This is a genomic window from Parasphingorhabdus sp. (assembly GCF_965233695.1).
GTDB lineage: Bacteria > Pseudomonadota > Alphaproteobacteria > Sphingomonadales > Sphingomonadaceae > Parasphingorhabdus.
Genome location: NZ_OZ247497.1, coordinates 57672 through 112717, shown reverse-complemented (window position 1 = coordinate 112717; position 55046 = coordinate 57672). Strand labels below are relative to the sequence as shown.

The window sequence follows — 55046 nt, the reverse complement described above, 5'->3', positions numbered from 1 at the left end:
TCCAGCGCAATGTCGCTATTGGGCTCGGTTGTGGTTCTACCGCGGCTGAACGGCGCGGGCTGAACAACGGTTGGATTTTCCTCCACTCGCACGGTCAACTTGCCGTGACTGACAGCCGCTGGGCCCAGGCGAACAGCGCCATTGATCACTACCGTGCCAGTCCGGGCATTGACGATGATGCGGGCACGCGCTTCGGCCGGTTTTACCATGAGATTTTCAATTTTACCCATCAAGATTACCCGTTCCTGCGCGCCGGGTGGAGCAGCAATGCGAACGGTGACGGCATCAGCCGCTATTGCAAGATCAGCCCCGACAGCTTCATTAATCGCATCGGCTACACGCAAAGATGTCGTGATATCGGCATCGGTAAGGTTGAAACTGAGAAACGGCTGGCTTTCAAAACCAGTCGCAACGGTTCTTTCGATTGTCGCTCCGCCCGAAATCCTGCCTACAGAGGGGATATTGACAGTCAGGCTGGACCCGTCAGCTGCGGAGATGCCAAGGCCGCCAACAGCAAGATTGCCTTGTGCCATCGCGTATATCTGTTGATCCGCACCATATAGCGGCATCATGATTAGCGTTCCGCCGCGCAGGGATTTCGCCTTGCCCAATGCGGAAACTGTAACATCCATGCGTTGCCCCGGTTTGGCAAATGCTGGCATTTCTGCCGTGACCATGACAGCCGCCGCATTTTTGGTCGCAGGGTTTACGCCGGGGGGCAGGGCCAGGCCAAATCGGCTGGTCATGCCCTTCACGCCCAATGTGGCATATTCCAGACTGTCATCGCCCGTGCCGGCCAGGCCTACTACCACGCCATAACCAACCAGTTGGTTGGTTCTTATGCCAGCGAAATGGCCAAGATCTTTAATCCGTTCCGCCTGCGCAGGTTGGAGCGCAATCAGAAACGTGATCGCCAATGCGGCGATCAGGTGGATGAAACGGGATATTGTAGGGGATAGGGTCATATTGTCTCGCCTGATCGGGGACTAGAAAGGGGAAATGAAAGAGAAGAATTTTTGCAACCAGCCTTGTTTACTGGCTGATGCGATTTCTCCTGAACCGCCGTAGATAATTCTTGCATTGGCGACTTTGGTCGACGGTATGGTATTGTCCGACGAAACATCGATTGCACGGATTAGACCACTAAACTGGACATGTTCGTCACCACGATTGAGCGAGGTCAGTTTCTGTCCGCGGACAAGCATCGTGCCATTGGCATAGCTTTCGGCCACCGTGACGCTGACCTGTCCTTGCAGTGAGTTGGACTGGGCGGCATTGCCACTGCCAGAGAAGTTCTGCGCGCCGCTGGTCGCTACATCACTGGGTGAAAATAGCGAAAATAATCCCGTCGTTGGCGGGTTAAGCGAAACGCTTCCGCTGCGATCCTTGGAGGCGCTGTTCGATTTGGCGGCGCGCGTGTTTTCGACGAGCAGGATGGTGATGATATCGCCCTTCATGCTGGCACGCATGCCGCTCGTGAGCGCGGCATATCCGGATGCTTGCTGAAAAATCGCGCCGTTGGCAGCGACCGGGGGCGGTGCCGGTAAGGGATCAGCAATGGCAGCAGCAAAACCAGGTCCGGCTTTATTGCCACCAGATCCCATGCAGCTGATGAGAAGAAAAGGTGTGACAGTAATAGCCACGACTGTTCGTGATTTGGATAATAGGCGCATGATATTGATGCCTCTCGCTCAAGAAAAGTTTAGATTTGCTGGTTCACAAATTGCAGCATTTCGTCTGTCGCAGAGATCATCTTCGAATTGACCTCGTAAGCGCGCTGCGTTTCGATCATGTTGACCAGTTCTTCGACTATATTGACGTTGGACTGTTCCAGCGCGCCCTGCCGGATATTGCCGCGACCCTCCGTGCCAGCTTCACCAACTTGGGGTGGGCCGCTGGCAGCGGTTTCGGTGCGAATATTATTGCCCACCGAGAGCAATCCAGAGGGGTTGGTGAAGTTGGCCAGCTCAATCTGACCCAGTTCACTCGGTTCGCTTTCACCGGCCAGTGTCGCGGTGACGGTGCCATTGTTGCCGATGGTTACGGCGGTGGCCCCTTGTGGGACCTGGATCGCGGGTATCAGGGGCAGACCGTCACTGGTTACCATATTGCCTTCGGCGGTCAGGTTGAAATTCCCTGCGCGGGAATAACCGGTCGAACCGTCCGGCATCTCGACCTGGAAAAAGCCCGACCCCTCGATAGCCATATCGAGGGCATTTTCCGTCATTTGCAACGTACCCTGCGTGCTGATTTTTCCGATGCCCGACAGCTTGACGCCGGTGCCGAGTTGCAGACCGCTGGCAAAACGATTCTGGGCATCAGATGGTGCACCCGGGGTGACGACATTCTGATAGGCAAGCGTTTCAAAATCTGCGCGATCCCGTTTGAAACCGGTTGTATTCACGTTTGCCAGATTGTTGGCGATGACGCGCATTTTTGTATTCTGCGCGTCCAGACCGGTGCGTGCGACTTGTAAAGCAGCATTACTCATTGAATTTCTCCTTCATGCGAATATCGCATCCATTAACTTCGCGGCATGTTCATGATACCGGCGCTGCTTTCGTCCAGCTCTTCGGCTGTACGCAGCAGTTTGACTTGTGTTTCCCAAGCCCGGCTCGTTTCAATCATATCGACCAGTGCGGCTGTCATGTTGACGTTGGATTCCTCCAGCGCGCCAGAGATAACACGAGCATTCTCATCAACTGGCAATTGTCCGTCATTGGGGACATGAAACAAAGTATCGGGTCCCTTGGAAATGGCGCTGCCGGTCGTACTGACCAGCTTAATTCGCCCGAGTTCCTGTGGCTGTGTCGGATCACCGCCTTGTGGAACATAGGATATGCTTCCATCGGCTCCAATATCGACGCGTTCAGAAGGCGGTATGGTGATTGGTCCGCTTTCGTCCAGCACCGGAAAACCATCTCCGGTCACCATGGCGCCTGAAGCAGCGATCCTTAGATCACCACGCCGGGAATAGGCTTCTTTGCCATCGGCGGCTTGCACGGCGATCATCGCATCTCCTTCAAGAGCGATGTCGAGCGGGCGGCCGGTCTGGGTGACCGTGCCGCCATTCATATCGGCCTGCATGTCGCGTTCCATGGCCAATGCGCGGCTATCATGACCCGGGCCATTCAAATATTTGGCTTCCGCAGAAACCATGTCGGCTTTGAAACCGACGGTATTTGAATTCGCCATATTATTGGCGATAGTCGTCTGGCGCTTCATCAGCGTTTGTATAGCGTTGGCGCTGGTATAGGCGATTTTATCCATAAGCTATTCCCGGGTTGATAGGTCCGTTAGATTCTAGACCTGAAGGTTGATCACCGTCTGGCTGAGCGTATTGGCGGTTTCGATTGCCTGCGCATTGGCCTGGAAATTGCGCTGCGCGGCGATCAAAGACACCAGCTCTTCGGTGATATCGACATTGGCCAGTTCAAGTGAACCAGAGCGGACTTGTCCCAACGGACCATTGGCTGCCTGGTTAACCTGTGCAGGGCCCGAGTCACCGGTCGCCTGCCAGTGAGCGTCGCCAATCGGGCGCAGGCCTTCTATGGCCGAGAAACTGGCCATGGCAACGGCACCAATGTTGATCTGGTTGCCATTGGAAAAAGTTGCGGCAACAACGCCTTCACCGTTAATTGAAATATTGGTGAGCAGCGCCGCCGGATCGCCGGGATCAACGTCAGGCAAGATAAAGTCGAACATATCGGCAATATTTGTCGATGTCGCGACGCCAGATGCATCCACTGGTAAAAGTTGAACCTTGCTGCCAATCGTATCCGTGACTTCGCGGCTACTATTGACGGAGAACGCGCCGTTGCGCGTGAAGCTGAGATCCTGACGCGGCGGCTGACCTCGCACAGCGAAAAACCCGTCGCCAGCAATCGCGAGATCAAGCGTTTTGTCTGTGGCCTGCAATGTACCTTGGGTAAATTGTTGGGTAATTCCGCTCAAGCGAACACCCTGACCAGCAACGGTTTTGGTTGTCTGGGTCGGGGATGCCGCAAACAGATCACCAAATTGTGCGCGGCTTTTCTTAAAGCCGGTCGAATTGGTATTCGCGACGTTGTTTGAAATTACATTCAAGTCGGTTTGAGCAGCTTTCAGGCCACTGAGGGACGTAAAGAATGACATTGTTTCTTCTCCTGTTTAAATATTGCTGGGGACGTTCCGCTATCCGATACGTAAAGCTTCGGCTGGCAGAACATTGCCAATCGGGGTGACGAGAATTGGCGGGCCATTGGCTTCGGATGTTTGAACCGATGCTACAGGCACCCAGGTGGCAAGATTGGAAACATTTCCGCCATTAACGCGCACACGCAGCCGGCCATGGTCCTGAGTCTCGCCAGTGGTATTTTTGGTATCAAAATTGAACTGGATTGGTCCTGCTTCCTGGCTACCCAGTTCCGCAAACATCACAATCTCACCGGCGTCGTTGAGCAAATCGATTGACAGATTTTCCGATGGCTGGTTCAGCTCAAATTCGCCGGTATAGGCACCGTCCTTATTCGCAACAGCGAAGTTGCCTGGTACAAGCACGGAATGGCCGATCCATTCTTTCGCATCGGACAGGCGGTTATTGCCAAGCATCGACGCAATATCGGTCAGAGACTGGTTCATCTCGGAAATACCGGCAACGCTGGAAAATTGTGCGAGCTGGGCAACCATCGCCTGATTGTCCAAAGGATCGAATGGATCCTGGAACTTGAGCTGTGTTGTCATCAAGCGCAAAAAGGAATCCTGACCCAGGGTGCTGTCACCGGTCGCATTCGCTGGTTGGGCAGCGGTGAGGCCGGCAATATTGGAATTTGTATTCTCAAAAACCTGTGGTGCGATATTCATTATTGGTTCCTTATCGTTTCTAAAATTAGGGATTTTGCGGTCTGTAAAACCTGGACGTTGTTTTTATAATTTCGGGCGGTTTCGAGCATGTCGATCATCTCGGCCGTCTCGTCGACGGCGGCTTCCCAGACAAAACCTTCCTTGTCAGCAAGCGGATTGGAGGGATCGTAACGCTTTTGCGGCTCTAGATCGGATTGCACGACGCGTTCCACATCGACCGTGGCCATATTGTCTTCCATAACCGACCGGAATACCGGGCGCATGGCGCGATATGCTTCGTCTTTGCTGGCATAATCGGTACGTGCGTTGGCAAGGTTCGAGGCGGTGGTGTTTAGCCGTACCATCTGTGCCGACATGGCGCGGCCAGCGACATCAAATACATTCATACTGCCACTCATCGTCATTCTCCTTTTAGGGCGCGTTTCATTGAGGAAACCTGGCCCTGCAGAAAGGACAGGGTCGTGCGATACTGAATGGCATTTTCTGCAAACAAGGCTTGTTCGACTGATAGCTCGACCGTGTTTCCATCAAGGGAGGGCTGCAGCGGCACGCGAAAACCTGTGTGGTCACGCATTGACTGTTCTACCGAACTGCCTTTTTGTGCTTGCTGCATCGCACGGTCAAAATCGAGATCTTTGGCCTTATATCCGGGGGTGGAGGCGTTGGCGATGTTTGACGCAAGCATGTTCAAACGCTGTGAACGCAATTTTAGCGCTCCACCGTTTAATGCTAATACCTGGTCCAAACTGGGCATCGAAACTAAATCCTGTCTTAATCGAACGGCCAAGTGACCGTCACTGTTGCATGAGGAAAACCGGGTTCGGGAATTCCAAGTGATACATAGCAAAGGGCGTGCCAGTTTTTTGACGATGATCAGAAAATGGCAGATTTGGGAGGCTTTATGCCGATGAATGTGCGGATTTATTGGGTGAAAAATTTGCACCGGCAAGATCTTGCCGCTTGCCGGCAGGTTTTTGCCGCTTTCACGCGGAGCGCCGTGTGATCGACATTATCCAGGCCAATATCGACAAATTTTTTGACCCGCTCACACTGACGATGGTGATTGGCAGCGTGCTGCTTATGGCTTGGGTGCAAAATGGGCGTGCCTCAATTGGCCTTGCTTTTATGGCGTTGTTGAATTGTGGCCGCGATCCGTTTGCCGAGAGCGGGGAGAATGCAACTTTGATATGCCGCCGGATAGATTTTGTTCTTCAGGAAGATGGGCTTGTGGGGTTAGAGCGGGTAAAGAGCGACGACTCTTTCGTGCGTCGTTTGATTGCCCAGCTGCTAAATGGAAAGGACGCTAAGACCTTTGAGGAATGGGCGCGGCTGGAGGAAAATTCGGTCAGGAAAAGGCAAAATATACCCGCGACTTATTGGAGCTCCGCGTCCGATATTGCACCGGCAATTGGTATCATTGGAACAATTATCGGATTGATCCAGCTTTTTGCGACAGGGATCGATCCGATGAAGATGGGGCCGGCGATGAGCTTTACGCTGCTCACCAGTCTTTACGGGCTATTTGTATCCCACATCATCGCATTTCCGATACATATACGCTTGCAAACCAGGGCGGAGATTTTGAACACTTATCGCGCCGCGGTGGTACAGCACACAATCGCGATTGCGAAACGGGAGTTGCTCACCATCGGCCCTGTTCATTTTTCTCCGGCTCAGCCCTTGCGCGCGGCGGGCTAGACAATGAATGCCGGCCGGACAACATTATCCTTTCTTGATCTGGCTTTGATGCTGCTGAGCGCCTTTGCCTATGCGCATTTCGTGAATCTGGCCGACCATGATCCAAGTGCGAAACCGAAGGAAACGGTCTCCTCTCTTTCGCCTGTTCTGGGATCTTACAGCTATAAAGCAGAGGATTTCTTCGGAGGTAGCAACGCGATGCTAACCGATTTCGCAAGAGAAGAAGTTACGGAGATATTGCAGGTCCACCAAGACAGGCAACTCACCATTTTTGTTCCCGTCTCGCCTGAAACTGGGGGAGGAGAAAGGCTGCGGCAATGGGAGAAAGTGGCAGCTCGTTCGGCGGCAATTGCCGATGCATTTGAAAAGGCAGGGCAGGATGGCAAGCAAATTCAGCTGAGAATGCCTGAAAACCTTGTTTCGGCAGTGAGAGGGCAAAAGGATATCACTTTCACCTTTCGGGCAAATGAAGCGATTGTTTCGAAAGACTGATCAGGCAGTAGAGAAATTGGCATGAAACCTGCTTAGTTTGGTTGAACCTAAGTAATCAGGAAAATATGATGCCCTATCACCGCCTTGCCATCCCAATGCTTTCCGTATTGACCTTGGCCGCTACATCTCCGTTCGAAGATACGGCTCGTCTCGATCAGCAGGTGGCAACACATTTGAACGCTGCCATTGGTGAGGCTGGTGGCGCTCGTGCACCGATTGACGCGAAGTTGAAACTGAAACGGTGCCCTGCCGCACTTCAGCTTTCGCGAACGAACCAAAACGCGGTACTGGTAAGCTGTGCTGCTTTGGGCTGGCGGATATTTGTGCCGATACAGGGAGGTCAACTGCAGCAATCCGATCGCGTGCGACGGACAGATGAGTATATTGTGTTTCGAAATCAACCATTGACGCTTGTCGTCAAACGACCGAGCTTCAGCATCAGCTATGCTGTGGTAGCGCAGAAAAATGGCCGCATAGGGGATTATATCCCGGTGCGGGCCAGTCGGAAGTCAAAAGATCTGATGGCGCGTGTGTCGGGATCTGGTGCTGTTGAACTGGTTCAATAATTTTTTTGTATAAATATTAATTTTTCCCCAACGCACCGTAAATTGTTATGAAAGATGTAATATCCGCTTCAACCGAATGGCTTAAAGTTTTTTAAGATGCGACGTTGAGCCGATGAAGGATAGAATGAAATGAAACCCGTAGAAAGCTACTCAGCCATCAACACGCGTCTGGACCGCCCGGTCCTGCAAGAAGGCGTGGCGAACAAAACCGACGCAAGTGCGGCCCGGACCAAAGAGGCTCCGACAATCAGCACCACGGCTTCCGTTCTGGCTACCGAGAAACCGCCGTTTGATGAGCAGAAAGTGACCGAGGTTCGGCAAAAACTCGCTGCTGGCGATTATCGTGTCGATACAGACGCACTGGCAAAGAAGATGCTCGATACCGGTGTATTCGGAGTGGATTCAAAGAAATGAACCAGATAGTCGATTCCTTTCGCCAGTCACAGGATGTGCTGTTCTCTGCTTTGGATGGGCATGATAGTGATGCGATTTTTAAAGCGAGCCAGAATCTTGGTAAAGTGGCCGCGCAATTGGGGGCAATCAATGCGGCAGAGCTTGAACCAAGTTTGCGCCCACTTTTGTCTGAAGCGGATGAACTGATGCAGGCATCGATCTACCGTTTGCGGTTCTTGCGAGACCATAGTTCGACACGTCTGCAATTGCTGGCCGGGTGGCGCGAAAGCCAGGCAAATACCTATTCCGGTGCTGCCAACGGCCGCTAGCGCGATAAAGCAATAAAGCACTGAATAACAAGCACTTATTGGGCATCTAATAAGTGCTTTTTTGTGTCTGCATCAGACGCCCCGCAGTGCCTGAATTATCATTATGCAATCGCCTGCCGTCATCTTTTGGCACGATCATTGCTTATCTCTTTGGCAGGAGATTTTGATACCAGCATGTCCAATTTTGCAATCACAGACGCTCTTCAGAGCCGGCATCTGCCGAGCGTTATTGCGCAATCGGCGCAGCGAACGGGTGTTGATTTTCAATATCTGATCGCGCAGGCGGAGCTTGAAAGCGGAATGCGGCCTGATGCAAAGGCGCAAACTTCATCCGCGACCGGGCTCTATCAGTTTATCGATCAAACCTGGCTGGGACTGGTCAGGGAAAAGGGCGATAAATACGGTCTTGGCTGGGCCCAGAGCGCGATTGCAAGACACGGCAATGGTCGCCTCACCGTTGCCGATAATGCCCAGAAAACCAGTATATTGGCGCTTAGAAACAATCCTGAGATTTCTGCCAATCTGGCAGGAGAATTCGCTCGCGATAACCGGGCTTATCTCGAACAGAAAACAGGGCGCCAGCCGGAATCCGTTGATTTGTATCTGGCCCATTTTCTCGGCCCCGCTGGTGCCGCCAAATTTCTGAATAGCATGGACGGCAATCCCGATGCACCCGCCGCGCCCAGTTTTCCGAAAGCCGCACGGGCCAATCGCAATATCTTTTTTAGTCGCGCCGGTCAGCCGCAGAGCTTTCAGGCAATAAGAGACGGTTTTGCGCAAAAGCTTTCTGATGCCGTTGAACGGGTGGGCAGCGGCAATGGTTTGCCGATCCACGGAAAAGATTTGCCGGCCACCGCCAATGCATCGGGAACCGTACAACCGGCAGACTATCTGCGGATCGCGCAGGCCCATGCCAATGACCAGAATATCACAAACGGATCGAAGCCATTTAGCGAGCAAGCCCGCGCTGCTTATCTGATGCTCGCCACACTGGGGATGTAACCAATAATGAACCGACAGTTTTTCTCACTCGACCAGATGGCCAATAACTTGAAGTCCGGGTTGCTGCCCATGGCAACCCTGTTGCTTGTCATTTTCATGGTTTTGCCGCTGCCGACAATTTTGCTCGATATCGGCTTCATTACCAATATCATGATTTCGCTGGCAATTTTGATGGTGGCGCTGAACGCGAGCAAACCGCTCGACTTTTCAAGCTTTCCGACTGTCCTGCTGTTTGCCACACTCATGCGCCTGGGGCTGAACGTAGCATCTACCCGCGTAGTGCTGGTCCAGGGACATGAAGGCGGCGATTCTGCTGGCCAGATTATCGAAGCTTTCGGCAGCCTGTTGCTCGGCGGTAATTATGTTGTTGGTATTTTCGTCTTTTCGATCCTGATGATCATCAACCTCATCGTCATCACCAAGGGTGCGGGCCGCGTATCCGAAGTATCCGCGCGTTTTACGCTGGATGCATTGCCGGGCAAGCAAATGGCTATCGATGCCGATTTGAACGCCGGATTAATTGCGCCGGAGGAGGCGAAGGAACGCCGCGTGGAAGTTGCCACCGAAGCTGATTTCTATGGATCAATGGATGGTGCATCGAAGTTTGTTAAAGGAGATGCCGTTGCCGGAATATTGATACTCGCGGTCAACATCATCGGCGGCATTGTTCTCGGCTCTACCGTTCATGGCCTGTCTTTTGCAGATGCGGCCAGCACCTATTCCATGCTCGCCATTGGCGACGCTTTGGTAGCGCAGGTGCCGGCGCTTATTCTGTCTATCGCTGCTGCGGCAATCGTGACGCGGGTGTCTTCCAGTAAAAATCTCCCTGACCAGATTACATCACAGTTCGGATCTGGTGCTGCCTGGGTGCCAGTGGCAATCATATTGACGATATTGGGAATTTTGCCGGGCATGCCTCATACCGTCGTGCTGTCCGCTGCTGCGGTCGCTGGCGGTATGGCCTTTTATCTGATCCGCAAACCGAAGCCGGCTGAAATAGTCGCGGATCCGGAGCCCGAAAAACAGCCAGAGCAAATTGACTGGGACGACGTTTCCGAAAAAGCCCGTCTGGGAATCGAAATCGGCTATGGTCTTGTTGCGATGGTCGAAGACCGCAAGGGCGCGCCATTGATGAAGCGGATCACCGGCATCCGGCGACAGATTTCCAAGGAACTGGGATTTGTTGTCCCGCTCGTGCGGATCAAAGATGATCTGGAACTGGAGCCTAACAGCTACCGTATCATGATGGGGGGCGTGGTTCTTGGTGAAGACACGGTATGGCCCAATGATTTTCTGGCCCTGGATGACGGTCATGTCGATACAAAAATAGAGGGTCGGCCCTGCAAAGACCCGACTTTTGGCATGGATGCTATCTGGATAGGGGCAGAAAAAAAGTCCCAGGCCGTGGCCGAAGGTTACACCGTTGTTGATGCGCCGACGGTAATTGCGACCCATCTCAACGATGTTGTACGCCGCAATGCCGCACAGCTATTCAGTATGGATGAAGCACAGAAGTTGCTCGACCTGTTGAAAGAAACATCGCCGCAACTGGTTGATAGTCTGACACCGCAGCCGCTTTCGCTATTTGCGATCACTGCCATTTGCCGTGAACTTCTGGCCGAAAAAGTCCCGGTGAAGGATTTCCAGAAAATCTGTCTGGCGATGATGGATGCCGCAAACAAACATAGCGAAACCGATCAGATGGTTGATGCCATCCGTCAGAATATCGGAAGCCTGATCATCCAGACGATGGTGCCAATGAACCTGCCGCTTCCGGTCGTGACATTAGACGCCGAGCTGGAAGGATTGCTGGTGAAGGCCCTTAAAGTTGGTGAAGAGGCCAGTTATCCGATTGAACCGCAATTGGCGCAGCAGCTGGTCGAAGCGGTCGATCAGACGGCACGGACGCTACCGCTGGAGGCGCGCAATATTGCCTTGATAACTTCTCCGATTGTCCGGCGGCCGCTGGGTTCCCTGCTCAAGAACAGGTTCCCGGACCTTACCGTGCTTTCCTATCAGGAACTGCCGGAAGACAAATCGATCGAGGTCCTGGCAAAAATCGGGGTTCCGCAAGCACAGCCGGAAACACCCCGGGTCGAAGCAAACCAGATATCATAATCGAGTGGATTGAACATATGTTGCAACCGAAAAACAAAGCGTCGCTGGCTTATGGTGCCATGCAGATCGATGAAGCCAGACTGATCCGTGAAAATCAGAGCCTGGTGAACAAGATCGCCTGGCAGATAAAATCATTCTCGCCCGATCAGATCGAGCTGGAAGACCTGATCCAGGTTGGTCTTGTGGCCATGGTTGAGGCCGCAGGTAAATATGAGGATCAGGGGCATAGTTTCAGCACTTATCTATATGTCCGGGTCCGCGGTGCAATGATTGACTATTTGCGGTCAACCTGCAGCCTGCGCCGAAGCTCTGTGGATTGGCACAAGAAACTGCGGCGGGTCAGCGAGCAGCTTGCCCAGCAAAACGGTTGTGAGCCGAACGAGGTTGAGCTTGCGCAGGCCATGGGAATGGATCAGGCCGAGTTTCGCAAAAATGCCGATCGTGCGATCGATATCCACGTGGATTCACTGGATGAGGTCTATTCCGATTCCAGCAGCTGGTTCACCAATGACGAAGATGATCAGCACCAGATGCTCGAAAAGAGCCAGATGGTTGATCTTCTCTCGGCCAATTTGAAAAAGCTGAACGAACGCGAGCAAATGGTGCTAAACTGTTATTTCATCGAGGAGATGCAGCTGGATGAAATCGGTGCGACGCTGGATGTTTCATCGGTCCGGGTCTGCCAGATCAAAAAGCGTGCGCTGGAAAAACTGCAAGCTGCCATGACGTCCGACTAAAATCCTGCCTGTTTCTGGATGTTTGTCGTACCTTTCCATATAAACGAAAAAAGCCCCCTTCCGAGCGGGAGAGGGCTTTTTCCTTCACCAGGTTATTCGATATTACCGGAGCAGGCTCAATACAGACTGCTGAGACTGGTTAGCCTGAGCGAGCATGGCAGAAGATGCCTGGCTCAGGATCTGGTTCTTGGCCAGTTCCGTGGTTTCAGCCGAGAAGTCTACATCCTGAATGCGTGACCGTGATTCGGTAATGTTGGAAACGCGATCAGACAGGTTGGATACGGTGGTCTGCAGACGGTTCTGCGAGGCACCCAAAGAAGCCTGAGCCGTGGTAACTGTATCCAGCGCAGTGTCGAGAGCTGTCAAAGCAGCGGTTGCGCCGGCTTCAGTGCTGATATCCAGGGCGTTAACAGCGAGAGCCGTTGCATCAACGTCGGTCAATGTAATGGCAACTGTCTGACTTGCGTCGCTACCGGTCTGAATGTTGATCGTGGCGTTTGTGCCGTCGAGCAATGCAACATCGTTGAAGGTTGTGCGTGATGCAACATCGCCGATTTGAGCGATAAGAGCGGTAACCTCGGTCTGAAGGTTGGTACGGTCGCCAGCAGAAAGGGTGCCGTTGGCAGATTGAACTGACAGTTCACGCATACGTTGCAGCATGCTCGTGATTTCGTTCATGCCACCCTCAGCGGTCTGAGCCAGCGAGATGCCATCGTTGGAGTTACGAATAGCCATGTTCAGGCCGCGAACTTCAGATGTCATCCGGGTTGCGATTGCATTACCGGCAGCATCGTCAGATGCAGAGTTGATACGACGACCGGTTGACAGACGTTCGATTGATTTGGCGAGGCCCATTTCAGCTTGGTTAGAAGCATAGCTGGTGCGCATCGCAGTTACGTTGGTTCCTATTACAGTCATGGTGACTTCCTTTTCACAATTTACTTAGTCGATTGATACTGTGGGGCACCTCGTCTCCTGAAGCGGCCTCAGAGGAGTTAACGGTGGACCCCGAATAAATTAATGAAAAATATTTGTCGGTTCTCCGACACTTGGCCTGAAAGACTGTCTGCTTTCCGACAATATTGTCGGATAACCGACGGTTTCAGAACAATATTTGCCCGATTTCAGCCATTCCCCAAAACTGGCACGCGGATTGCGAGGTGTCGGATGAGCACACAAAGGATCCCGTGCTCAGAGTAAAACGTGAGGGAATGAAATGATCAACAACACAATTAAATCTAGCCTGGTCTCTAGGTTTCCAGAACTTGTTGATCTGCTCGGGAGTGTTGAATCTTTCCACTCCGATCACGCATTGTCATCTGGTGCTACGCAACTACCCCACATTGATGGCGCAGCAAAAACAGGTGCTAATGGTGGTGCAAAAGATCCCGTCGTGGTTTTTCGCGATGGCCCATTCCGTTTCGTTCCGGCTACCCTCAGCCAGCCCCCACGCATTGAATTTGGTGAAGCAGACAGAGAATTTGGTTTGTCATGCATCATTGAATCCATGCGCGGGGGCAAAGGGCCTGCCTTTGCGGATCCCAAATCTATTGCCTTGTATAAATATGCCGCCCGCGTAGCGCAGAGCGATGCCAATGTCATGATTACCGGTGAGACCGGTACCGGCAAGGAAGGCGTTGCCCGCTACATTCACGAGCACAGCACCCGCGCCGACAAACAATTAGTCACCGTCAATTGTGCCGCGATTACCGAAACCATGATCGAGTCCATTTTGTTCGGCCACAAGAAAGGTGCCTTCACCGGTGCCTATGCCAGTGCCATTGGCCTGTTCAAGGAAGCCGATGGCGGCACGATTTTTCTCGACGAGATTACCGAGATGCCATTAGAGAGCCAGTCCAAGCTCTTGCGCGTCCTGCAGGAAGGCGAAATCCTTCCGGTTGGTTCAACCCGTCACGAAAAGATTGATGTGCGGATCATTTGTGCCGCCAACCGCGATTTCGTTGAAGAAGTTAAAGCAGGAAAGTTCCGTGAAGATCTTTACTGGCGTTTGAATGTTATGCCGGTCGAATTGGAGCCACTGGCTGCGCGTCCAGCCGATATTGTTGCGATTTCCGCCTTTATGATGATGGACTTCCAGAAAGGTCGGGACAATTTTGTAGCGCTGTCCCCGTGCTGCATTGATCGGCTCAAAGCCCATCATTGGCCCGGCAATGTAAGGGAGCTTGCAAATGTATTGCAACGTGCGCTGGTCATGTGCGACGGCGACCGTATTGCAGCCAAGGATCTGATGTTCTCTGGCGAAAGTTTCTCGGCGCAACCCAAGCAGGACGCGGTCCAGCCCGGCAGTTCTGCCCGATTTGTTCGCGGCCGCGATCTGCACTCGATTTCCAAAAGCGTCGAATATGAGGCGATTAACAAGACCCTCGAACAAACCAACGGCAACCGCCGCGCAGCTGCCAAAGAACTCGGCATCTCGGAGCGGACCCTGCGCTATCGGATGGCCGATATGCGTGCGCTGGCCGCGTGAACAGGAGTTAGACCATGTCTTCTGTCAACATGAATAGCCTGATGGCAGCCCGCAATGCGATATTGAATCGTAACAATGCGCTGCAGGATATTGCCAACAAGACGTCCAATCTGTCTGGCCCCGGTCAGGTAAAGGAAACCGGCACAGTATCAAAGCCCGGCGGATTTGCCGCGCAGCTGACTGATGCGATCCAGGACGTCAACAGGTTGCAGGCCGATGCGAAGCAGGCAACCACCGCCTATCAGATGGGCGAAACCAACGATGTCGCAGCGGTGATGCTGGCGAAGCACAAGGCTTCGCTGGGTTTTGAGTCGACCCTGCAAGTCCGAAACAAGCTTTTGTCTGCGTATAAAGACATCATGAACATGTCGGTATAATAGATGGCTGATCAAACATCCCTTAACCAGAATCTGGCGCCTGTACCACCATCAGGCGGACAGCCGTTTGGAGCCAGCACCGGCGGTGTATTGGCTCCTGTTCAGGATTTTATGCGCCAACCGGCTATCGCACGGGCAATGCCGCTGATCATATTGTCAGCGGTTCTGGTGGCTGCCCTTTCTGCCTGGCTGATTGTGCGAGAGCCGCCGCAACGCGATTTGTTCCGCGGATTGCCTGACAATGACAAAGCTGCGGTCATGCAAGCGCTGCAAAGCGCCAACATCCCTTACCAGGTTGATGACGTCTCCGGCACGTTGACGGTTAGTAATGCCGACTATCATACAGCCAAGATCGAACTGGCCGGTCAGGGTTTGCCGCGCACGGCGCCGAGCGGGGACACAATTATGTCGAGCATGCCGATGGGTGCCAGCCGTGCCGTCGAATCCGAAAAATTACGGACCGCCAGAGAAATGGATCTGGCACGTTCCATAGAAGCATTGGACAATGTCATTTCGGCACGGGTGCATCTGGCTGTCGAGCGGCCAAGCATCTTCTTGCGTGAACGCAATGAACCCGGGGCTTCGGTCATTCTGCAGCTGGCCGGCGCCAGCACGCTCGATGAAAAGCAAACCAAGGCAATTTTGAATCTCGTGGCAAGCTCGGTACCGGGTCTTTCCGCGGCCAATGTATCCGTGATCGATCAAAATGGTCGCTTGCTGTCGGGCCGCGAGGGCCCCGAAGCCGATGAAAATGACACCCAGTTAAAAATCAAGGCAGCGATCGAAGATCGTTATCGCCAGTCGCTGGCTAGCCTTTTGACGCCGATAGTAGGCCCTGGAAATTTTGTTGCCGAAGTGACCGCAGATGTGAACTTCGACCAGAAACAGGCCACGAGTGAAATCTATCCAACCGATGGTTCGGTCTTGCGATCAGAAGAAGGCATGCGTTCAGAAGAACCGCTGGGGGCTGCCCAAGCCGGCGGTATTCCTGGCGCTCTCGCCAATCGTCCACCCGATCCGGCCGAATTGGGCGATCAACCCGAAGGCGTGGACGAAGAAGGTGCTGAACAAAATCAGCCGCTTAGAACCAGCGAAGAATATAAACGTAATTTCGAGCTGGCTCGGGAAATTGCGGTAACCAGTCAGGCCACCGGTCAGGTGTCGCGTCTTTCGGTCGCCGTCGCGATTGATGACAAGGCACTCAAAGATACCAAGTCACCCAAGGAAATTCAGGAAATCGAAAAACTGGTGAAGGGTACTGTCGGCTTTAATGCTGAACGTGGTGACCAGATTGCAGTTTCTGCGCGCCAGTTTCAGCCTGTTACTGAAAATGTAGCCGAAGAAACTTGGTATGAATCGCCCTGGTTCGGGATTGTCAGCCGAAACGTAACGGCGCTTATTGTTTCCTTGTTGATCATTTTCCTCATCGGCCGGCCAATTCTGAAAAAATGGCTCGATGCAGAAAAGAACCGCAAAGCTGAAATGGCAGCTGGCGCAAATGTTCCTGCCGATCTGATGATCCAGAACCGTTCTTTGCCGAATGGAGCTGCAACAACGGGCAGTAGCGGAGCCGCAGGTAACGACGCCGCGCTCGCCAACGGCGGGCCAGTAACTATCGACATGATACAGGCAGCCACCAGCTATCAGGAACGGGCCCTGCTGACCCAGAGTTTTGTTCGGCAAAACCCTGATCATGCCGCGCTCGTTGTCAAAGAACTTTTGAAAGAAACAGACGAGTTGGAGGACGCTGATGGCTGATGCAGCACCCAAAGACGATAATGCTACCGGACCGGATGGCCAGCAGCTGGAACTGATTACCGGTCGTCAGACCGCGGCGATTTTGATGCTGTTATTTGATGACGAAGAGGCTGCCAGAATTCTCGAACGGCTTGAACCGGAAGAAGCAGAATTGCTTGGCGAGGCCATGTTCAGCGTTGCCGATGTCGATGCGATACAGATTGACGGTTCGCTCGACAAGTTTTTGCAATTGACCCGAAACCAGACGATGCTGGCCTATAAGGCAGACGAAAAAGTCAGTCGGGTTTTCCGTCAAGCACTGGGTACATCCCGTGCCGAAACAATGATGAACCGCTTTGCGCCGAAACGGCCAAGCAACATCGCAGAGATTCTGAAATGGGTGCCGATAAAGGACCTTGCTGAACTGGTAGAGAATGAACCACCACAAATCGCGGCTGTCCTGATCTCATTCATGACGCCGGAGGCTGCCGCCGAGATGTTGCAGCTGGTGTCGCCGGAGTTGATGGAAGAACTGGTATATCGCGTGGCAACATTGGGACCGGTCAGTGCACATGCCTTGGCACAGATACACGGCCTTCTTGAAAACGCGGCGCCTGCGGCAGAAGAATTGGCACCACCGATGGAAGTCGGCGGCGTTATGGACAGCGCGACCATCGTCAACAATCTCCCCAAGAAACTGGGGCAGGCTGTGTTGAAAGGCGTCAATCGCCGCGACAAGAAAATTGCGAAACAGATTGAAGACGAGATGTTCGTATTTGCGGATCTTATCAATCTGTCGAAAAAGGATATCGGTACCGTCGCCCGCAAGGTGGATTCGAGCATATTGGTTCCGGCATTGCGCGGTGCTTCCAGCGAGCTCAAGGCGAAAATATTCGAGTCTATGTCGCAGCGCGCAGCCGAGACAATTCAGGACGAGATGGACGAAGCACCGCCATTGCCGATGGAAGCGGTGGTCGATGCCCAGCGCGGTGTCATCGCGGTTGCCAAGCTGATGCTCGACAATGGTGAAATCAGCATGGGCGGCGGTGGTGCTGATTATGTCTGATTTGCATTCAGAGCGGAATCTGCATGGCGATGATGTAGCGCCGCTCTGGCGCATGCCGGCGGACCAGATGAAATTTTCGGCATGGTCGGGCAACAGCGGACCGGACGCCAAATCATCTACGGGCGGCCGGTTTCAAAGCTTTGCCGGATCGGAAGCAAGAGCCAATCCTGATTCTGCAGGTGCTGAGGAAGATATATTCGAAGCTGCATATCGCAAGGGTTGGGAAGACGGCCAAGCGGCTATGGCGTCCGAACAGGCCGCTGATAATCAATCGGCTGCCAATCTGGCAGATGCGATTCTTTATCTGAACGATCTATATTCTACTGGCAGTTTTGCCCTGATCCTCAATGCAATTGAGTCCCTGTTCCGGCGTTGTTCTGAACTGGCCGTGCCAGACCAGGTTTTACTGCAAGCCTGGGCAACACAGTTGGCTGACAGGATTGATCAAGACCAGAAGGGGGCGACTTTGATGCTGCATCCCGATGATCTGGCTTTGATGGATCAGGATCTGTGCAAGCTTCCCATGCGCGCTGATCCTTCGCTGTTGCGCGGAAATGTCAAACTCAGTCATGCAGGTGGCTGGATTGAGAAAGGCTCGGAAGTCGTTCTCGACGAACTCCGCGCGCTGATTGATGAATTTAGCCAGCAACAGCCGGAATCCGGCAATGACTGAAGCGGCACCTCCGTTCGTCAGCGATCACAATAGTGGCAAGGGAATTCGAGGCCTGCTGGCACGCATTGAGCATATTAGCAACGAGCCCCGTTATATCGGGAAATTATCGGCGCATGATAATGGCATGCTGGAAGTTACCGGCTTTGCTTATCCACTCGGATATTCGGGGCGCGTAAAGGCAACCGATGGCCGGGAAATCAGCGCAGAGGTAGTCGGTTTCAAGGGATCACGGGCGCTTATGATTCCTATGGTCCAGGACGCCCCATTGCGCAGTGGCAGCCGCGTGATGCCCTATGTGAAATCGAACGAAGCTGCGGTGGGCGATGCCCTTTTTGGCCGGATTATCGGGCCGATGGGGGAGCCGATTGACGGCAAAGGACCGATATTGGCGACGGAGAGCGTTCCCTTGTCAGGAATAGACGGTAACGTCATGCGCCGCGCCAGCGTCACGAAACCGATCGATATGGGGATAAGGGCGCTCAACGGATTATTGACCTTTGGTCGGGGACAGCGTGTAGCCGTTATCGCCGGGTCGGGTGTTGGTAAATCCATGTTGATCAATCAGATATTGGACGGCGTGGTCGCCGATGTCGTGGTCGTTGGACTGATCGGCGAACGCGGCCGCGAAGTGAATGACTTTGTCAACCGCCGCAACGAGAAAAAGGATGCCGTACCGACCATCACCGTTGCCGTGCCCGCCGATCATTCGCCATCATCCCGGTTGAAGGCTGCCCATAGGGCCACAGCGATTGCGGAACATTTTCGTTCCGAAGGCAAATCCGTTGTATTGGTGATCGACAGCCTGACCCGGGTGGCGCACGCGCAGCGTGAAATCGGTTTGGCGGCGGGCGAACCGCCGACCATGAAGGGATATCCTCCCTCGGCCCTTTCGATGATCCCGCGATTGATCGAAAGAGCAGGAAATGACAGCCAAACGGGCGGTTCGATAACAGCCATCTATACTGTTCTGGCAGACGGTGATGATCTTGATGATCCGGTTGTTGACAATGCCCGCGCGATTGCGGACGGGCATATCATATTGTCACGCTCTTTGGCGGAGCAGGGGATTTTTCCTGCAATTGATATCGGCAAGTCGATCAGCCGCGTCGCGGTCGATATAATCGATGATGCCCATCACGCAGCACAAACCCATTTCCGTCGGCTCTGGTCCATTTACGAAGAGAATAGAGATCTGGTCCTGATGGGCGCTTATCAGGCGGGAAGCGATCCCAATATTGATGAGGCGCTCGCCCATTGGCCGATCATGGTGGACTATATCAAGCAAAAGCCCCGCGAACTGGTCAATTTTCAACAAAGTGTCAGTGATCTATCCGGCCTGTTTCCGTCATGAAACGCAAAGTGAAGGGGTTGCAGCGCATCCTCAAGGTACGCGACACACAAAGAAAGCTGAAGGAAAGCGCCTTGGCAAAGGCTGGCAACCATTGTGCAACGCTGCAGCATAATGCCGACAGGATCAGGGTTCTTCAAACCGACATTTTGTCGGACGTGGAAGCCATCGGTGCGGATATGCTGTCGGCGCGAATGGAGCTTTCGGGGCGACTGGTCGATGCGGAGCGCTCAATAGAAGCCTCCATGGAAACGGCAAGGCAAGAATTTGCCGACGCAGAGCGGCAAAACCTTGCCGCCCGGACGAGCTATGAGAGCACCGAAAAGCTGTTGCAGTCCAATCTTCGCAAAGTGCGAAAATCAGAAAATTTTAAAACCGATATTAGGCATAACATATTGTATAATATTGGTAATAATAGAAAGAAGGGTGATCGCGATGATGCATAAAATAATGGCAGAAGCGTCTCGTTCCATAATTGGCATGCTTTCTGCAAAGCCTGATCCTATGGAAACACGTACCGCATATAACCAGTTCAGCGTTCTTCTCAATCCGGGCGACGACCGAGCACGTCCGGCGCTTGATAGTGGCACTACCGATCTGGCAGACGATAATCGTGGTGAGCAGCCATTGGACCCGTTCATGGACGATGAAGCGGCTCCCGTACCCTCGGCGAGCAATTCCGATATTGCGAAAACTGTCGCCAAAAAGGTTTTTCCTCATCACAGCGCCGGCGACATATCGCAGTCTTCTGACATATCGCAGTCCTCCACTTCTGTTTCGGACACAGACCGTTTCATCTCTCAACTATTGCCTGCCGCCCATCGTCCGGTCGGCAATCAGTCCACTGTACCGGCTGACCAAAAGTCGACCATGGCTGCGAATGCCCCATTGGAGGCAAATCCTTCGACGCTTGGAAATTATCAATCAGGCCTTAGCGTAGACCAGTCCGCTCCCGCTGGTGAAACTGTAGCGCCCGTCCAGGTCTCGCTGCCTTCTCAATTGCCTGCAGCGGATCGCCAATCGGATGAACCCAAGAAGACATTGGGGGAAGTTGCCAAAGTCGCCTCAATACCTTTGATCTTTGTTGATGGTCCGATGGCCGATAATCGTCAGGTGAACCCGGAAGTTGGTGATCTGAAGCAATCTGCTGCTAGCAACGCCGCTGCTACAAAAACACAATCGTCGCCGGAGCTTGCGCAACAGCCCGTTTCGGAAAAAGTGACGCAGACGCCGGTTGAAAACAAGCTGCCAATCGAGAGCAAATCACCGGCCGCATTTAAACCTGCGCTTGAAAGCGCACCGTCGGCAGAAATCAAAAATGTCGAAACTATCCCGGTTACGAAGACCGGACTGTCCGATGCCATGGCGCTGGCAAATAGCGGCATCGATAAACCTATGGCAACCAAGCCGCTGTCGGCTCCGCCGGAAGCCGTGAAATCACAGGATTTGGATTCAGAACGGACAATATCGGATCTGCTGAATCTTCGCTCGGCCAACAAGCACAAAGCAGATGCTTTGCCACAGCGTATATATTCAGAAAACGGTGATGTTGCACCATCGGTTTCAGGAGAGAAACCGATCAGGATAGAGAACAAGCCTTCATTTGCGGAAATGGAAAGTCGATCAGGCGCAGCCGCATTGAATAGCGATGTTGAATTGGTGGCACCTGTCTCATCCAGTCCGGTTACCGGAAGCCAGAATTCAACTCAAAGAACAGTCGTTTTTGAATGGAATGCTCCCCAATTTGCCGAGCGTTTTGCTTCCGAAATCCGCGATCTTACGATCAGCGGTGATCTGAAGAAGTTCGAAATTAATCCAAGGAATATGGGACGTCTGGAAGTGTCCCTCATAACGCGGGGCCAGATGGAGATTATCCAGATAGAAGCCGAAAGCAATGCCGTTCGGGATGTGATCGCGCAAAATAGCCAGGCCATTCAGGAGATGCTGAAAGGGCAGGGACGTTCCGACCTGCAGCTTCGCATTGATGTCAGAGAAAACGCGGCTTTCGCATCCCCCAATGACAGCATGAATTTCGGGCAACAGGACAGTCCGGCCGCACAAGAGGACCGCCCTCGGCAATCTCACAGTCAGGGCCCAGCGTCAGCATCGGTAAGCGAGACCGGACCACAGATAGACAGCGATAACAGCCGCTACGCCTGAAAATAGATTCAACAATCAAAACCAATAGAAATTTTAGAGGTCAACATGGCAGAAACAAATCCAGAAGAAAAAAAACCCAAAAAGAAAAAGGGTAAGATGAAAGGCATTATTGTCGGTCTGGTTGCCGTTGCTGTGCTCGGCGGTGGTGGTGCCGCGGCTGGATTCTATGTCGCTGGCATAATGGGCGGTGAAGGTGATGAGCCGGAAGATCCCAACAAACCCAAGATCATTCTGAAAGACGGCTCGGCGGTGAGCGAAAAAGAGGCCAAGACCGCCATGCCGGATCAAGATGCCAGCAAGTTCACGATTTCCTATCATCAGATCGAGCAACCATTCACGTCCAACCTCTACAATTCGGAGAGCTTTGCCCAACTGTCGCTGGCCATTTCGACCTATTATGACGAACGGGTTTTCGAGAATGTGACAACGCATCAAATCGCCATCCGATCTGCGATCTTGATGGAGTTGGGGCAACAGAATCCGGCGGAGCTGGAAACACCCGAAGGTAAGGTTCTGCTCAAGAAAAAATTGCGGGATGTCATCAACGCCACCTTGCGTGAAAAAAGCGGGTTTGGCGGGATTGAGGATGTCTATTTTACCAGCCTGGTAATCCAGTAAGCAACACAGAAGGCCACGGTCATGTCAAATCCAACTTCCAATCCGACCCAACCCCAAAGTGATGACGAGGCAAAAGCTCATCCTCCTGTCGAGCATAGCTTGCTGAGGAAAAGCGGACCCGACGAGATGCTTTTGGCGATCTATCAAAAGGTCGAGAAAAAACTCCCCGGCCGGTTGCAGAACCGCCTGAACGATACCATTGGAAGCGAAGTCGCACTGGAAATGGCCGGCAGTGACAGCCTGGTATTTACCGATTGGCATGCCGCACAGGAAACAGATTCTGTCTACCTGCAATTCCAGTTCGGCGTTTCAGCAACACCGATATGGGTTCGTGTTTCCCGCTTGTTCCTGACAGCCTGTGTCGATTGCTTCTTTGGCGGAAATTTTGATGGCGAAACCTGTGCCACCGGGCACCTGACACGTTCAGAAAGGAACATGATTGACCGCCTGGCCAAAGCGATTGGCGATGGTCTTTCTGACGCTTGGTCCGTGGTGCAGGAGATAAAGATTAATTTTGCCGGATTTGTCCATGACAAAGACGATTTCGAACTGGAGCTGGATGATCCCCATGTCCTCCTGGGCTCAGCAAGAGTCGCTCTCTCGGGCCACGCGATTGAAGCAATGGACTTTATCCAGCCGATAGATGGGCTGGTATCCATTGAGCCACAACTCCATCGCCCGTTGAGCCGCGAAACAGGTGCAATTGATCCATCCTGGCAAAAATCGCTCAAGGAGTCGATGGATCAGGTTTACATGCCGGTCCGCTCTGTATTGGCCCGACCAACGATGGAATTGTCGCAGCTATCCAGTCTTTCCGTCGGAGACATTCTACCTGTGTCACCGACAGATAATGTGCCGCTGATCATTGGCGATCGCGTCTTCGCACATGGTTGCATCGGCGAACAAAATGGCGGCGTCGCCTTCCAAATCAAACATTTTTTATAGGACCAGATGATGAACGATATGACTCATGATAGCGAGGCTCTGGGAGCCGCAGAACCAGCTGGCGTAAGCATTAGCCAGCCACAGGATCACTACGCGTTTCTCGCTGATATCAAGGTCCGGCTCTCGGTAGAAGTCGGCAGTGTATCGATGACTGTTTCAGAGATAATGGACCTTCGGGAAGGCTCTATCGTCGAGCTGGATCGTCAGGTCGACCAGCTGATTGACATCAATGTCAACGGAACACTGGTTGCGCGCGGTGAGGTTGTTCCGGTCAAGAATAAATTCGGCGTACGCATTGCAGAAATTGTATCGAACGGGATGGCTCGCGCGCGGGTTGAAAGGCGCAGCTGATGACCTTCTATATTGTCAAATTGCTGATCATGCTGCCGCTGATCGGGCTAATGATTTACGGGTCCCTGTGGCTTTATCGCAAATATCAACCGCAATCGATGATGCGCGCCAAAACAGGCAGCCTCAACATAGTCGAGGTGCACCCGATAGGTGTGAACAACAAACTGGCCGTGGTGGAATTTGAAGGACGCAAAATTCTTCTCTCCGTCACTCGCAATGGCGTCGCAAAGATTGATGGGAAAAATGCAGATTAATTTTAGATATATCTGGGCATTTGTTGCCCTGGCGGCATCCCTGCTTGTTGCGGATCCGGCCTTCGCGCAAGCCCCGGCCGCCGTCCCTCCGCCAGGTGCGTCTGCGGCATTGGAACGGGCTTTGGACGATGTATCGGGAGACGGGCAACCGTTGAGCGTCACGTTGCAGATCCTCATCGTCATGGGGCTGTTGACGATATTACCGTCCCTTGTTCTCATGATGACCAGTTTTACGCGGATCATCATCGTATTATCGATATTGCGGCATGCCTTGGGTTTGCAACAGACACCGCCTAACCAGGTGCTGATCGGTCTGTCCCTGTTTCTTTCGATGTTTGTCATGGCGCCGAGTATTGAACAGATAAACCAGCAGGCGATTGAACCCTATTCGGCCGATGACATTACGCTGACCGAGGCAATCGATCGCTCGGGTAAGGTTATGCACAGCTTCATGGCGAAACAGACCCGTCAAAGCGACCTCAGACTATTCATGGATCTTGCCGACGAGGATAGCTTCGAAACCACAGAAGACATCCCGTTTTCGATCATGCTGCCGGCATTTGTAACAAGCGAACTCAAGACCGCATTCCAGATCGGTTTTCTTATATTCCTGCCCTTCCTGATTATCGATCTCGTGGTCGCGGCGGTGCTGATGGCATTGGGTATGATGATGCTGTCGCCAGTGATCATATCGATGCCTTTCAAACTGTTATTGTTCGTTCTGGTTGATGGCTGGGCCTTGACCATGGGTTCTCTCGCAGCCTCGTTTGCGACCTAGACCATGACCGACAATACCGACTTTTTTGTAGGCATAGCCCAGCAGGCCTTGTGGATTACCGCCCTTGCGGCTGCGCCGCTGCTCATTCCGGCGCTTCTTGTCGGTCTTTTGCTGGGCATGGTGCAGGCGGCTACATCGATTAACGAGCAAACACTCAGCTTTGTTCCAAAACTCGTCATCGTAGCTGTTGTTGCCGCTTTATTTGGCGGATCCATTCTGGTGCTGATCGTCGATTTCACCAAAGAAATCTTTGACCGCATACCGGATCTGCTGTTGTGATCGCGCCGGGCTTTGCAGAGGTAGAGGCGCAACTCTGGATGTGGATGATGGCCATGATCCGGCCCGGTGCAGCCATGGTTGTGACACCCATTTTCGGGGCCGCAAATGTTCCCATTCAAATCCGCATCATTTTGGCTTTCATGATTGGCATGGTGGCAACGAATAGTGCCAGTTTCGATTTACCGGCTGACACCGCCATCAGCCTGAGCAACATGATCTTTGTCTTGGGTGAGGTGTTGGTTGGTGTGGCAATCGGTTTCGCGCTGCAGCTGGGATATTCCAGTGTTGTTATTGCCGGGGAAACCATCAGCAATGCCATGGGTCTGGGTTTTGCAAGCATGTCCGACCCACAGACCGGACAGTCGACACCGGTGATTGGCCAGTTTCTGACGATCCTGGCAACTTTGCTGTTGCTGGCGATTGACGGTCATCTGCTGTTGCTTGCGGTGATTGTCGAAAGCTATTCCGCGCTTCCCCCCGGATATGCATTTCTGGGCGCAGATATCGCCTGGGGTATCGTGCAGTTTGGCGGTGCTTTATTTTCGATGGGCTTGCTGATCGCTCTTCCTGTCGGCGGTGCGCTGGTGCTTATACAGCTCACCATGGGTTTTCTGGCCCGCACCGCGCCGGCATTGAATCTTTTTGCTGTCGGTATTCCGGTGACGATTTGTTCAGGTCTGGTGTTGCTCGCCATTACAGCCCCGATCATGGCGGACACGATCGTGCGTTCGCTGACCATGGGGCTTGAGCAGGCGACCTTGATTGCGGGAGGGAAATAGTGGCTGAAGAAGCGCAAAGTGGCGGCGAAAAGACCGAAGCAGCAACCCCCAAGAAGCTGAAGGACAGCGCGGAAAAAGGCGACGTCCTTAAGTCCCAGGACCTTGGCGGCGCGATGGTCATTTTTGTTGGTACGGCAGCGCTTTTCACATTTGGCGGCACGCTTTTTCAGGCACTGGCAGATATGCTGTCCAGTGCACTGGTATTTGATAGCAGAGACCTTGAAATGTATGACATAGGCGGGCGCAGTTCTTCGCTGGTATCCAGTCTGCTGCCCGAGTTTATGAGTCTTTTTGCGGTTTTGCTGGCGGCGGCCATTGCGACACCGGCGATGCTGGGTTCTCTGGGTTTTCGCTGGTCGGCCATGAAACCCAAGCCATCAAAGATGGACCCGATAAAGGGCATGGGGAAAATTTTCGGCACCAATGGCCTGATGGAATTGGGTAAATCGATCATGAAGGTGCTGCTGATCGGGACGGTGGGCGGCGTAATCATGTTTACCCATCTGGGTGATCTGGCACAGCTTGGCGCGCAGGATTTGACGATCGCGGTCGGGAGCTATGCCTCCCTTTTCATGAAGCTGCTGGTCGGGATAACGATCAGCCTCATGTTGATCGCGATGATCGACGTGCCAATCCAGATATTCCAGCGCGGCAAGCGTCTGAAAATGACAAAACAGGAAGTGAAAGACGAGTATAAACAGACCGAAGGTTCACCGGACACGCGCGCGATTCAGCGGCAACGGCGTAGCGAAATGCTGAACGATTCAACCCGCAAGGCGGTCGCCGATGCAACGGTAATATTGGTCAACCCGACCCATTTTGCGGTGGCATTGCGATATGATCGGGATCAGGATTATGCGCCGGTTGTATTGGGTAAAGGCTGTGATTCTATCGCTCTGGCCATGCGTGACATGGCGGGTGAAGTCGGAACGCCGGTCATGGAATATCCCGAACTGACCCGGTCGATATATTTCACCTCGGATGTTGGAGAGGTCGTTGATGACCGTCTCTATGCCCCGATTGCCGCGATATTGAGTTTCCTCATCCAGCTGGATGCCAAACTGGTCAGTCCGCTGAACAGACCGAGACTGAATCTGCCCGACGACATGCAATTCGCCGCAGATGGCAGCAGGCTGGCATGATGAAAAAATCGATCACCCCCTTAATCCGTTCTGAAGCCGGCCGTCTATCACCCGAAAGGTGAAATAACTATGTTCTCAAATGTCATAAACAGCATAGGTGCCGGCTCTGGGCTTAACAGTGCGCAGTTGGTGGATGACCTTGTCGCGGCATCGACCGGCGTCAAACTGGGGCAGCTTAACCAGCGCGATCAGCTGAACAGTACACGAATATCCGCGATGGCAGCAACTGCTTCGGCTTTGACCACATTTGCTGAGGCCGTCAAAGAAACCTTGAACGGGCAGGGCTTTGTTGGCGATTTGATATCGACCAGAACGGAATTGGCCAATGCAACGGTGGTTGAAGGTGGCCGGCCGGAAGGTTTGCCAGCGACTCTCGAAGTTGTGCAACTCGCTTCGGCGCAGCGGGAAATGTCTGCTGTTTACGCAAGTGCATCGGACGCCGTGGGCGAACGCACTTTAACAATAAACAATAGCGGCGGCAGTTTCGACATTGTGATCGACAGTTCGAACAACAGTCTCGCCGGGCTGCGAGATGCGATCAATGCCAGCAATAGCGGTGTCACAGCTTCCATCATCACCGATAAAGCCGGCGCACGTCTGGTGATGGAATCCGAGGAAGGTGTCGATAATGCCTTCACCCTTGCAGACGCTCCAGCTGGCGGCCCTATCCTGGGCGTACCGCTGACTTTCGATAATATCGCCCTCGCAGGTGACAGCATCATAAGGGTGGATGGCATCGAGCTAACCAATAGCAGCAATTCGGTGTCCGGCGCCATCCCTGGCGTGGAGCTCTCGTTGCTGACAGCAGAGCCGGGTACCAGTTTCACGATAAACGGCGATTCTGAACCGCTTGATGTCCGCAGTTTGGTGACCGAATTTGTATCCGCCTATAATGATCTGCGTTCCTCCCTGAACGACGCGACCGCACCCGGACTTGCTGGAGCGAGTGGCGGGCCACTGGCGGGCGACCGCGGCGCGAGAGAGGTGATCCGGCAGCTCAGTCAACTGACGTCGACCCGATTAAGCGATACAGGCGATTTCAACACTTTGGCAGATATTGGTGTCAGAACGGAAAGTGATGGTACCTTGAGTATCGACGAGACCAGGTTGGACGCGGCGCTTGAACTTGACTCCGGCGCTGTCAAACTGATGCTGGAACCGGCGATTGTGACGGATACAAATGTTGGCCTTTCCGGTGCGTTGGACAAAATATCCAGCCTCTTGCAGGATGAAAACGGCGCTCTTGCACAAGCACAGGAGCGCCTGGATGCAATCCGCGAGTCCATTGCCGAACGGCGCGTCAAGATTACGGATGAGGGTGATCGCCTGCGCGAACAATTGGAAGGCACATTCGCCGGCCTTGAGCGTCAGCTTTCCGTCCTGCGGGCTACTCAATCCTATGTCGAACAGCAATTCGCATCTTTTGATGATAATAACTGACTTTAGAAAGCAATAGAGAATGACATTCCAATCCAATATTCGCCGCGCATCCAGCTACAAGTCTATTCATAAAAATAGCCGCGTGCTGTCTGCCGATCCTTATGATCTGGTCGCGGTGCTGTTTGCAGAGCTGCGCGACAGTCTGGATCTGATGATTGAGAGCGCTCGCCGGAATGACAAGGGCAGAATGTTCGAATGTCGGGCAAAAGCATTGTCTATTCTGAATGGACTGGATGAATCGCTTGATTTTGAAGCCGCCGGGGATCTCGCCCAAACGCTGCATACTATTTATGCGGAAGCGGCACGACGCATTCAGGCGGACATCGGTGTATCGTTTATCGAACGGGTCGAGTCAGCGCGTGAGATGCTGCATGAGATCGAAAAGGCCTGGATGGCAATTTCACCCAAAGTGCAACAGGCCGGAGCGTTGCGACAGGCCGGTTAAAAACTGGGAACCAGTGCGGCATTGTCTGCAAAAGTCTTATCGAGCTTATGTTTGCGCATTTTATCGATAAAAGTCGTGCGCTTGATATTGATCGAGCGCGCTGCTTTTGACACGACGCCATGCGATGTTTCAAGCGCATGCATGATGATCCGGCGTTCCTCGCTTTGCAGATGTGCATTGAGATCAACGACATCGCTCTTTTGTTGGCCGAGGGCAGACGACATCATGCCCGCAAAGGGAGTTTCGTGGGCCATATTCGGGAAGCGGTCTGTTACCTGCGGCTGTTCCGCCATGGCAGGCGCTTCATAATTGGTGATCGGCTGAACGTTAGCGCTGGGAACAGCGGGTGCGATATCCGATAGCATCAGGGCAGCAATATCACGTGCCTGAACAGGTTGACCGGCAAAAAATACGGTTGCGCGCTCAACAACGTTGCGCAGCTCACGGACATTTCCTGGCCAATCATAGCCCTGAAGCGCCGCATAGGCTTCGGCCGTAAAGATCGGTGAGGGGATATCATTGGTCTGATGCTTGAGGAAATGCTCAACCAGTGCCGGAATATCCTCGGTGCGCTCGTTCAGGGCAGGCACTTCGATTGGAACAACACAAAGCCGGTAAAAAAGATCTTCGCGAAAAGATCCGCGCTGGATCGCTGCGCCAAGATTTTTATGCGAAGCGGCGATGACCCGGACATCGATGGGGATATTCTGGTTGCCACCGACGCGGTTGACAATGCGCGATTCCAGGACCCGCAACAGTTTAACCTGCATGTTCAGGGGCATGTCACCAATTTCGTCGAGAAAGATTGTGCCGCTGTTGGACTGTTCAAACAGGCCAACATGCTGTTTGAAAGCGCCAGTAAAGCTGCCCTTTTCGTGGCCGAATAGTTCCGATTCAATCAACTGCTCGGGCAGGGCGCCGCAGTTGACCGTGATGTTAGGTGCATCGGCGCGTTGTGAAATCGTGTGGATGGCATCCGCCACGACTTCCTTACCGCTACCGGAAGGACCGGAAATCATAATCGAGGAATTGCAACGCCCGGCGAATTTTACCAGCATCCGCAGTTGCTGCATTTTCGGACTATCGCCGATCAACTTAGCGGCAAGCAGCGTTTCTATATTTGCGTCGTTCATTAAACTACCCAGATAACTAACCACAATATCCGGCAAAGCCGGGGAGAGGTGGTTCGAAGATCCCGCAATCTTCGAACCGTCACCTGGTAAATTCACAAATGAACAAAGATGGTTAAGGTCGGGTTAACTGAATTGGAGAGTATTCGAAAAATAGGCCGGTGATCGTTCCGCAACGGCGAAAAAGCGGGTTTTATCAAGCCAGATTTTGCAGAACTTTCGAGATTTTATCCCTGCAAATTTCCGAAGTTGAAATGAATATCATCCGGTTGTCTGATGGATTGGGCGACTTTTCAAGAAGCCCTTCCTCGACCATTACGTTAATATATCTCATCGCCGTGGTCATCGGAATGCCTGAGCTATGGGCAATGGAAGAGACCGTGATCTGCTCGCGTTTGAGATCGCAAATGTAAATATCAAGGCACATGTTCCAGCATGAATCTGAAAATAGTCCAGTGCCAAGATCCAGTGTTTTTGTCTTGAAGCGGCTCCATCGAAGCATCGTCTCAGCCCGGCCAACCAGTCCCTGTTGACCAAGTTCATCGCTTAATGAGGCGGTTTCAGAAGAGGTCGGATTGTCGGAAACAGCGGCAATATTTTTGAGTGTGTCAATCTTTTCGCTCGCAACGGCCAAAGCTGCTTTGATAGCGGCAATCTCGACGCTCAATTCATCCATCTAGCCTCCGTCAGGTCATATCATGACCGTTTATAACAAGGACCCTTTATATGGTTTACACCTTTTTACTATGACGTAAACCTTTGGAAGCCGAATTTCTTAAGAAAAAAATTAGTCCGGATAATGTAATGCATTGTAAAAAATATCAGTCACTTCCGGTATATTTCCCAGCAATGTAAAGCTGGTTTGGAGAATAGAGGAAGCGGAGCGGGGAAACAGGTTCGCGCTCGCCTTGCGGGCAATGCCTGATATGGCGGTTAGCAGGTCTAAACAGCCTCCAGCAACCGGTCCTCTGCCTGCCTTTTCCACATCTCGGCATAAAGACCTTCTTTCGCAAGCAAGCTGCGGTGATCCCCTCGCTCGGCAATTTTGCCTTCGTTGAGAACGATAATTTCATCGGCATGAATGATGGTTGATAATCGGTGCGCGATGATAAGCGTGGTGCGCTGTTCCGAGATTTTCGCCAGGGTGGCCTGTATCTCGTCTTCGGTCCGGCTGTCGAGTGCAGATGTCGCCTCGTCCAATATCAGGATCGGCGGATTTTTGAGCAAGGTCCGTGCTATCGCAACCCGCTGCTTTTCCCCGCCAGACAGTTTTAATCCGCGCTCACCAACCTGCGTGTCATATCCGTGGGGGAGCTTGGCGATGAAACCATCCAGCGCCGCCCCGCGTGCCGCGTCTTCGATTTCCGCCTGGGTCGCGCCTTCGCGGCCATAACCGATATTATATCCTATTGTGTCGTTAAACAGTACACTGTCCTGCGGGACAATGCCGATGGCTCCGCGCAGACTATGCTGGGTAACGTTGGCGATGTCCTGCCCGTCAATCAAAATCCTTCCAGCTTGAGGATCGTAAAAGCGAAATAGCAGCCGCGCGAGCGTGGATTTACCGGCGCCGGACGGTCCGACAATGGCCAAGGTGCCATCGGGCGGTACCGCAAAGCTCAAGCCATGCAATATCGCGCGATCTTCATCATAAGCGAAAGCAACATCCTCGAACGCGACCTGACCCGTACTGACTTGCAATGCTATTGCACCAGGCTTGTCGCGTATTTCCGGGTCGGTGTCGATCAGCTTGAACATGGCATCCATGTCGACCAGACCCTGTCGAATGGTGCGGTAAACCATGCCGAGGAGGTCCAGCGGCCGGAATAATTGCATCAGCAGTGCGTTGACCAGCACAAGATCACCGACGGTAAGCTGACCCTGACTCCACCCATAAACACTGTAACTCATCGCCCCGAACATGGTGAGATTGGTGATGATTGATTGACCGATGTTCAGCATGCCGAGCGAATTTTCGGATTTGACGGCGGCATTGGCCCAATCCTGCATAGCCTGATTATAACGCCGGCCCTCACGCTCTTCGGCGGTGAAATATTTCACTGTTTCGTAGTTGAGCAGCGCATCGACCGAGCGCCCGATGGCCCGCGTATCCATATCATTCATTTCCGCACGCAGCGCGTTGCGCCAGTCGGTCACCTTGCGGGTGAAGGTGATATAGATGGCGACCATCGCGATGGTCGCCGCGACCAGGCCAAAGCCGAATTTGACCTGGAAAATGATCAGCACCGCGATCAGCTCGATCAGCGTCGGGGCAATATTGAACAGCAGGAAATAGAGCATGATGTCGATGCTCTTGGTTCCGCGCTCGATGACTTTCGTGATTTCCCCGGTGCGCCGGCCCAGATGAAAGCGCAGTGAGAGCTGGTGCAAATGCGTGAATACATTGGTCGCCAGATGACGTGCGGCTTCCTGCCCGACTTTCTCGAACACAATATTGCGCAAATTGTCGAACATCACCTGACCAAAACGCGCAAGGCCATAGGCGGCAACCAGGGCGAACAGCACGGTCAACGCCGCTTCGGTACCAGCCGTCATGCCATCGACCACCGCCTTATAAGCGAAGGGCATGGAGAGCACCGCCGCCTTTGCACAAAGCACCAGAATGCCAGCGATGACAATCCGCAGGCGCAACATGGGTTCATCCTTTGGCCATAAATAGGGCAAGAAGCGCTTGAGCGTCGGGATCATTGGCGGGTCGACCTGACCCTTGGTGCTGTAATCTGGTGGCATTCCTTGGATGTAAGGATGCTACGAGCAATTGTCTATGCGCGGTGCTCTGCGGCTTTAGAAACTGCCGCTGATGGTCAATCGGTAAATGAGGCCAAATTTTCGTGTCCGATTTTCAACAAACCCGACAGGACCATTGCGGCGCCCGCGGGTAAACTCCCGGGTAACGGGATCCAACGTGCCATAGGCGGTGCGCACAAAACGTTCGCCGCGGTCAAAAAGATTGCCGAGATTGGCATTGACTGTCAGGCCAAGAACATCCTTGTGCTCGACGAAAATCCAGGAATAGGGCGCACGGGTGTCGAAATCCGCTATTTGATCAAGGCGGATATTACCGACATCGTCAAAATCCTCGATGCCAGCGCCCCAAGCCCAGTTTGAGTTGGGAATATCGTGACGCAGACTGATTTCATAGCTGTAGATGTCATCCTGCCCGATCCGTCTGTTAAACCCGGTAAGCGGATCGCGCACGCTGCTTTTGACGGCCTCGGCCTCAATATCAATTTTTGCGCCCTGCCAGCCGATCGGGTCGAGCAACAGGGTAGAGATCAAACCGATACCGTAGCGATCCGCGCTGTCGAGATTTCCGCGTGCTTCGGCAGTGGGGCTGATCGGAACGGTATCGACAATATCGCTGATTTTCTCTCCGAACAGGGTCACGGTGGCAGAGCCGAATGCGCCGAGATTTTTGGTCGCCTCCAGTTCCGCGCGCCATTTTTGCGGTGGTACCAGATCGGGGTTGCCGGAATCGATCACGTCATTCGACACTTCCACCGAAGCAATGAAGTCGAAAAAGTCGAGCTGGTCGACTTCGCGTGATAGTTTCAGGCTAAGATCAAAATCATCCGCCGGTTTCCAGGCAAAGGCAACGGATCCCTTGGGCCGCACAAACGAACGCCGCTGATCGCCCTGGCTGATCTCGCTATATTCGCCGCCCAGAGCCGCCTGCAATGTTAGATTGTCCGATAGAGAGCGGCCATATGTAGTTATTAATTCAGCTCTTTTTTCTTCCACCTTGGTGTTGGAATTGTCCAGGTCACCACCGGATAACTGGGCTTCGCTTTCCAGGAAATTATAGGCGCCTTCCAGACTGACACCCCAGTCCGTGCCACCAGCGGTTTTCCAGCCATATTCGGCACGCAGCACCGATTCTCCTTCATCAACCGTGCGGTCAAATTCGCTGATAAAAGGCGGCGTTACACCATCGGTGAAAGTGCGGCTAAAAAAATCGCGGGTGGGACTATGTTCCAGCCGTTGCAAACCGATGAGTTTCAGGCGGCCGCCGCCCAGATCAAACTCGTAATCCGCACTAAACTCGGCATTCCACTCGCGCTCCCGGCCCGTGAACAGCTCGATTATGTCGTCACTGCCCGCTTCTGTCCGCAACGTGTCGACACGCTCGCTAAAATGGTTGAGACCAAATTCACCGGTGATGTTGAACATCTCGCCGGCCGCACTGGTGCTACTGTAAGAGGCGTTGATCGAAGGACGGTCTCCGCGCGTACGGGCTATTTCGTCACGCATGAACAGCAGGTCCCCTGATCCGTTTATAACCCGCTCCGGTCCCTGCGCGCCGTTGCGAAAGGCGTCATTCTCGATGGCCAAGGTAAAATCGCCCTTGAACAGCTTGCCGCTGATCGATGCTTCTCCAGCAAACCAGTTATTACCGGCGCGGCGCCATTGTGGCCGCCATTTGAAATTGCCGGTAATCCCGGTTGCCTGGTCGGTATTGGTAACCACATTGAGCACTTGGCCGGAAAGCCCCGAAATACTCAGCGTCGCGCCGTCGACAATTTCAACCCGCAAGACATTGGTTGCCGATATGCGACCCAGTACAGTGAAAGCATCATTATTTTTTCCGGCGATGCGGGCACCATTGATCAGCACATTCTCATCTGCCTGACCCAGGCCGCGCGCATCGTCATCGCCCGTATCAATAATGAAGCCGGGGACCTGTCTGGCTATGTCGAGCGCGGTGCGTGGATTAAATCGGCTAAATTGGTTGGCATCGTAAATTTGACGGCCATTTTCGACGCGGGGTTGCAGATTACCATTGATCGCAGTTGGCTCGGTTTGCGCAGATGCACTGGACGGTATTGTCCAGGCCGTCATGATAGCACAGGCCGCAACAGTCGCAGACAACGCGTTAAATTTGATCAAGATAATGCCTCCCCCTCGTTTGGAACGATACCATATGCCGTTCGCTTCGTTCGTGCCCGTTTGCTATGGTTGGTTGGTTGCAGGTGATACTGGCTTTCGACAAACTACATTTGTAGTCGGATCAACAGCTTTACTTCCGCCTTCGACGCGGTTCTCCTTAAAGCGACAGTGTATTAATGTTTGTTTGAGAAGAGTACATAGGCGCCCGCGCCATTCGCCAAGGTGTAGATTCCATAAAAGATTACAGCGCTAAGCATTCCGAGATTGGCGAAAATCAAAGCGGCGGTTAGCATGAAAAATTCCAATATATAGCTGCCATAGGGGCCCAGCAATTTTGAAAAGCTGCCGCGTGCCTCGGTAATCATCGGGTGATCGCTCTCCATCATCGCCTTGTGCATGGCAAAGTTTCCGATCCCGCAGATGAAAATGATAAAAACATACATATTTCTTATATAGGTGTTTCGGACAGGATTGTCATTTGCTGCTGGCGATAAATTCGCCAAGGTGGTTTTCATGTGACAGTCCGGAGCCGTTGGGAGGATGTAATGGAATTTTCAGGCAAGACAGTTGTGATTACCGGTGGAGCAACCGGCATAGGTTATGCGTTGGCGAAGCAGATGGGTGGGGCGGGCGCCCGGATCATCCTGTTCGAGCCAAGGGAAAAGTGCTTGCAGGAGGCCCTTAACAGCCTGTCGGATATGGGCATCGACGCCAAATATCATGTTGGAGATGTGGCAGAACCGGACGACATCGCAGCATTGGCCGATTTTGCCTGGGCCGAAAATGGCCGGGCTGACATGTTGATCAACAATGCCGGGATTGGCGGCTCGATGAAATCGGTGATCAAGACTGATCCCGAAGAGGCGCGGCGGATATTCGAGGTCAATTTCTGGGGCATGTGGAACGGCATTTCGGAATTTGGTCGGCGGTTTCTTGCGGAGGAGAAGCCATCCGCCATCTATTCGGTGGCATCGGAAAATTCCCTGTTCAATGCCTTCCCATTTGGCGGCGGGGCCTATGTCGCCAGCAAACACGCCATTTTCGGCCTGATGGACGTGCTCCGCCGGGAAGCGCCAGAGTGGCTTACCACCGGAGTCATCATTCCCGGCTGGGTGCAATCGGAATTGTCGGATTTCAATCGCACAGCACCAGCGGCCATGGATGTTGATGAATATGCCGCCATCATCGCGCCGCAGATTGAGGCAGGCGAATATTATGTCGTCAGCCATGGCTATAATGTTGTTCGGTTCGACGAGCGCTATGACGAGATGAAAGCCGCGTTTGCAGAATATGCACCGCGCGAAGAGGGCGATGACCAATATGATGTACAAAAATTTGTCGCGAAGATGCAGAGCTGATGGATATTGAGCTTCCCGATCCTATCAGGCGAGCGGATCCCGGCGATTGGAGAAAACTTGCCGATATCACCGCCGAAGCCTTTGCCGAAGACCCGGTTAACAACTGGCTGTTCGGCAGCCAGGCGGCCATCCGCGCTTCCTTTCGGGCGCTGGCAAGGGACATCTATATACGCGAAGGCTTTTGCCATCTCGCTGGCGACGACGGCGCGACCATGTGGCTCGGCCCCGGCCAAAGCGGCGACATGGGTGCCATCGCCACGGCCCGGTTCGCACTTGCGCAGCTGATCCACGGCAGCATTGGCGGCCTCAAGCGGGCGATGCACGCAGGTGAGATCATGGCAGACCATCATCCGCGCGAACCGCATTGCTATCTGTTTACCATTGGCACGCGGCAATCTGCCCGCGGGAAGGGCCTAGGCAAGACATTGCTGGCGCCTGTTCTGCAGGCCTGCGATGCGCAGGCTATTCCCTGCTATCTGGAGAACAGCAACCCGGACAATCATGGCTTCTATGCGCATCACGGATTCGCGCGGAAAGAGATTTTTGCTTGCGGAGAGGGCGGTCCGCCTTTGGAGGCCATGTGGCGGGAACCGCAATAAGCAGCCGCCGCTTTTAGAGCGTGGAGGCCAGCGCCATGATGACGCCGATGCCGACGAGCAAAATTCCGGCCAACTCCCGTTGGCTCAGGGGTTCCTTCAGATAGAACCGTCCAAAGCCCAGCGTATATAAAATCTGCGTCTGGCCAACGATCCCGACCAACGCAACCGGCGCGTGGGCATAGGCAATGAACCAGCCCGCGGATGCTGTTGCCGCCAGCACACCCACTTGCGCCGTCACACGCCAACGGACCAGCATGGCGCGAAACTGGTCCGGTTCGCGGATGATAACGTAAAGTCCTTGCATCAAAGCCTGAAAGCCTAGGACGGCGGTGAGCACGATCAGCCCGGCATAGGTGCGCTCTACATCGGGCACTGCGTTGGCCGATTGTTTGATGAAGATGGCGGTCAGCGCAAAGAGAAAGCCGGCGCTGAGGCCCGTCAGCGCCGCCGGTTGTTTCAGGCCGCGCAGCCATTGCAACAATCCTCTTGCGCCGCCTTCGACCGACACCGACAATATGCCGAGAAACGCGATCCCGATGCCCAGCCATGCCAGCGGTGCCAGAGTTTCCCCAAGGATCAACCAACCGAGAAACGCGACGATCAAAGTCTCGACCTTCATATAGGCCGTACCGCTGACCAAGTTACGAAATCCGAAGGACATGATGATCAGGTTCGTCGCCAGCATCTGCGCAAATCCGGCGGCCCATGCGAACCACCAGAAGGATGCGTCCAGCGGGGGGAGGGTGCTCCGTCCGGTCGCCGCCATATAGCTGGCAAGCATCGCGCAGGCGATCGGCCAGCCAAAGAAGAAGCGCGACAGCGCAGCAGCGTTGACCGACATTTCGGCGCGGATGCGTTGCTGCACGGCCATGCGCCAGGCCAGGAACAAGGCGGCCAGCAGGGCTGCGGGGATCCAGATCGGAAATGTCAAAGAGGTCGCGCGTCCACGGTATCGGCTAGAAAATCGAGTATTTTCTGCGGTGTGCCGGGATCTTCTGGCGGATCATTGCGGGTTTTGTAGGCGGCGGTCAGGCCGATGGCGAGCATGATTGCCGGTATTCCCGAGAAGAAGAGATTGAAGAAAAGCGGTGCCTCATCGACGAACCACAATAGCAGCGAGAACAGGAAGAACGTGCCCACAAAGCCATTCCAGAACAGGAAAAACGGCATGGCTTTCCCCTGACGGATCGTACCTTCGATCAGTGTGCCGCCGTCATGTTCGCGCATCTTGGCTTTCAGATTGGGTTCTCCGCCATTTTGAAAACCCGGCCGCCGAAAAGTGAGAAACATTTTCCGTTCGGTTCCATTACCAAAGACATGGCGGTCCTTGCGCTTCTTCCGGCGCTTCATCTCCGCTTTCAGTTTTTCAGCAAGCGGGATCGGATCCATTGGGGAAAAGAGTGTGATATCTTCCTTCATAAAGAAAGCCGATCAAACCCCTTCGAGCAGCTTCTCTTTCTTGATCTTCTCCTGCCAGACCAGAGGCGCGAGATGGTGGACGCTTTGCCCTTCGGCATCGACGGCAACAGTCACCGGCATGTCCTGCACCTCAAACTCGTAAATCGCCTCCATGCCGAGATCTTCAAAGCCGACGACCTTGGACCCCTTGATCGCGCGGCTGACCAGATAGGCGCTGCCGCCGACCGCCATCAGATAGGCGCTCTTATGCTTCTTGATCGAGCCGACTGTATCGAGCCCGCGCTCGGCTTTGCCGACCATTGCGAGCAGGCCCTGTTCCAGCATCATGTCGGTAAATTTGTCCATCCGCGTGGCGGTGGTGGGGCCAGCCGGGCCGACCACTTCCTCGCCGACCGGATCAACGGGACCGACATAATAGATGACGCGGCCTTTGAATTCGACCGGCAGCTGCTCGCCCTTGTCGAGCATATCCTTGATCCGTTTATGCGCGGCATCGCGGCCGGTCAGCATTTTTCCGTTGAGCAGCAGCCGGTCGCCATGTTTCCATGTTGCGACTTCGGCGGCGTCGAGCTTGTCGAGATGAACCCGCTTGGCTTCTGCGGATGGCGTCCAGTTCACATCGGGCCACTCGTCCAGTTTCGGTTGTTCGAGATAGGCGGGACCGCTGCCGTCCAGCGTGAAATGGGCATGGCGCGTGGCGGCGCAATTGGGGATCATTGCCACCGGCTTGCCTGCCGCGTGGCACGGCCAGTCGTTGATCTTCACGTCGAGAATGGTCGACAATCCGCCCAATCCCTGCGCACCGATGCCGAGCGCATTGACCTTGTCAAAAATTTCGATGCGCAATTCTTCTATATCGCTGCGCGGGCCACGTTTTTTCAACTGCCCCATATCAATCGGATCCATCAGCGACTGTTTGGCAAGCAGCACCGCGCGTTCCGCCGTACCGCCAATACCGATGCCGAGCATGCCCGGCGGGCACCAGCCCGCACCCATTTGCGGGACCATGTCGAGCACCCAATCGACGATATTGTCGCTCGGGTTCATCATCTTGAATTTCGATTTATTCTCTGACCCGCCGCCCTTGGCTGCGACATCGACACTGACCTTGTCGCCCGGCACCATCTCAACATGGAGCACAGACGGTGTGTTATCTTTGGTGTTGCGCCGCGTGAAAGCCGGATCTGTGAGGATGGAGGCGCGCAGCTTGTTTTCCGGATGAAGATAGGCGCGGCGGACACCTTCATCGACAATTTCCTGCATCGACTGCGATGTTTCATCGAGCCGGCAATCCATACCCCATTTGACGAAAACGTTCACAATGCCGGTATCCTGACAAATCGGCCGGTGTCCCTCGGCGCACATCCGGCTGTTGGTCAATATCTGTGCGATGGCATCCTTGGCCGCAGGCGATTTTTCCGCCTCATAGGCTTCGCCCAGCGCCCGGATATAATCCATCGGATGATAGTAAGAGATAAATTGCAACGCGTCGGCGACGCTTTCAATCAGGTCGGCGGTTTTAATCGTGACGGTCATCATGGCTCCGGAATTGGTCTAAGGATGCGATCCGGATGCCTTTTGGCGGATATGATGAAAGTCGGCAAGTTTTTGTATGGTTTAGCGGCAAACTTCCGCGTGATCTCTGATCGGCATCAGGCGGGGATCAGCACACCGTCATAAAGCGGATCTTCCAACGCGCGTCCTGCGCCATTGGCAACACAGGTCAGGGGATCATCGGCAATCGTGACCGCAAGGCCGGTCTGCTCGGCGATATGTTCGTCAATCCGCCCGAGCAGTGCACCACCGCCGGTCAATACAATACCCTGATCGACAATATCCGCGGCCAGTTCTGGCGCTGTATTCTCAAGAGCGTTGCGTACGCTATCGGTAATCTGGCCAACAGGTTCTGCTATCGCATAGGCAATTTCGGCCTCGGTGATGATGATCTTGCGCGGCATACCCCTCACAAGGTCGCGGCCTTTAATATGCATGGTGCGCCCGTTATCGACCGGGCTGACCGCGCTGGCCATTTCATGCTTGATGGTTTCGGCCGTGGACTCGCCGATCGCCAGATTATGCTTGCGGCGGATGTGCGAGGTGATCGCGTCATCAATTCTGTCACCGCCCATCCGGCCGGAGGTGCTGTAGGCAAGTCCGCCCAGCGACAGCACCGCCACTTCGGTTGTGCCGCCACCAATATCGACAACCATCGCGCCAATCGGCTCGGCGACCGGTATGCCCGCACCGATGGCCGCTGCCATGGGTTCCTCAACGAAGAAGATGCGGGAGCCGCCTGCGTTGGATGCCGCATCGCGAATTGCCCGGCGCTGCACATTGGTTGAACCGGACGGGATACACACAGCAATATCAAAGCGTCTCAAGATGCCGGTTTTCTTGTCATGCACTTTGTGGATGAAATGCTTGATCATCTGTTCTGCGACATCCAGATCCGCGATCACGCCGTCTTTCAGGGGACGAATGACTCGAATATTATCGGGTGTTTTGCCCATCATCAATTTGGCATCGGCACCGACAGCACGCACTTTCGTTACGCCGTCATTGGTCTCCAGCGCGACAACAGAGGGTTCATTGAGCACGATCCCGCGATCCCGCTGGTAGACGAGGGTGTTGGCAGTGCCGAGGTCAATCGCAATGTCGTGCGACTGGAGCTTGAAAAAACTACGCATGATAAGTGGTACTTTTGAAAAGAAGAATCACATCTATGATGTGACATGATTGTGAATGCTAATGCTGCATGGTCAATGAACCTACGCTGTCTGGTCCAGCTGTGCTCAAAATGGGTTTGTTCCTTTACATTTGCTAATGGGATGAAGTTGGTTCAGCATCAGATGCAGACGGCAACACCTGCTGAGGAGATGATCTATGCGTATCTTCGTAACCGGCGCGTCCGGATTTGTCGGCGGCGCGGCGACCAAGGCCCTGGTAGATGTCGGGCATCAGATTACCGCAATGTCACGCAGCGAGAAATCGGACGCAGTGATCCGCGAATTAGGAGCGGAGCCGGTTCGCTGCGATCTTGAGACAGTGTCCTCCGAACATATTGGTGATGCCGAGATCATTCTGCACAGTGCGGCTTTCGTGGAGGCCTGGGGCCCCAGGGATGCCTGGTACCGCTATAATGTTCTGGGAACGCAAACAATGTTGGTTGCAGCCCAGGCGTCTGGTGTGCAGCGTTTCATCCATATCGGCACAGAGGCGGCAATCTGCCGCGGCCAGCATGTGCGCAACGCCGACGAGACAGTGCCGCTGGCCCCGGATTCACCCTATCCCTATTGCGCGACCAAGGCGCAGGCAGAACAACTTGTTCGCCGTGCCAATCGCGACGAGGCGTTTGAAACTATTGTTTTGCGTCCGCGTTTCATCTGGGGCCCTGGTGACACGACGCTGTTGCCAATGGTCGAGGCTATGGCAAAGAGCGGGAAGTGGATGTGGATTGACGATGGCAGGGCGATGACATCGACCACCCATATCGACAATCTGGTTCATGCCATTTTGTTGGCGCTGACCAATGGCCGGGCCGGCGAAGCCTATTTCATACTGGATGACGGGACGATCAGCCTGAAGGACATGATTGGCGGCATGGCGGAAGCAAGAGGGTTGTCCCTACCAGACAAATCCATCTCTTCGGGCGTCGCCGATTTCGTTGGCCGGACGTCTGAAAAGATCTGGCGGCTATTGCATTTGCAGAGCGATCCGCCGCTAACCGCACATGCCGCAATGGTGATGTCGCGGGACTGCACATTGATTGGTGCAAAGGCAGAGAAGGATCTGGGCTATCGATCGATTGTGAGTCGAAGCGATGGATTGGCGGCATTGTAATAATATTGCCCTGCTCTGAATCATTCAAACACCACATATGGTGTCACAAATGAGTCATTCACACCTGTGCATGGGTTGTGGATATTTTTTTTGTAAATTTTGACCCACCCTATTGCGTTTCGGTGAAGGCTTAGAAGGTCCACGCGTCGCTGCGCTGCAGCATGAATCGGCTGTCGACGAAGCGATTCATTTATACGACGAACAGAGTCGTTAAAATGTCATTTACCCTCTTGCATATAATTCTGATTCAGCCACTATAGGTTGTGGTTAAGCCAAGGGGGCACACCAACGTATAGTATTACTTGCCGATAACGCCGACTCGGTGGACGGCACCCTTTGGTCTAAACCGCAAGGAATTTTTTCGGGTTTTTGGGCAAAAATAAATGCCCGCCCAGGCTGTAAAAATGTTATGTTCAACGGCTCGGCCGCAAGAGATTGTCCGAGTCGAACAATACGAGAACAAATGGCCCGGTATTAAACCCAAAGCACGGCTGGTTTTCATGGCCAGTGATTGGGAATGGTTTGGTAGTTTGATTAGGGGGCTTTGATGGATTTTAGAGATAGCCGGGATGATGCCGGGAATAGTGATAGAGATATGAGTGAGAGTGAAATGGGTGCCGAAGTTTTAGACACGCCAAAAGACAAATCCAAGAGCAAGGCCAGGAAAGCACCGGTGAAAGAACCAGAGATCAGCAAGAAAGCTGCCTCTGAAGCAGCCGCGACAAAGCAAAATGACGAAAAAGAACTGAAAGCGGAGCGCGACAGCCATAGCGTCGAGAAGCGCCGGTTCAAAATTGTGCAGGATGAAGCGCGCGATGATTTGCTGACCGATTTTGGCAAGGAAACGCTGAAAGACCGCTATTTGCTTCCTGACGAGAGTTTTCAGGACCTGTTTTCGCGTGTGGCCGATGCCTATGCGGATGATCAGGAGCATGCCCAGCGGCTTTATGATTATATCTCCAAGCTCTGGTTCATGCCGGCAACGCCTGTGCTGTCCAATGGCGGCACCGGTCGTGGTTTGCCGATCTCTTGCTATCTCAACAGCGTCGATGACAGTCTTGGCGGCATCGTCAACACCTGGAACGAGAATGTCTGGCTGGCCTCCAAGGGCGGCGGCATCGGCACCTATTGGGGTGCTGTGCGCGGCATTGGCGAGCCGGTTGGCCTGAACGGCAAGACATCGGGCATCATTCCGTTCGTCCGTGTGATGGACAGCCTGACGCTGGCCATCTCTCAGGGCTCGCTGCGACGTGGTTCGGCGGCTTGCTATCTCGATATTGACCATCCGGAAATTGAAGAATTTCTTGAAATCAGAAAGCCTTCCGGTGACTTTAACCGAAAAGCTCTCAACCTGCATCACGGCGTATTGCTGACCGACGAATTTATGGAAGCGGTGCGTGATGGCCGGGAGATGGATCTGAAATCACCCAAGACCGGTGAAGTGCGCGGCACGGTTGATGCGCGCTCGCTGTTCCAGAAACTAGTCGAGACGCGTCTCGCCACGGGTGAGCCTTATATTATTTTCAACGACACGGTGAACCGGATGATGCCCAAGCATCACCGCGATCTGGGTCTGAAAGTTTCCACATCCAATCTGTGTTCCGAGATTACACTGCCGACGGGTCGCGATCATCTGGGTGAGGACAGGACGGCAGTGTGTTGCCTGTCCTCCCTAAACCTCGAAACATGGGATCAGTGGAGCGGAGAAAAGGGCTTTATCGAGGACGTCATGCGTTTCCTCGACAATGTCCTGCAGGATTATATTGACCGCGCACCCGATGAAATGGCGCGCGCCAAATATAGTGCCAGCCGCGAACGCAGTGTTGGTCTGGGCGTGATGGGCTTTCACAGCTTCCTGCAGGCCCGTGGCCTCGGCTTTGAAAGCGCGCTGGCAAAATCGTGGAATATGAAGATCTTCAAGCATATTTCAGCCAAAGCGTCCGAAGCCAGCATGATGCTCGCCAAGGAGCGCGGACCTTGTCCCGATGCGGCGGATCAGGGCGTGATGGAGCGTTTCTCCTGCAAAATGGCAATCGCGCCAACCGCGTCGATTTCGATCATCTGCGGTGGAGCCTCTGCCTGTATCGAACCGATCCCGGCGAATATCTACACGCACAAGACGCTGTCCGGCAGCTTTGTGGTCAAGAACCCGCATCTCGAAAAATTGCTGCAGGAAAAATCGAAAGACAGCACCAATGTCTGGAACAGCATTCTGGAGCAGGGCGGCAGCGTCCAGCATCTCGACTTCCTCTCGGCGGAAGAGAAAGACGCGTACAAGACCAGCTTCGAGATTGACCAGCGCTGGCTGCTTGAACTCGCCGCTGACCGCACCCCATATATTGACCAGGCGCAGTCGCTGAACCTGTTCATTCCGGCCGATGTCGACAAATGGGACCTGCTGATGCTGCACTTCCGCGCATGGGAATTGGGCATCAAGTCGCTCTATTATCTGCGCTCGAAATCGATCCAGCGCGCCGGCTTCGCCAATAACGAAGAAGCGGTGAACAGCGGCGTCGAGGCGGACAATACGCTTGACCCGAAAACGGTCGAGCTGATGACGACGCAGGGCACCACCGACTATGACGAGTGTCTGGCCTGTCAGTAAAGCCTTTGCCCACTGCCTCCTCCCTTTGCTCCTTTTGGGAGGAGGCCGTTTTCTTCAGTAAGCTAAAGGTGCAATCATAATCCTCTCCCGCTTTAGGGGAGAGGGTTTGGAAATAGAGCGGAGTATCGGAAAAAATGTCACTTTTGGAAGCACGGAAAACCTACAAGCCCTTTGAATATCCATGGGCCTATGACTTCTGGAAGCGGCAGCAGCAGATTCACTGGATGCCGGAAGAAGTGCCGTTGGGCGAGGATTGCCGCGACTGGGCGCAGAAGCTCACCGATCATGAGCGCAACCTGCTCACGCAAATCTTCCGTTTCTTCACGCAAGCCGATGTCGAGGTGCAGGATTGCTATCACGACAAATATGGCCGCGTGTTCAAACCGACCGAAGTCAAGATGATGCTGACCGCCTTTTCCAACATGGAAACCGTCCACATCGCCGCCTATTCGCACCTGCTCGACACGATCGGCATGCCGGAAAGCGAATACTCCATGTTCCTCGAATATGAGGAGATGAAGGACAAGCATGACTATATGGGCACATTCGGTGTCGATACGGACGAAGATATTGCCAAGACGCTGGCGATGTTCGGCGGCTTTACCGAAGGGCTGCAGCTGTTCGCCAGCTTCGCGATGCTGATGAACTTCCCGCGCTTCAACAAGATGAAGGGCATGGGGCAGATCGTGTCCTGGTCGGTGCGTGATGAATCGCTCCACTGCGAAGGCATTGTCAAAATGTTCCACACATTTGTGCAGGAACGCGATTGCCTGACCAAGAATGTCAAAGAAGAAATTATCGACTGCTGCCAGAAAACAGTGCGGCTGGAAGATGCGTTTATCGATCTGGCGTTTAGCGACGGTCCGGTGACCGGCATGACCGCGAAAGAGATCAAGCGCTATATCCGCTACATCGCCGACTGGCGTCTGGCGCAGCTGGGCTTCCAACCGATCTATATGATCGAAGACCACCCGCTGCCTTGGCTCGCGCCATTGCTCAACGGTGTCGAGCATGCCAACTTCTTCGAAACCCGCGCGACCGAATATTCCAAAGGCGCGACCAAAGGCAATTGGAACGAAGTCTGGGACAGCTTTGACCAGCGCAAAGGCAACAAAATTATCGGCATCGAAGCGACCGATAATGATGATGACGGCGAAGATATGTTCGAGCAGGCGGGGGTTGCTGCGGAGTAGGGATGAGCGGAGTTCCGTACACTAGTCGGGGCATAAACCCAATTCTTGCGGCACTTCTAAGTGGTCAGGCTATGACCACGCCTTTTGAATCCGTTGAACAACGTCTCAAACCCATTCTCCAAAAATGGGGTAATGGCTACCTCGTTAGAACTAAACCGAGTGGTTCAATCGCAAAGGGTACAGCTGTAGCTAGTGGATCAGATGTTGATGTCTTTGCATCTGTAAGTTCAGGCTGCCCAAATTCGTTGGAAGAAATCTACAATACGCTTTTTAATGCTCTGTCGACCGCGGGTTATTCCCCACGGAGGCAAAATGTGTCAATTGGGCTAGAGGTTATGGGATACAAAGTTGATGTAATTCCTGGCCGGCGTCAGTCAAGTCATGGTAACAACCACTCTCTTTATCGCTCGAAAACTCGTTCTTGGATAAAGACCAATATTGATCATCATATCAGCTACGTTCGAAACTCAGGAAGAGTAGCTGAAATAAGGCGGATTAAGAGTTGGAGAAATCGGATTGGTATTGAATGGCCGTCTTTTCACCTTGAGTTGTTCGTCATAGATGAACTTCACGGTTGTCCTCACAATGCGATAGAGCAAAATCTCCGAAGGGTTTTGGATGCTGCAACAAAGTCGATTTTTAGACCACTGATTGACCCGGCAAATACTAATAACAGAGTCAGCGATGATATGGATTTGACGACAGGGATGTCTATTTCGGTTGCTGCATCAAATGCACTACTCAGCAACTATATCTAAATGAGTAATCAAGACTTATTGTCTGAATTGGTTCGCTATAAGGCTATAGAATTAGGCCAAAGTCTACATATATCTCGTCAAAGCTCAGACCACGGTCCATCAGTTGGCAGTGCGGCTGAGAATGATTGGCAAAAGTTCTTTAGAAGCCTGCCAAAACGATACGATGTTACCGAAGGGTTTGTGGTTTCAAGCGACGGTGAAAAAAGTCCGCAGTTAGACTTGATCGTACATGATAGCCAATATTCACCATTGGTGTTTTCCAAAAGTGGTATCAACTATGTGCCTGTTGAATCGGTCTATGCAATATTTGAGGTCAAGCAATCTGTGAGTGTGGACGGTCTTCGCCAGATAAAGTTTTCGGCTTGCGCAGTGAGGTCGATGAATCGTCGTTATTCACCAGTAAGGATAATCAACAAAGATCGAGTCATTGGCGAACCGAATTATATACTGTCGGGGATATTGGCATTGTCATCAGGATATCAGCCGCCAATGTCGAAGGCCCTACAAAAAAGTATGATAGAGGGTAAAGACGTTGAAAAAATCGATCTATGTTGCGTAGCTGAAGCGGGATACTGTGTGATAAATCGCGAAGGCGAAGTGCGTATAGAAACCGGACAAGAGGTACTTGGTAATTTCGCATTCGAATTGATGGCCGAACTTCAACGCGAAGGAACCGTTGGACCTATTGATATTCGCTCGTACACTAGACATTTGAACGACTAGAGAGTTGGAAATTTAGTTGACGTGACAGTTTACTAAATACACCGAGCAGTTAGCCACCCATCCTAACACCAATCCCGCCGAAAACCCTGCCACTCTTCCGCCAGCCCTTCGTCGACCAGCTGCGTGCCCAGACTTTTCCCGCCGCGTGTCACAATGCGCAGGTCGCGGCCATATTGGTCCTGATCGCGGGCGATTGACTCAAGGGCAAATCCATCTGCATTGAGCAAGCTGAGCAGGCGCATCTTGGCGCGCTCGCCCAGACGTTTTTCCGCCGCGCAGCCGGGGCTCGAAATTTCCGGCGTGTTGATATCGGCGATGCGGATCTTGCGTCCTTCAAACCAGAATGTGTCGCCGTCGACCACGCAATTGGTACGGGTGGCGCCCAAGCAAATGCCAAAGCTGGCGCGATGCGGATCAATGGCGGCGCTGTGCGAGGCGGGCGGCCCGCCGCTGAACCAGATGGCGGCAAACAGAGCGGAACAGGCCGCCAGCGTGATAATCGCAAAAGCGGGCCAGCCCATGGTCGAACGGCCGATATCCTCGGGCAGCGGGCGAAAGGGGCCTTGCTGCGCCCGCCGAAACGCCTCGCGCTGGCGCGCCGGTGGGAAGGGCGTGATTGTGTTCCTGCTCATCGGGAAAATTTACCGGGAGGATGTTTAGGAAAGGCTAAAGCCCATCTATTTTGCCCATTGCCGACAGCCCCATCCATTCGCTGCCGGATTAACCAAAAAAATGCACCAATATGCAATGGTTTGATGCCTATACTTGATACAATAACAAGAAAGGCACTCTCCCATGTTTCAGCTTGTTTATAAAAGTAAACCCGCACCCGGCTATGATCCGGATGAATGCACTGACATATTATTTCAGTCGCGCCGCAACAATCCCCAAATGGGCATCACCGGCGCGCTGCTCTATACCGGATCCTATTTTGTTCAGGCGCTGGAAGGCAGCGAGGACGCTGTTCGCACGGTCTATGCCAAGGTTAAAAAAGACCCCCGGCATGTCGACATTGAATGTCTGTCCGAACATGAAATAGAAGAAAGCGAATTTGGTCGTTGGACAATGGCCTTTCCCCGAACCAAAGTGACAGAGCATAGCGATTTGGAGCATCAGTTGGAGTTTATGACATCCAACGCTTGTGAAGAAACGCGAACATTATTTTCGAAATTTCTGGCCAAGACCCGCCGGAAACAACTGCACTAAAATTATGTTGGAACGGATTAGCACCGGGTCTGATCGGTGCTACCACGCCCCTTAGGACATTTTGGTCCATCCCGGCCTTGTAGAAATACGTACGAGTTGGCCGGCGGGCGTGGATTGTTCTGCACAGCCTATATTGACCCGCCCCAAACAGGGCAGTTGGTCTATCGTCCTAACGCTTCTGCTTAAACACCTTCTTCTCGACATATTCCGCGAAATCCTTGGCATAGGCGTCGCGCAGCTCGATCTGGGCTTTCTCGATATCTTCCTCTGTCTTGGGCGGAAAATATTCCAGCGGGTTTTTCACCTGGCCCTTGCCGACCTTGGTCTGTTTGTCGCCGTCAAATTCGCGGTAGATCCAGCCGGTGAACAGGTTGCTGCCATACATCATCGCCTTGTGATAAAAGATATGCGTGGTGGTGAGCTCGGCATAGCAGGGCGCGGTGGAGTCGGTCAGGCGCTTCTTGTCCTTGACCGTCTTGTTCATCGCCTTGATCTTGGCTTTAAGCTCGGGGTCGTTCTTGGCATCCTCGTTAAACGGTGTCGGCTCCTGCACGATGATCTTATAGCCATCGAGTTTCAGCGTTTCGTTGATGCCGAGCTTGTTGAGTTCCTCCATCTGAACCTCTGGGCCCAGATAATCCTTCATCAGATCCTTGACCGTTGCCACCCGGTTCTTGTGCGCTGCCTGATCCGCTAGCGCGCCGACAATGCCAAAGCCGGAGAGCAGGCCGGTATTGATGCCGATATAATTTTCCGTCGGCCAGACATGCAGTTCACAGACCGATCCATCGGCGGCCAGCTTATAGCTTGGCTCTGGCACCGCTGGTGCTTCGCTGACCGATGCGGCCTCTGCCACTGCAACAGTTTCTTCGACCATGGTCTCGACGGCGGCGCCGCCCGACGCCTCTGACGCCTCGCTGGTCTCCTGCGCCATGACAGGTGTGGATGCAAAACTGGTGGCTGCGGCCAAAGCGGCCAAAGTTGAAATTCTGGTCATTTTACTCTCCCCCAAATGCGCCATAAAAATGCAGCATTTTGCATGTGATGAGCAAGAAAAAATGATGTCACAGAATGTAAATATTGCATGGTTTGAACGGTTTAGGAACAGTCGAGAGGGAGGGGGCTCTTGTCAGGGACCAGCCACAAAAAACCCCGCCGGATCGTTCCGGCAGGGTCTGTGTGTTTCGTTTGTCAGCGCGGCTTAGGCGTAGCTGACTTTCACATTGGTCTTGCGACGACGGAGCGCCCCACCGATGGCACCAAAACCAAGGATCATGAACGCCCAGGTTGCTGGCTCCGGCACGGCTGCCGAGACATCAATATTGTCGAGGTTAACCGAAGTGCCATTAGCGGTGAGAATGAAATTAAGCTGGTCAATATTTCCGGCAAGACCGCTAATGGTCTGAAAACCACCCGGGGACAGGCTGCCGGCTAACGAAAAGACCGAACTCCCGTTTAAAAATCCGTCAACCTGATATTCGCCTGTACCGTTTTGCGTTGTCAGATCGAAAGAGTTGAAGTTGAAGATGCCGCCGAGTACCTGGACCGAGCCGACTGGTCCGCCGCCAAAGACAGATCCGAAAACCAGGCTTGGCTCTGGGTTACCGAAAATATGGCCTTCAAAAACATCACCGCGGACGGCGCTGACGGTGAAACCATCTTCTATATAAGGACCGGTAAAGACGTCGCCATTGGAACCGCCCAGATCATCAAACGAAATAACTGCAGCCTGCGCAGGAGCAGTCAAAGCCATAGCTGCAACAGCAGCCGAACCGAAAATCAATTTCTTCATAAAATAACCCCATAAGTCCCGGTCAGAAAACCAGGAAAGTAACGCCGATTGGCGCGTAGTGATGCGAACCCTAACGAATTATTAACATTTTTTGCATCTGCGAACAACTGATTCGGGGAGATCAATTCATATGTCCCGATTTGGTACATGAAACCTGGTTTGTCCGCCTTCCTGAAACTGTTTGGCTATCATGGCCGAGCAGGGCTTCATCGCGAAAAAAACCGCTTTCCTACACGCTCTGCTTTGTGGCTTAATCGGGCGCATGATGACCAAACGCCCCACTACACCCAGACCCGATCCGCGCAGCGCCGCTGTCCAGAACCGCCGGATATCGCGCATTCCCGCCTTTACCCCGGTGGAGCTCAGGCGTGTGCGGCCGGATGGGTGGACGCCGCTCCGGCAGTCGGAGTTTCTCGGCCTGCTCGCCGAAACCCGCTGTGTCAAAAAGGCGGCGGAGCGGGTGGGGATGAGCCGGGAGACCGCCTATCGCCTGCGCCGCAAGCCGGGCGCCGAGAGTTTTGTTGCGGCGTGGGATGCGATCCTTGGTCCGCCGAACAGTCCCCGCGCTAAGGTCACACTAGATGGCCTGTTTCAGCGCGTGCGGCAGGGCCGCTACCGTCCGGTGCTGCGCGGCGGGCGCTATGTCGGGACATTGCAAAAACCCGATGAATCCGCGCTTTTGGCGGCGTTATCCCATCTCGACAGGGTATGTCCGCCAGAGGATTAGCCGGGGCAGATGGCGAAAGGTCACAGAAAAGAAAAAGGGCCTTTGGTGTGACCCGCTATGCTATGAAGAGGCTTATGAAGACCACACGCCTTATTTTCGCGCTCGCTGCGTTCTATGGCATAACGGTGCTGCTGCTGCTCGGCCTGTTCGGAGAGGCGCAGTTTAACACGGCAATGCCGCCGGCTATCACTCATCCCGAATTTTACTACGGCTTTCACGGCGTCGCGCTGGTGTTTCAGCTGATCTTTGTCCTGATCGCCATCGATCCCGTGCGCTATCGCCCGCTGATGCTGGTGGCGGTGCTGGAGAAGCTCGCCTTTTTTGGTCCTGCGCTGTGGCTCTATAGCAGTGGCCGTTTGGTTGAAGGCGGGCCGTTTTTCGGCGCGATGATTGACGGTATCTGGGCGCTGCTGTTTTTGCTGGCGTGGTGGTTGGCGCGACCGGAAGAGGAGGGCGGAGCTTAGGGGTGGGCACCGTCGGCGGGCGCGGACAAATCATTTGACCTTAACTGTATTATTGATACATAACAGTAATACAGCATGACCGGGTCGGTCCTGCAATATTACGGGGACTGATATCATGACACGCACACAGAAAATCCTATCCACTGCGGCGCTGGCCACTGGCGCGCTCGCGGGCTCAGCCCATGCCGAGAGCAAGCCGGCTGAAACCGAGGAGTCGATAGCGGCGGATTTGGCTGCGCTCGATGCGCGGCTGTTCAAGGCGGCGTTTGAAACATGCGATATGGCGGTGGTTGAAGAGCTGCTGGCGGAGGATATGGAATTCTATCATGATCGTGATGGTCTGTCCTACACCAGTAGCGCGGCCTTTATCGCGGACGTCAAAAGGGACTGCGGTGGCGGCAAACGGGTGCTCGTCGCGGATAGCATGACCACCCATATGATCGGCAATTTCGGCGCGATGCAGCAAGGCCGGCATGAATTTCATCAGGTGATGCCCGACGGCTCCAGCATCGCCCGCGAAAAGGGCGTGTTCATGCATATGTGGCAGCGCACCGCGGAAAACAGCGCCGGCTGGCAGATCAGCCGTATCATCAGCTATGACCATGAAGGCATGTAAGCGATGGGCTCATTGCGTGTATCCGGTCCTGGGAGGGGAAGGCGGAGGCTGGCCGCAATGGTCCGTCTCCGCTGACCGGGGCGAGGTGCATTCAAGGCTTTGACCCAGATCAAGGCGGCCCATATGGATTGCCGTCATTCTGCATGTTCACCGAGGAACAATGCAGGATGACATTACATGACCCAGTGGCCAGTGCTGATCTTTATCGGGATGATGGGCCTTTTTGGCATCGGACTGATATACGCCACGATTGCGGAAGAGCTGAGAGAGCGGCGCGAACAGGCTGGCGGTTGAAAGAACCGCTTTCCTACAAATATGCTTCGCTTCTAATAAGGCGTATGACTGAAACGAATCAGCCAGGCTGAGTTTTGTTCACGGCAGTTCCTGGAAATTAATGCCACGGGCCGTTTACTTTTCACAAAACTGTCATGAAACTGACAGGATGGTTGCGCTGAAACACGAGTTAGCGGTTTATGCGATTGGTGGACTGGGGGTTCTGGTGGGTGCCTTTTGGTCAGCAGACTTTCGTCATGGCCCGTTTTTTCGGGAAGACGGGATTGTCGAAATGACAGCAGCGATCTTGTTTCTGGTCGCGCTGATTATCGGTGTGTGGCGGCAACTATACCGCACGCTGGTCGGATTTGCTCTTTGCGGACTCGCGCTACTCGCCTGTTTGAGCGAAATCAGTTTCGGTGCGCGCTATTTGGGATTTGCCATGCCTGCAATGCCGGGCGGCGGCGAGCTGGACGGGGCGCAGGATCTGGTGATGCTCGCTTATCGCGGGTTGATGAACAGCGGTAAGCAATTGCCGGCCGTTATTCTGGCGATTGTGCTGCTGGTAATGGTTGTGTCATTTGCTTGTCGCAGTGGCTATGCGGCACGGATGATAATATGGTTGCGAGCAGACAAGGGCCGATTGGCTATCTTGCTCTCCCTGGCCATCATCGGGCTGGCGGTGGTCATTGATATTATGGAGGTCGCGCGTTTGCCGAAGAGACTCTGGAGCTGTGTGGCGCCCTGCTGATGACGACCGCTGCATTGCGACTGCGACGCGGAAAGCCACGCCGGATTTTGTCGCAGCCACGCAACGCCCTGGCGACAATTGCAGGGGATGAATAGTCCTGTTGGGTTTCGTTCATATTTCTGGCGTTATTTCTGACAATCGGAAATAACGAAGGGAGTTTGAGATGAAAAAGACGATGATAAGCCTAACCGCCGCTGCCCTGTTCTTGCCCGTTACGCCGGCACTGGCCGATGCCGGCGGCTATGCGGATGGTGGCGTGCCAGCTGCCGGATTCTACAGGGTCAGCGATGACGACTGGGACGATGATGATGATCGCTATTACAAGCCCCGCCGGATGAAGCGCGGGGACCGCTACTGGCGCGACCGCGACGGGCGCTATCGTTGCAAGCGCGACGATGGAACGGTGGGCTTGATTGTCGGCGGCGCCCTGGGTGCCTTGCTTGGCCGGGAAATTGATGGCGGTCGGGATCGGACTGTCGGGACCGTGTTGGGTGCCGCGGGCGGCGCGCTGCTTGGCCGGGAAATAGATCGCGGTGAACTGCGTTGCAAATAGGCCTTCGGGCTGCGTGTTAGCGCAAGTCCGCTGATTAAAACAAAACCCGGTCCTGATCGTTTTCAGGGCCGGGTTTTCTTGGGGGACAGGAAACTGGGTTTAGGGAGACAGGGTTCAGATAATCAGGGATGCGGCGTTTTGCGTAGCAGGGACAATGCTGGCGCCAACAAACAGCGTCGAAGAGATAAGGGCGGCGATGGCGGCGGTGATTTGGGCGGTGAAGTTACGGGGCATGATGAAATCCTTTGGGGGTTTGGTGCCGGTCCGCTGATTAGCTTATCAGGGACGCGGCATTTTGGGCTGCTGGGCCGACGCTGGCGCTGATCATGATTGCTGCAGAGAACAGAGCGGCGAAGGCGGCGAATACCTGGTTTTGAACATTGGTGGTCATGATTATTTTTCCTTTTGAATTGGGGTTGGTGATTATGCGATGAAAGAAGCGGTGTTTTGAACGGCTGGGCCAACGCTGGCGCTAATCAGAACAGCGGCGGAGAACAGAGCGGCAAAAGCGGCAACAACTTGGTTTTGGATATTTACGTTCGACATTTTTAAATTCCTTCTTGGTTTAATTTGGTCCTTCGCGGTTGTGGTTGCGAAGATGTTTGTAGCTTTGCATAGGGCGTGCCAGTTTTTGAAAAGTCATATAAATCAATGATATAAGATGTTTTGACCGTTTACAGAATTTTACTGGAAACCGGAAAGTGGGAAAATATACTAAATATTGGTTTGATCAATTGGTGACAATCACTGCTTCGAGGTTTGAGCACCCATATTTCGTTAATAACGCACTGCTAAGCCCTCCATTATGTTCGGACCGCGCCTCACCCGTGTCTTTGCCAGCCGCAATAATGCGCTGTGGTGGTCAGCCATGGTGCTGGTCACCGCTTATTGTGTCGCAGCAGAACCGCCGACTATGCCGGAAGGTCGTACCTCAGAAGGTCTGGCTGCAGGCAAGACGGCGGAAAAGCCTGCTGATCGATGGGCTGGTATGGAGGATGTGGCCAAAAAGCGTGGTGAGCTCTTGCCCTAAGATATGTCTGTCGGTGCTAGGTGGAACGTTCGATGCGCTCCACA

63 protein-coding genes (2 of these 63 cut by a window edge) are annotated in these 55046 nt (G+C 53.6%); 40 read left to right on the top strand and 23 right to left on the bottom strand.

From position 1 onward, the window contains the following. The 8 genes in view from ACO6S1_RS00500 to flgB are tightly spaced (at most 39 nt apart) and all read right to left on the bottom strand, a layout consistent with a single transcriptional unit that may run on beyond the window. Window positions 1-965: the 5' portion of a flagellar basal body P-ring protein FlgI gene (locus ACO6S1_RS00500; RefSeq protein ID WP_422344415.1), read on the bottom strand. It extends 160 nt beyond the left edge of the window; the window shows 965 of its 1125 coding nt (coding positions 1-965); the start codon lies at window positions 963-965; its stop codon lies beyond the left edge, outside the window. Between the two features lie 21 nt (window positions 966-986). Next, a complete protein-coding gene (locus ACO6S1_RS00495) occupies window positions 987-1673 on the bottom strand; it encodes a flagellar basal body L-ring protein FlgH (protein ID WP_422344414.1) in 687 nt (228 codons plus the stop codon). A 29-nt stretch (window positions 1674-1702) separates the two neighbouring features. Then, complete coding sequence (gene flgG, locus ACO6S1_RS00490; protein ID WP_422344413.1) at window positions 1703-2491, bottom strand: flagellar basal-body rod protein FlgG; 789 nt, start codon at window positions 2489-2491, stop codon at window positions 1703-1705. 32 nt (window positions 2492-2523) lie between these two features. Further along, the gene (locus tag ACO6S1_RS00485; RefSeq protein WP_422344412.1) at window positions 2524-3270 is read right to left on the bottom strand and encodes a flagellar basal body rod protein FlgF; all 747 of its coding nucleotides are present in this window, start codon (window positions 3268-3270) and stop codon (window positions 2524-2526) included. A 33-nt stretch (window positions 3271-3303) separates the two neighbouring features. Beyond that, window positions 3304-4134 carry a flagellar hook-basal body complex protein gene (locus ACO6S1_RS00480; RefSeq protein ID WP_422344411.1) on the bottom strand — a complete coding sequence of 277 codons (831 nt, stop codon included), beginning with the start codon at window positions 4132-4134 and terminating at the stop codon, window positions 3304-3306. A gap of 39 nt (window positions 4135-4173) precedes the next feature. Next, on the bottom strand, window positions 4174-4842 hold the full coding sequence (locus ACO6S1_RS00475; RefSeq protein WP_422344410.1) for a flagellar hook assembly protein FlgD: 669 nt from the start codon (window positions 4840-4842) through the stop codon (window positions 4174-4176). Beyond that, window positions 4842-5246 carry a flagellar basal body rod protein FlgC gene (gene flgC / locus ACO6S1_RS00470; RefSeq protein ID WP_422344409.1) on the bottom strand — a complete coding sequence of 135 codons (405 nt, stop codon included), beginning with the start codon at window positions 5244-5246 and terminating at the stop codon, window positions 4842-4844. Before flgC ends, ACO6S1_RS00475 begins: the two co-directional genes overlap by 1 nt. Next, window positions 5243-5596, bottom strand: a complete 354-nt coding sequence (gene flgB, locus ACO6S1_RS00465; protein ID WP_422346260.1) for a flagellar basal body rod protein FlgB — start codon at window positions 5594-5596, stop codon at window positions 5243-5245. The genes flgC and flgB overlap by 4 nt, the downstream gene beginning before the upstream one ends. A 245-nt stretch (window positions 5597-5841) precedes the next feature. On the opposite strand from flgB, the gene ACO6S1_RS00460 reads away from it, so the two are divergent. The 8 genes from ACO6S1_RS00460 to ACO6S1_RS00425 all read left to right on the top strand — a co-directional run bounded on the left by ACO6S1_RS00460 (window position 5842) and on the right by ACO6S1_RS00425 (window position 12177). Continuing rightward, the gene (locus ACO6S1_RS00460) at window positions 5842-6540 is read left to right on the top strand and encodes a MotA/TolQ/ExbB proton channel family protein (RefSeq protein ID WP_422344408.1); all 699 of its coding nucleotides are present in this window, start codon (window positions 5842-5844) and stop codon (window positions 6538-6540) included. Between the two features lie 3 nt (window positions 6541-6543). After that, window positions 6544-7032: a hypothetical protein gene (locus ACO6S1_RS00455; RefSeq protein WP_422344407.1), complete on the top strand. Its 489-nt coding sequence runs from the start codon at window positions 6544-6546 to the stop codon at window positions 7030-7032. Window positions 7033-7097: 65 nt separating this feature from the next. Beyond that, complete coding sequence (locus ACO6S1_RS00450; RefSeq protein ID WP_422344406.1) at window positions 7098-7598, top strand: flagella basal body P-ring formation protein FlgA; 501 nt, start codon at window positions 7098-7100, stop codon at window positions 7596-7598. A gap of 129 nt (window positions 7599-7727) precedes the next feature. Then, the gene (gene flgM, locus ACO6S1_RS00445) at window positions 7728-8012 is read left to right on the top strand and encodes a flagellar biosynthesis anti-sigma factor FlgM (protein ID WP_422344405.1); all 285 of its coding nucleotides are present in this window, start codon (window positions 7728-7730) and stop codon (window positions 8010-8012) included. Next, a complete protein-coding gene (locus ACO6S1_RS00440; protein ID WP_422344404.1) occupies window positions 8009-8320 on the top strand; it encodes a hypothetical protein in 312 nt (103 codons plus the stop codon). Before flgM ends, ACO6S1_RS00440 begins: the two co-directional genes overlap by 4 nt. Window positions 8321-8494: 174 nt before the next feature. Beyond that, entirely contained in the window at window positions 8495-9322 is an 828-nt protein-coding gene (locus ACO6S1_RS00435; RefSeq protein WP_422344403.1) for a transglycosylase SLT domain-containing protein, read from the top strand. 6 nt (window positions 9323-9328) lie between these two features. Continuing rightward, window positions 9329-11440 (top strand): flagellar biosynthesis protein FlhA, encoded by a 2112-nt coding sequence (gene flhA, locus ACO6S1_RS00430; protein ID WP_422344402.1) that lies wholly within the window; start codon window positions 9329-9331, stop codon window positions 11438-11440. A gap of 17 nt (window positions 11441-11457) precedes the next feature. After that, window positions 11458-12177 carry a sigma-70 family RNA polymerase sigma factor gene (locus ACO6S1_RS00425; protein ID WP_422344401.1) on the top strand — a complete coding sequence of 240 codons (720 nt, stop codon included), beginning with the start codon at window positions 11458-11460 and terminating at the stop codon, window positions 12175-12177. Window positions 12178-12279: 102 nt separating this feature from the next. On the opposite strand, the gene ACO6S1_RS00420 is transcribed toward ACO6S1_RS00425, so the two are convergent. Next, on the bottom strand, window positions 12280-13095 hold the full coding sequence (locus ACO6S1_RS00420; RefSeq protein ID WP_422344400.1) for a flagellin: 816 nt from the start codon (window positions 13093-13095) through the stop codon (window positions 12280-12282). Window positions 13096-13393: 298 nt separating this feature from the next. On the opposite strand from ACO6S1_RS00420, the gene ACO6S1_RS00415 reads away from it, so the two are divergent. From ACO6S1_RS00415 to fliS, 18 genes are all read left to right on the top strand, one after another. Beyond that, window positions 13394-14665: a sigma-54 interaction domain-containing protein gene (locus ACO6S1_RS00415; RefSeq protein WP_422344399.1), complete on the top strand. Its 1272-nt coding sequence runs from the start codon at window positions 13394-13396 to the stop codon at window positions 14663-14665. A gap of 14 nt (window positions 14666-14679) precedes the next feature. Further along, on the top strand, window positions 14680-15042 hold the full coding sequence (fliE, locus tag ACO6S1_RS00410) for a flagellar hook-basal body complex protein FliE (protein WP_422344398.1): 363 nt from the start codon (window positions 14680-14682) through the stop codon (window positions 15040-15042). Window positions 15043-15045: 3 nt separating this feature from the next. Then, entirely contained in the window at window positions 15046-16800 is a 1755-nt protein-coding gene (gene fliF / locus ACO6S1_RS00405) for a flagellar basal-body MS-ring/collar protein FliF (protein WP_422344397.1), read from the top strand. Beyond that, window positions 16793-17845, top strand: coding sequence for a flagellar motor switch protein FliG (locus ACO6S1_RS00400; RefSeq protein ID WP_422344396.1), 1053 nt, complete (start codon window positions 16793-16795; stop codon window positions 17843-17845). Before fliF ends, ACO6S1_RS00400 begins: the two co-directional genes overlap by 8 nt. Then, complete coding sequence (locus tag ACO6S1_RS00395) at window positions 17838-18518, top strand: hypothetical protein (RefSeq protein WP_422344395.1); 681 nt, start codon at window positions 17838-17840, stop codon at window positions 18516-18518. The genes ACO6S1_RS00400 and ACO6S1_RS00395 overlap by 8 nt, the downstream gene beginning before the upstream one ends. Next, the gene (locus ACO6S1_RS00390; protein ID WP_422344394.1) at window positions 18511-19869 is read left to right on the top strand and encodes a FliI/YscN family ATPase; all 1359 of its coding nucleotides are present in this window, start codon (window positions 18511-18513) and stop codon (window positions 19867-19869) included. The genes ACO6S1_RS00395 and ACO6S1_RS00390 overlap by 8 nt, the downstream gene beginning before the upstream one ends. Further along, a complete protein-coding gene (locus ACO6S1_RS00385) occupies window positions 19866-20312 on the top strand; it encodes a hypothetical protein (protein ID WP_422344393.1) in 447 nt (148 codons plus the stop codon). Before ACO6S1_RS00390 ends, ACO6S1_RS00385 begins: the two co-directional genes overlap by 4 nt. Beyond that, window positions 20302-22026, top strand: a complete 1725-nt coding sequence (locus tag ACO6S1_RS00380; protein ID WP_422344392.1) for a flagellar hook-length control protein FliK — start codon at window positions 20302-20304, stop codon at window positions 22024-22026. Before ACO6S1_RS00385 ends, ACO6S1_RS00380 begins: the two co-directional genes overlap by 11 nt. A 45-nt stretch (window positions 22027-22071) precedes the next feature. Beyond that, complete coding sequence (locus ACO6S1_RS00375) at window positions 22072-22644, top strand: flagellar basal body-associated FliL family protein (RefSeq protein ID WP_422344391.1); 573 nt, start codon at window positions 22072-22074, stop codon at window positions 22642-22644. Window positions 22645-22665: 21 nt separating this feature from the next. Beyond that, complete coding sequence (locus ACO6S1_RS00370) at window positions 22666-23589, top strand: FliM/FliN family flagellar motor switch protein (protein ID WP_422344390.1); 924 nt, start codon at window positions 22666-22668, stop codon at window positions 23587-23589. A gap of 6 nt (window positions 23590-23595) precedes the next feature. Beyond that, entirely contained in the window at window positions 23596-23940 is a 345-nt protein-coding gene (fliN, locus tag ACO6S1_RS00365) for a flagellar motor switch protein FliN (RefSeq protein WP_422344389.1), read from the top strand. Then, window positions 23940-24194, top strand: coding sequence for a flagellar biosynthetic protein FliO (locus tag ACO6S1_RS00360; protein ID WP_422344388.1), 255 nt, complete (start codon window positions 23940-23942; stop codon window positions 24192-24194). Before fliN ends, ACO6S1_RS00360 begins: the two co-directional genes overlap by 1 nt. After that, a complete protein-coding gene (gene fliP / locus ACO6S1_RS00355; protein ID WP_422344387.1) occupies window positions 24175-24972 on the top strand; it encodes a flagellar type III secretion system pore protein FliP in 798 nt (265 codons plus the stop codon). The genes ACO6S1_RS00360 and fliP overlap by 20 nt, the downstream gene beginning before the upstream one ends. A 3-nt stretch (window positions 24973-24975) precedes the next feature. Further along, entirely contained in the window at window positions 24976-25251 is a 276-nt protein-coding gene (gene fliQ / locus ACO6S1_RS00350; RefSeq protein ID WP_422344386.1) for a flagellar biosynthesis protein FliQ, read from the top strand. Further along, window positions 25248-26030 (top strand): flagellar biosynthetic protein FliR, encoded by a 783-nt coding sequence (gene fliR, locus ACO6S1_RS00345; RefSeq protein ID WP_422344385.1) that lies wholly within the window; start codon window positions 25248-25250, stop codon window positions 26028-26030. The genes fliQ and fliR overlap by 4 nt, the downstream gene beginning before the upstream one ends. After that, a complete protein-coding gene (locus ACO6S1_RS00340) occupies window positions 26030-27172 on the top strand; it encodes an EscU/YscU/HrcU family type III secretion system export apparatus switch protein (protein WP_422344384.1) in 1143 nt (380 codons plus the stop codon). The genes fliR and ACO6S1_RS00340 overlap by 1 nt, the downstream gene beginning before the upstream one ends. 69 nt (window positions 27173-27241) lie before the next feature. Beyond that, on the top strand, window positions 27242-28612 hold the full coding sequence (gene fliD / locus ACO6S1_RS00335) for a flagellar filament capping protein FliD (protein WP_422344383.1): 1371 nt from the start codon (window positions 27242-27244) through the stop codon (window positions 28610-28612). Window positions 28613-28631: 19 nt separating this feature from the next. Continuing rightward, entirely contained in the window at window positions 28632-29057 is a 426-nt protein-coding gene (gene fliS, locus ACO6S1_RS00330; RefSeq protein WP_422344382.1) for a flagellar export chaperone FliS, read from the top strand. Here the strand turns inward: fliS and ACO6S1_RS00325 are convergent. The 5 genes from ACO6S1_RS00325 to ACO6S1_RS00305 form a co-directional block, all read right to left on the bottom strand. Next, complete coding sequence (locus ACO6S1_RS00325) at window positions 29054-30190, bottom strand: sigma-54 interaction domain-containing protein (RefSeq protein ID WP_422344381.1); 1137 nt, start codon at window positions 30188-30190, stop codon at window positions 29054-29056. The genes fliS and ACO6S1_RS00325 overlap by 4 nt on opposite strands. A 193-nt stretch (window positions 30191-30383) precedes the next feature. Continuing rightward, a complete protein-coding gene (locus ACO6S1_RS00320; RefSeq protein ID WP_422344380.1) occupies window positions 30384-30863 on the bottom strand; it encodes a helix-turn-helix domain-containing protein in 480 nt (159 codons plus the stop codon). 266 nt (window positions 30864-31129) lie between these two features. Continuing rightward, the gene (locus tag ACO6S1_RS00315) at window positions 31130-32938 is read right to left on the bottom strand and encodes an ABCB family ABC transporter ATP-binding protein/permease (protein WP_422344379.1); all 1809 of its coding nucleotides are present in this window, start codon (window positions 32936-32938) and stop codon (window positions 31130-31132) included. Between the two features lie 54 nt (window positions 32939-32992). Beyond that, entirely contained in the window at window positions 32993-35095 is a 2103-nt protein-coding gene (locus tag ACO6S1_RS00310) for a TonB-dependent receptor plug domain-containing protein (RefSeq protein ID WP_422344378.1), read from the bottom strand. Between the two features lie 173 nt (window positions 35096-35268). Beyond that, window positions 35269-35610: a hypothetical protein gene (locus ACO6S1_RS00305; protein WP_422344377.1), complete on the bottom strand. Its 342-nt coding sequence runs from the start codon at window positions 35608-35610 to the stop codon at window positions 35269-35271. A 30-nt stretch (window positions 35611-35640) separates the two neighbouring features. Between ACO6S1_RS00305 and ACO6S1_RS00300 the strand changes: the two genes are divergently transcribed. Both ACO6S1_RS00300 and ACO6S1_RS00295 read left to right on the top strand, forming a co-directional pair. Then, the gene (locus tag ACO6S1_RS00300) at window positions 35641-36453 is read left to right on the top strand and encodes an SDR family NAD(P)-dependent oxidoreductase (protein ID WP_422344376.1); all 813 of its coding nucleotides are present in this window, start codon (window positions 35641-35643) and stop codon (window positions 36451-36453) included. Then, entirely contained in the window at window positions 36453-37052 is a 600-nt protein-coding gene (locus ACO6S1_RS00295) for a GNAT family N-acetyltransferase (protein ID WP_422344375.1), read from the top strand. Before ACO6S1_RS00300 ends, ACO6S1_RS00295 begins: the two co-directional genes overlap by 1 nt. 13 nt (window positions 37053-37065) lie before the next feature. Here the strand turns inward: ACO6S1_RS00295 and ACO6S1_RS00290 are convergent, their stop codons facing one another. The 4 genes from ACO6S1_RS00290 to ACO6S1_RS00275 all read right to left on the bottom strand — a co-directional run bounded on the left by ACO6S1_RS00290 (window position 37066) and on the right by ACO6S1_RS00275 (window position 41158). Next, window positions 37066-37983, bottom strand: coding sequence for a DMT family transporter (locus tag ACO6S1_RS00290; RefSeq protein WP_422344374.1), 918 nt, complete (start codon window positions 37981-37983; stop codon window positions 37066-37068). Continuing rightward, on the bottom strand, window positions 37980-38471 hold the full coding sequence (locus ACO6S1_RS00285; protein ID WP_422344373.1) for a hypothetical protein: 492 nt from the start codon (window positions 38469-38471) through the stop codon (window positions 37980-37982). The genes ACO6S1_RS00290 and ACO6S1_RS00285 overlap by 4 nt, the downstream gene beginning before the upstream one ends. A gap of 12 nt (window positions 38472-38483) precedes the next feature. After that, the gene (locus tag ACO6S1_RS00280; protein ID WP_422346259.1) at window positions 38484-40007 is read right to left on the bottom strand and encodes a fumarate hydratase; all 1524 of its coding nucleotides are present in this window, start codon (window positions 40005-40007) and stop codon (window positions 38484-38486) included. Between the two features lie 116 nt (window positions 40008-40123). Next, window positions 40124-41158 (bottom strand): rod shape-determining protein, encoded by a 1035-nt coding sequence (locus ACO6S1_RS00275; protein ID WP_422344372.1) that lies wholly within the window; start codon window positions 41156-41158, stop codon window positions 40124-40126. A 196-nt stretch (window positions 41159-41354) separates the two neighbouring features. Here ACO6S1_RS00275 and ACO6S1_RS00270 point away from each other — a divergent pair, with 196 nt between their 5' ends. The 5 genes from ACO6S1_RS00270 (at window position 41355) to ACO6S1_RS00250 (ending at window position 47590) form a co-directional block, all read left to right on the top strand. Continuing rightward, window positions 41355-42311, top strand: a complete 957-nt coding sequence (locus ACO6S1_RS00270) for an NAD-dependent epimerase/dehydratase family protein (protein ID WP_422344371.1) — start codon at window positions 41355-41357, stop codon at window positions 42309-42311. Window positions 42312-42858: 547 nt separating this feature from the next. After that, window positions 42859-44916, top strand: coding sequence for a ribonucleoside-diphosphate reductase subunit alpha (locus ACO6S1_RS00265; protein ID WP_422344370.1), 2058 nt, complete (start codon window positions 42859-42861; stop codon window positions 44914-44916). 134 nt (window positions 44917-45050) lie between these two features. After that, window positions 45051-46109, top strand: coding sequence for a ribonucleotide-diphosphate reductase subunit beta (locus ACO6S1_RS00260; protein ID WP_422344369.1), 1059 nt, complete (start codon window positions 45051-45053; stop codon window positions 46107-46109). Between the two features lie 71 nt (window positions 46110-46180). Beyond that, a complete protein-coding gene (locus ACO6S1_RS00255; RefSeq protein ID WP_422344368.1) occupies window positions 46181-46867 on the top strand; it encodes a hypothetical protein in 687 nt (228 codons plus the stop codon). Next, on the top strand, window positions 46868-47590 hold the full coding sequence (locus ACO6S1_RS00250) for a DUF6602 domain-containing protein (RefSeq protein WP_422344367.1): 723 nt from the start codon (window positions 46868-46870) through the stop codon (window positions 47588-47590). 62 nt (window positions 47591-47652) lie between these two features. Here the strand turns inward: ACO6S1_RS00250 and ACO6S1_RS00245 are convergent, their stop codons facing one another. Then, window positions 47653-48222, bottom strand: coding sequence for a thermonuclease family protein (locus ACO6S1_RS00245; RefSeq protein WP_422344366.1), 570 nt, complete (start codon window positions 48220-48222; stop codon window positions 47653-47655). Between the two features lie 163 nt (window positions 48223-48385). On the opposite strand from ACO6S1_RS00245, the gene ACO6S1_RS00240 reads away from it, so the two are divergent. After that, a complete protein-coding gene (locus ACO6S1_RS00240; RefSeq protein WP_422344365.1) occupies window positions 48386-48796 on the top strand; it encodes a BLUF domain-containing protein in 411 nt (136 codons plus the stop codon). A gap of 169 nt (window positions 48797-48965) precedes the next feature. Here the strand turns inward: ACO6S1_RS00240 and ACO6S1_RS00235 are convergent, their stop codons facing one another. Then, window positions 48966-49793, bottom strand: coding sequence for a hypothetical protein (locus ACO6S1_RS00235; RefSeq protein ID WP_422344364.1), 828 nt, complete (start codon window positions 49791-49793; stop codon window positions 48966-48968). Between the two features lie 204 nt (window positions 49794-49997). Then, the gene (locus ACO6S1_RS00230; RefSeq protein ID WP_422344363.1) at window positions 49998-50588 is read right to left on the bottom strand and encodes a PEPxxWA-CTERM sorting domain-containing protein; all 591 of its coding nucleotides are present in this window, start codon (window positions 50586-50588) and stop codon (window positions 49998-50000) included. A gap of 262 nt (window positions 50589-50850) precedes the next feature. Between ACO6S1_RS00230 and ACO6S1_RS00225 the strand changes: the two genes are divergently transcribed. The 5 genes from ACO6S1_RS00225 (at window position 50851) to ACO6S1_RS00205 (ending at window position 53972) form a co-directional block, all read left to right on the top strand. Next, window positions 50851-51315, top strand: a complete 465-nt coding sequence (locus tag ACO6S1_RS00225) for a hypothetical protein (protein ID WP_422344362.1) — start codon at window positions 50851-50853, stop codon at window positions 51313-51315. A gap of 74 nt (window positions 51316-51389) precedes the next feature. Further along, a complete protein-coding gene (locus ACO6S1_RS00220) occupies window positions 51390-51779 on the top strand; it encodes a hypothetical protein (protein WP_422344361.1) in 390 nt (129 codons plus the stop codon). 115 nt (window positions 51780-51894) lie between these two features. Beyond that, complete coding sequence (locus ACO6S1_RS00215) at window positions 51895-52395, top strand: DUF4440 domain-containing protein (protein WP_422344360.1); 501 nt, start codon at window positions 51895-51897, stop codon at window positions 52393-52395. Between the two features lie 442 nt (window positions 52396-52837). Next, entirely contained in the window at window positions 52838-53419 is a 582-nt protein-coding gene (locus ACO6S1_RS00210; RefSeq protein ID WP_422344359.1) for a hypothetical protein, read from the top strand. 163 nt (window positions 53420-53582) lie between these two features. Next, the gene (locus tag ACO6S1_RS00205; protein ID WP_422344358.1) at window positions 53583-53972 is read left to right on the top strand and encodes a glycine zipper 2TM domain-containing protein; all 390 of its coding nucleotides are present in this window, start codon (window positions 53583-53585) and stop codon (window positions 53970-53972) included. A 423-nt stretch (window positions 53973-54395) separates the two neighbouring features. Here ACO6S1_RS00205 and ACO6S1_RS00200 read toward each other — a convergent pair whose 3' ends face one another. Beyond that, on the bottom strand, window positions 54396-54518 hold the full coding sequence (locus ACO6S1_RS00200; protein WP_259371339.1) for a hypothetical protein: 123 nt from the start codon (window positions 54516-54518) through the stop codon (window positions 54396-54398). Between the two features lie 259 nt (window positions 54519-54777). Here ACO6S1_RS00200 and ACO6S1_RS00195 point away from each other — a divergent pair, with 259 nt between their 5' ends. Beyond that, window positions 54778-55002: a hypothetical protein gene (locus ACO6S1_RS00195; protein WP_422344357.1), complete on the top strand. Its 225-nt coding sequence runs from the start codon at window positions 54778-54780 to the stop codon at window positions 55000-55002. A gap of 16 nt (window positions 55003-55018) precedes the next feature. Here the strand turns inward: ACO6S1_RS00195 and ACO6S1_RS00190 are convergent, their stop codons facing one another. Next, window positions 55019-55046: the 3' end of a hypothetical protein gene (locus ACO6S1_RS00190; protein ID WP_422344356.1), read on the bottom strand. It continues 362 nt past the right edge of the window; the window shows 28 of its 390 coding nt (coding positions 363-390); its start codon lies beyond the right edge, outside the window; it ends in the stop codon at window positions 55019-55021.

Excerpts from the sequence above, each read along its gene's own strand:
- fliP (WP_422344387.1), top strand. The coding sequence starts at position 24,175 with ATGGGAAAAATGCAGATTAATTTTAGATATATCTGGGCATTTGTTGCC.
- ACO6S1_RS00205 (WP_422344358.1), top strand. The coding sequence starts at position 53,583 with ATGAAAAAGACGATGATAAGCCTAACCGCCGCTGCCCTGTTCTTGCCC.
- ACO6S1_RS00440 (WP_422344404.1), top strand. The coding sequence starts at position 8,009 with ATGAACCAGATAGTCGATTCCTTTCGCCAGTCACAGGATGTGCTGTTC.
- fliN (WP_422344389.1), top strand. The coding sequence starts at position 23,596 with ATGATGAACGATATGACTCATGATAGCGAGGCTCTGGGAGCCGCAGAA.
- ACO6S1_RS00480 (WP_422344411.1), bottom strand. The coding sequence starts at position 4,134 with ATGTCATTCTTTACGTCCCTCAGTGGCCTGAAAGCTGCTCAAACCGAC.
- ACO6S1_RS00370 (WP_422344390.1), top strand. The coding sequence starts at position 22,666 with ATGTCAAATCCAACTTCCAATCCGACCCAACCCCAAAGTGATGACGAG.
- ACO6S1_RS00225 (WP_422344362.1), top strand. The coding sequence starts at position 50,851 with ATGATGACCAAACGCCCCACTACACCCAGACCCGATCCGCGCAGCGCC.
- flgB (WP_422346260.1), bottom strand. The coding sequence starts at position 5,596 with ATGCCCAGTTTGGACCAGGTATTAGCATTAAACGGTGGAGCGCTAAAA.
- ACO6S1_RS00235 (WP_422344364.1), bottom strand. The coding sequence starts at position 49,793 with ATGACCAGAATTTCAACTTTGGCCGCTTTGGCCGCAGCCACCAGTTTT.
- fliE (WP_422344398.1), top strand. The coding sequence starts at position 14,680 with ATGTCTTCTGTCAACATGAATAGCCTGATGGCAGCCCGCAATGCGATA.
- ACO6S1_RS00220 (WP_422344361.1), top strand. The coding sequence starts at position 51,390 with ATGAAGACCACACGCCTTATTTTCGCGCTCGCTGCGTTCTATGGCATA.
- ACO6S1_RS00260 (WP_422344369.1), top strand. The coding sequence starts at position 45,051 with ATGTCACTTTTGGAAGCACGGAAAACCTACAAGCCCTTTGAATATCCA.
- ACO6S1_RS00400 (WP_422344396.1), top strand. The coding sequence starts at position 16,793 with ATGGCTGATGCAGCACCCAAAGACGATAATGCTACCGGACCGGATGGC.
- ACO6S1_RS00240 (WP_422344365.1), top strand. The coding sequence starts at position 48,386 with ATGTTTCAGCTTGTTTATAAAAGTAAACCCGCACCCGGCTATGATCCG.
- flgG (WP_422344413.1), bottom strand. The coding sequence starts at position 2,491 with ATGAGTAATGCTGCTTTACAAGTCGCACGCACCGGTCTGGACGCGCAG.
- ACO6S1_RS00360 (WP_422344388.1), top strand. The coding sequence starts at position 23,940 with ATGACCTTCTATATTGTCAAATTGCTGATCATGCTGCCGCTGATCGGG.
- ACO6S1_RS00230 (WP_422344363.1), bottom strand. The coding sequence starts at position 50,588 with ATGAAGAAATTGATTTTCGGTTCGGCTGCTGTTGCAGCTATGGCTTTG.
- ACO6S1_RS00395 (WP_422344395.1), top strand. The coding sequence starts at position 17,838 with ATGTCTGATTTGCATTCAGAGCGGAATCTGCATGGCGATGATGTAGCG.
- ACO6S1_RS00300 (WP_422344376.1), top strand. The coding sequence starts at position 35,641 with ATGGAATTTTCAGGCAAGACAGTTGTGATTACCGGTGGAGCAACCGGC.
- flhA (WP_422344402.1), top strand. The coding sequence starts at position 9,329 with ATGAACCGACAGTTTTTCTCACTCGACCAGATGGCCAATAACTTGAAG.
- flgC (WP_422344409.1), bottom strand. The coding sequence starts at position 5,246 with ATGACGATGAGTGGCAGTATGAATGTATTTGATGTCGCTGGCCGCGCC.
- ACO6S1_RS00375 (WP_422344391.1), top strand. The coding sequence starts at position 22,072 with ATGGCAGAAACAAATCCAGAAGAAAAAAAACCCAAAAAGAAAAAGGGT.
- ACO6S1_RS00455 (WP_422344407.1), top strand. The coding sequence starts at position 6,544 with ATGAATGCCGGCCGGACAACATTATCCTTTCTTGATCTGGCTTTGATG.
- fliD (WP_422344383.1), top strand. The coding sequence starts at position 27,242 with ATGTTCTCAAATGTCATAAACAGCATAGGTGCCGGCTCTGGGCTTAAC.
- ACO6S1_RS00285 (WP_422344373.1), bottom strand. The coding sequence starts at position 38,471 with ATGAAGGAAGATATCACACTCTTTTCCCCAATGGATCCGATCCCGCTT.
- ACO6S1_RS00295 (WP_422344375.1), top strand. The coding sequence starts at position 36,453 with ATGGATATTGAGCTTCCCGATCCTATCAGGCGAGCGGATCCCGGCGAT.
- ACO6S1_RS00200 (WP_259371339.1), bottom strand. The coding sequence starts at position 54,518 with ATGTCGAACGTAAATATCCAAAACCAAGTTGTTGCCGCTTTTGCCGCT.
- ACO6S1_RS00425 (WP_422344401.1), top strand. The coding sequence starts at position 11,458 with ATGTTGCAACCGAAAAACAAAGCGTCGCTGGCTTATGGTGCCATGCAG.
- ACO6S1_RS00315 (WP_422344379.1), bottom strand. The coding sequence starts at position 32,938 with ATGCCACCAGATTACAGCACCAAGGGTCAGGTCGACCCGCCAATGATC.
- ACO6S1_RS00450 (WP_422344406.1), top strand. The coding sequence starts at position 7,098 with ATGATGCCCTATCACCGCCTTGCCATCCCAATGCTTTCCGTATTGACC.
- ACO6S1_RS00270 (WP_422344371.1), top strand. The coding sequence starts at position 41,355 with ATGCGTATCTTCGTAACCGGCGCGTCCGGATTTGTCGGCGGCGCGGCG.
- ACO6S1_RS00265 (WP_422344370.1), top strand. The coding sequence starts at position 42,859 with ATGGATTTTAGAGATAGCCGGGATGATGCCGGGAATAGTGATAGAGAT.
- ACO6S1_RS00210 (WP_422344359.1), top strand. The coding sequence starts at position 52,838 with ATGGTTGCGCTGAAACACGAGTTAGCGGTTTATGCGATTGGTGGACTG.
- fliS (WP_422344382.1), top strand. The coding sequence starts at position 28,632 with ATGACATTCCAATCCAATATTCGCCGCGCATCCAGCTACAAGTCTATT.
- ACO6S1_RS00380 (WP_422344392.1), top strand. The coding sequence starts at position 20,302 with ATGATGCATAAAATAATGGCAGAAGCGTCTCGTTCCATAATTGGCATG.
- ACO6S1_RS00415 (WP_422344399.1), top strand. The coding sequence starts at position 13,394 with ATGATCAACAACACAATTAAATCTAGCCTGGTCTCTAGGTTTCCAGAA.
- ACO6S1_RS00435 (WP_422344403.1), top strand. The coding sequence starts at position 8,495 with ATGTCCAATTTTGCAATCACAGACGCTCTTCAGAGCCGGCATCTGCCG.
- fliF (WP_422344397.1), top strand. The coding sequence starts at position 15,046 with ATGGCTGATCAAACATCCCTTAACCAGAATCTGGCGCCTGTACCACCA.
- fliQ (WP_422344386.1), top strand. The coding sequence starts at position 24,976 with ATGACCGACAATACCGACTTTTTTGTAGGCATAGCCCAGCAGGCCTTG.
- flgM (WP_422344405.1), top strand. The coding sequence starts at position 7,728 with ATGAAACCCGTAGAAAGCTACTCAGCCATCAACACGCGTCTGGACCGC.
- ACO6S1_RS00420 (WP_422344400.1), bottom strand. The coding sequence starts at position 13,095 with ATGACTGTAATAGGAACCAACGTAACTGCGATGCGCACCAGCTATGCT.
- ACO6S1_RS00385 (WP_422344393.1), top strand. The coding sequence starts at position 19,866 with ATGAAACGCAAAGTGAAGGGGTTGCAGCGCATCCTCAAGGTACGCGAC.
- ACO6S1_RS00275 (WP_422344372.1), bottom strand. The coding sequence starts at position 41,158 with ATGCGTAGTTTTTTCAAGCTCCAGTCGCACGACATTGCGATTGACCTC.
- ACO6S1_RS00255 (WP_422344368.1), top strand. The coding sequence starts at position 46,181 with ATGACCACGCCTTTTGAATCCGTTGAACAACGTCTCAAACCCATTCTC.
- ACO6S1_RS00475 (WP_422344410.1), bottom strand. The coding sequence starts at position 4,842 with ATGAATATCGCACCACAGGTTTTTGAGAATACAAATTCCAATATTGCC.
- ACO6S1_RS00320 (WP_422344380.1), bottom strand. The coding sequence starts at position 30,863 with ATGGATGAATTGAGCGTCGAGATTGCCGCTATCAAAGCAGCTTTGGCC.
- ACO6S1_RS00305 (WP_422344377.1), bottom strand. The coding sequence starts at position 35,610 with ATGAAAACCACCTTGGCGAATTTATCGCCAGCAGCAAATGACAATCCT.
- ACO6S1_RS00390 (WP_422344394.1), top strand. The coding sequence starts at position 18,511 with ATGACTGAAGCGGCACCTCCGTTCGTCAGCGATCACAATAGTGGCAAG.
- ACO6S1_RS00215 (WP_422344360.1), top strand. The coding sequence starts at position 51,895 with ATGACACGCACACAGAAAATCCTATCCACTGCGGCGCTGGCCACTGGC.
- ACO6S1_RS00485 (WP_422344412.1), bottom strand. The coding sequence starts at position 3,270 with ATGGATAAAATCGCCTATACCAGCGCCAACGCTATACAAACGCTGATG.
- ACO6S1_RS00250 (WP_422344367.1), top strand. The coding sequence starts at position 46,868 with ATGAGTAATCAAGACTTATTGTCTGAATTGGTTCGCTATAAGGCTATA.
- ACO6S1_RS00280 (WP_422346259.1), bottom strand. The coding sequence starts at position 40,007 with ATGACCGTCACGATTAAAACCGCCGACCTGATTGAAAGCGTCGCCGAC.
- ACO6S1_RS00325 (WP_422344381.1), bottom strand. The coding sequence starts at position 30,190 with ATGAACGACGCAAATATAGAAACGCTGCTTGCCGCTAAGTTGATCGGC.
- ACO6S1_RS00495 (WP_422344414.1), bottom strand. The coding sequence starts at position 1,673 with ATGCGCCTATTATCCAAATCACGAACAGTCGTGGCTATTACTGTCACA.
- ACO6S1_RS00245 (WP_422344366.1), bottom strand. The coding sequence starts at position 48,222 with ATGAGCAGGAACACAATCACGCCCTTCCCACCGGCGCGCCAGCGCGAG.
- ACO6S1_RS00195 (WP_422344357.1), top strand. The coding sequence starts at position 54,778 with ATGTTCGGACCGCGCCTCACCCGTGTCTTTGCCAGCCGCAATAATGCG.